The 57,671-nt window shown below is 37.1% G+C and carries 56 protein-coding genes and 1 pseudogene (1 of these 57 only partly in view); 44 read left to right on the forward strand and 13 right to left on the reverse strand.

Annotation, left to right across the window (positions count from 1 at the left end; translation table 11 throughout):
* Together JN080_RS09005 and JN080_RS09010 are read right to left on the reverse strand one after the other, a co-directional pair.
* On the reverse strand, positions 1-644 hold the 5' portion of the coding sequence (locus JN080_RS09005; RefSeq protein ID WP_256235625.1) for a response regulator. Its footprint begins 277 nt before the window's first position; the window shows 644 of its 921 coding nt (coding positions 1-644); it begins with the start codon at positions 642-644; its stop codon lies beyond the left edge, outside the window.
* A 3-nt stretch (positions 645-647) separates the two neighbouring features.
* Entirely contained in the window at positions 648-1,892 is a 1,245-nt protein-coding gene (locus JN080_RS09010; protein ID WP_256235626.1) for a sensor histidine kinase, read from the reverse strand.
* Positions 1,893-2,774: 882 nt separating this feature from the next.
* On the opposite strand from JN080_RS09010, the gene JN080_RS09015 reads away from it, so the two are divergent.
* The 11 genes from JN080_RS09015 to JN080_RS09065 all read left to right on the forward strand — a co-directional run bounded on the left by JN080_RS09015 (position 2,775) and on the right by JN080_RS09065 (position 14,820).
* On the forward strand, positions 2,775-4,025 hold the full coding sequence (locus tag JN080_RS09015) for a cation:dicarboxylate symporter family transporter (protein WP_256235627.1): 1,251 nt from the start codon (positions 2,775-2,777) through the stop codon (positions 4,023-4,025).
* Between the two features lie 182 nt (positions 4,026-4,207).
* Positions 4,208-5,434, forward strand: coding sequence for a Glu/Leu/Phe/Val family dehydrogenase (locus tag JN080_RS09020; protein ID WP_375141624.1), 1,227 nt, complete (start codon positions 4,208-4,210; stop codon positions 5,432-5,434).
* Between the two features lie 497 nt (positions 5,435-5,931).
* Complete coding sequence (locus JN080_RS09025) at positions 5,932-7,410, forward strand: sensor histidine kinase (protein ID WP_256235629.1); 1,479 nt, start codon at positions 5,932-5,934, stop codon at positions 7,408-7,410.
* Positions 7,388-8,074, forward strand: coding sequence for a response regulator transcription factor (locus JN080_RS09030; RefSeq protein WP_256235630.1), 687 nt, complete (start codon positions 7,388-7,390; stop codon positions 8,072-8,074). The genes JN080_RS09025 and JN080_RS09030 overlap by 23 nt, the downstream gene beginning before the upstream one ends.
* A 47-nt stretch (positions 8,075-8,121) precedes the next feature.
* Entirely contained in the window at positions 8,122-8,721 is a 600-nt protein-coding gene (gene uptA / locus JN080_RS09035) for an undecaprenyl phosphate transporter UptA (RefSeq protein WP_256235631.1), read from the forward strand.
* A gap of 28 nt (positions 8,722-8,749) precedes the next feature.
* Positions 8,750-9,349, forward strand: coding sequence for an undecaprenyl-diphosphatase (locus tag JN080_RS09040; protein WP_256235632.1), 600 nt, complete (start codon positions 8,750-8,752; stop codon positions 9,347-9,349).
* A 45-nt stretch (positions 9,350-9,394) separates the two neighbouring features.
* Positions 9,395-10,558, forward strand: a complete 1,164-nt coding sequence (locus JN080_RS09045) for an MGDG synthase family glycosyltransferase (RefSeq protein ID WP_256235633.1) — start codon at positions 9,395-9,397, stop codon at positions 10,556-10,558.
* Positions 10,559-10,612: 54 nt separating this feature from the next.
* A complete protein-coding gene (locus JN080_RS09050; protein WP_256235634.1) occupies positions 10,613-11,326 on the forward strand; it encodes a polysaccharide deacetylase family protein in 714 nt (237 codons plus the stop codon).
* Positions 11,323-13,005 (forward strand): DUF6044 family protein, encoded by a 1,683-nt coding sequence (locus JN080_RS09055; protein ID WP_256235635.1) that lies wholly within the window; start codon positions 11,323-11,325, stop codon positions 13,003-13,005. The genes JN080_RS09050 and JN080_RS09055 overlap by 4 nt, the downstream gene beginning before the upstream one ends.
* Before the next feature lie 23 nt (positions 13,006-13,028).
* Positions 13,029-14,021 (forward strand): glycosyltransferase family 2 protein, encoded by a 993-nt coding sequence (locus JN080_RS09060; RefSeq protein WP_256235636.1) that lies wholly within the window; start codon positions 13,029-13,031, stop codon positions 14,019-14,021.
* Positions 14,022-14,157: 136 nt separating this feature from the next.
* Positions 14,158-14,820 carry a phosphatase PAP2 family protein gene (locus JN080_RS09065; protein WP_256235637.1) on the forward strand — a complete coding sequence of 221 codons (663 nt, stop codon included), beginning with the start codon at positions 14,158-14,160 and terminating at the stop codon, positions 14,818-14,820.
* 279 nt (positions 14,821-15,099) lie between these two features.
* Here the strand turns inward: JN080_RS09065 and JN080_RS09070 are convergent, their stop codons facing one another.
* Complete coding sequence (locus JN080_RS09070; protein WP_256235638.1) at positions 15,100-15,393, reverse strand: hypothetical protein; 294 nt, start codon at positions 15,391-15,393, stop codon at positions 15,100-15,102.
* A gap of 507 nt (positions 15,394-15,900) precedes the next feature.
* Here JN080_RS09070 and JN080_RS09075 point away from each other — a divergent pair.
* The 7 genes from JN080_RS09075 (at position 15,901) to JN080_RS09105 (ending at position 22,268) form a co-directional block, all read left to right on the forward strand.
* A complete protein-coding gene (locus tag JN080_RS09075) occupies positions 15,901-16,290 on the forward strand; it encodes an iron chaperone (protein ID WP_256235639.1) in 390 nt (129 codons plus the stop codon).
* 66 nt (positions 16,291-16,356) lie between these two features.
* Positions 16,357-17,019, forward strand: coding sequence for a DUF429 domain-containing protein (locus JN080_RS09080; protein WP_256235640.1), 663 nt, complete (start codon positions 16,357-16,359; stop codon positions 17,017-17,019).
* Between the two features lie 184 nt (positions 17,020-17,203).
* Positions 17,204-18,754 carry a spore germination protein gene (locus tag JN080_RS09085; protein ID WP_256235641.1) on the forward strand — a complete coding sequence of 517 codons (1,551 nt, stop codon included), beginning with the start codon at positions 17,204-17,206 and terminating at the stop codon, positions 18,752-18,754.
* A gap of 7 nt (positions 18,755-18,761) precedes the next feature.
* The gene (locus tag JN080_RS09090; protein WP_256235642.1) at positions 18,762-19,871 is read left to right on the forward strand and encodes a GerAB/ArcD/ProY family transporter; all 1,110 of its coding nucleotides are present in this window, start codon (positions 18,762-18,764) and stop codon (positions 19,869-19,871) included.
* On the forward strand, positions 19,846-21,093 hold the full coding sequence (locus tag JN080_RS09095; RefSeq protein ID WP_256235643.1) for a Ger(x)C family spore germination protein: 1,248 nt from the start codon (positions 19,846-19,848) through the stop codon (positions 21,091-21,093). The genes JN080_RS09090 and JN080_RS09095 overlap by 26 nt, the downstream gene beginning before the upstream one ends.
* A 1-nt stretch (position 21,094) precedes the next feature.
* A complete protein-coding gene (locus JN080_RS09100) occupies positions 21,095-21,241 on the forward strand; it encodes a hypothetical protein (RefSeq protein ID WP_256235644.1) in 147 nt (48 codons plus the stop codon).
* Between the two features lie 25 nt (positions 21,242-21,266).
* The gene (locus tag JN080_RS09105; protein ID WP_256235645.1) at positions 21,267-22,268 is read left to right on the forward strand and encodes a DUF3231 family protein; all 1,002 of its coding nucleotides are present in this window, start codon (positions 21,267-21,269) and stop codon (positions 22,266-22,268) included.
* Between the two features lie 31 nt (positions 22,269-22,299).
* On the opposite strand, the gene JN080_RS09110 is transcribed toward JN080_RS09105, so the two are convergent.
* Positions 22,300-23,010, reverse strand: coding sequence for a GNAT family N-acetyltransferase (locus JN080_RS09110; protein WP_256235646.1), 711 nt, complete (start codon positions 23,008-23,010; stop codon positions 22,300-22,302).
* 360 nt (positions 23,011-23,370) lie between these two features.
* Here JN080_RS09110 and JN080_RS09115 point away from each other — a divergent pair, with 360 nt between their 5' ends.
* The 5 genes from JN080_RS09115 (at position 23,371) to cdaS (ending at position 28,977) form a co-directional block, all read left to right on the forward strand.
* The gene (locus tag JN080_RS09115) at positions 23,371-24,366 is read left to right on the forward strand and encodes a Gfo/Idh/MocA family protein (RefSeq protein WP_256235647.1); all 996 of its coding nucleotides are present in this window, start codon (positions 23,371-23,373) and stop codon (positions 24,364-24,366) included.
* A 73-nt stretch (positions 24,367-24,439) separates the two neighbouring features.
* A complete protein-coding gene (locus tag JN080_RS09120; RefSeq protein WP_256235648.1) occupies positions 24,440-25,558 on the forward strand; it encodes a Gfo/Idh/MocA family protein in 1,119 nt (372 codons plus the stop codon).
* Positions 25,559-26,026: 468 nt separating this feature from the next.
* Positions 26,027-26,116, forward strand: a complete 90-nt coding sequence (locus JN080_RS29825) for a hypothetical protein (protein WP_375141618.1) — start codon at positions 26,027-26,029, stop codon at positions 26,114-26,116.
* 198 nt (positions 26,117-26,314) lie between these two features.
* Entirely contained in the window at positions 26,315-27,937 is a 1,623-nt protein-coding gene (locus JN080_RS09130) for an FMN-binding glutamate synthase family protein (protein WP_256235745.1), read from the forward strand.
* Between the two features lie 413 nt (positions 27,938-28,350).
* Positions 28,351-28,977, forward strand: a complete 627-nt coding sequence (gene cdaS, locus JN080_RS09135; RefSeq protein WP_256235650.1) for a sporulation-specific diadenylate cyclase CdaS — start codon at positions 28,351-28,353, stop codon at positions 28,975-28,977.
* An 8-nt stretch (positions 28,978-28,985) separates the two neighbouring features.
* Here the strand turns inward: cdaS and JN080_RS09140 are convergent, their stop codons facing one another.
* The gene (locus JN080_RS09140) at positions 28,986-29,726 is read right to left on the reverse strand and encodes a protein-glutamine gamma-glutamyltransferase (RefSeq protein ID WP_256235651.1); all 741 of its coding nucleotides are present in this window, start codon (positions 29,724-29,726) and stop codon (positions 28,986-28,988) included.
* A gap of 499 nt (positions 29,727-30,225) precedes the next feature.
* On the opposite strand from JN080_RS09140, the gene JN080_RS09145 reads away from it, so the two are divergent.
* Positions 30,226-30,768, forward strand: coding sequence for a BA5345 family protein (locus tag JN080_RS09145; RefSeq protein ID WP_256235652.1), 543 nt, complete (start codon positions 30,226-30,228; stop codon positions 30,766-30,768).
* A gap of 67 nt (positions 30,769-30,835) precedes the next feature.
* On the opposite strand, the gene JN080_RS09150 is transcribed toward JN080_RS09145, so the two are convergent.
* Positions 30,836-31,135 carry a hypothetical protein gene (locus tag JN080_RS09150; protein ID WP_256235653.1) on the reverse strand — a complete coding sequence of 100 codons (300 nt, stop codon included), beginning with the start codon at positions 31,133-31,135 and terminating at the stop codon, positions 30,836-30,838.
* A 335-nt stretch (positions 31,136-31,470) separates the two neighbouring features.
* A complete protein-coding gene (locus tag JN080_RS09155) occupies positions 31,471-31,797 on the reverse strand; it encodes a DUF3889 domain-containing protein (RefSeq protein ID WP_256235654.1) in 327 nt (108 codons plus the stop codon).
* 86 nt (positions 31,798-31,883) lie between these two features.
* Between JN080_RS09155 and JN080_RS09160 the strand changes: the two are divergent.
* The 5 genes and pseudogenes from JN080_RS09160 to JN080_RS09180 form a co-directional block, all read left to right on the forward strand.
* Positions 31,884-32,045: pseudogene (locus JN080_RS09160) on the forward strand (glycoside hydrolase family 2 TIM barrel-domain containing protein); the annotation flags it as partial.
* A 571-nt stretch (positions 32,046-32,616) separates the two neighbouring features.
* Positions 32,617-34,152 (forward strand): NADH dehydrogenase subunit 5, encoded by a 1,536-nt coding sequence (locus JN080_RS09165; protein WP_256235655.1) that lies wholly within the window; start codon positions 32,617-32,619, stop codon positions 34,150-34,152.
* The gene (locus JN080_RS09170; RefSeq protein WP_256235656.1) at positions 34,149-36,770 is read left to right on the forward strand and encodes a DUF2309 domain-containing protein; all 2,622 of its coding nucleotides are present in this window, start codon (positions 34,149-34,151) and stop codon (positions 36,768-36,770) included. The genes JN080_RS09165 and JN080_RS09170 overlap by 4 nt, the downstream gene beginning before the upstream one ends.
* A 200-nt stretch (positions 36,771-36,970) precedes the next feature.
* Positions 36,971-37,336 carry a Na-translocating system protein MpsC family protein gene (locus tag JN080_RS09175; protein WP_256235657.1) on the forward strand — a complete coding sequence of 122 codons (366 nt, stop codon included), beginning with the start codon at positions 36,971-36,973 and terminating at the stop codon, positions 37,334-37,336.
* Positions 37,337-37,484: 148 nt separating this feature from the next.
* Positions 37,485-37,982, forward strand: a complete 498-nt coding sequence (locus JN080_RS09180; RefSeq protein WP_256235658.1) for a carbonic anhydrase — start codon at positions 37,485-37,487, stop codon at positions 37,980-37,982.
* Between the two features lie 48 nt (positions 37,983-38,030).
* Here JN080_RS09180 and JN080_RS09185 read toward each other — a convergent pair whose 3' ends face one another.
* Positions 38,031-38,504 (reverse strand): divergent PAP2 family protein, encoded by a 474-nt coding sequence (locus JN080_RS09185; protein ID WP_256235659.1) that lies wholly within the window; start codon positions 38,502-38,504, stop codon positions 38,031-38,033.
* Between the two features lie 185 nt (positions 38,505-38,689).
* Positions 38,690-38,899 (reverse strand): GntR family transcriptional regulator, encoded by a 210-nt coding sequence (locus tag JN080_RS09190; RefSeq protein WP_256235660.1) that lies wholly within the window; start codon positions 38,897-38,899, stop codon positions 38,690-38,692.
* Positions 38,900-39,290: 391 nt separating this feature from the next.
* Here JN080_RS09190 and ltaS point away from each other — a divergent pair, with 391 nt between their 5' ends.
* Complete coding sequence (gene ltaS / locus JN080_RS09195; protein WP_256235661.1) at positions 39,291-41,228, forward strand: lipoteichoic acid synthase; 1,938 nt, start codon at positions 39,291-39,293, stop codon at positions 41,226-41,228.
* Positions 41,229-41,386: 158 nt separating this feature from the next.
* Here the strand turns inward: ltaS and JN080_RS09200 are convergent, their stop codons facing one another.
* On the reverse strand, positions 41,387-42,085 hold the full coding sequence (locus JN080_RS09200) for a pirin family protein (protein WP_256235662.1): 699 nt from the start codon (positions 42,083-42,085) through the stop codon (positions 41,387-41,389).
* Positions 42,086-42,345: 260 nt separating this feature from the next.
* Between JN080_RS09200 and yyaC the strand changes: the two genes are divergently transcribed.
* The gene (gene yyaC / locus JN080_RS09205) at positions 42,346-42,939 is read left to right on the forward strand and encodes a spore protease YyaC (RefSeq protein WP_256235663.1); all 594 of its coding nucleotides are present in this window, start codon (positions 42,346-42,348) and stop codon (positions 42,937-42,939) included.
* 96 nt (positions 42,940-43,035) lie between these two features.
* The gene (locus tag JN080_RS09210; RefSeq protein ID WP_256235664.1) at positions 43,036-43,728 is read left to right on the forward strand and encodes a GntR family transcriptional regulator; all 693 of its coding nucleotides are present in this window, start codon (positions 43,036-43,038) and stop codon (positions 43,726-43,728) included.
* Between the two features lie 27 nt (positions 43,729-43,755).
* Here JN080_RS09210 and nadX read toward each other — a convergent pair whose 3' ends face one another.
* On the reverse strand, positions 43,756-44,553 hold the full coding sequence (gene nadX / locus JN080_RS09215) for an aspartate dehydrogenase (protein ID WP_256235666.1): 798 nt from the start codon (positions 44,551-44,553) through the stop codon (positions 43,756-43,758).
* A gap of 836 nt (positions 44,554-45,389) precedes the next feature.
* On the opposite strand from nadX, the gene JN080_RS09220 reads away from it, so the two are divergent.
* From JN080_RS09220 to JN080_RS09230, 3 genes are all read left to right on the forward strand, one after another.
* Positions 45,390-46,838: a hypothetical protein gene (locus tag JN080_RS09220; RefSeq protein ID WP_256235667.1), complete on the forward strand. Its 1,449-nt coding sequence runs from the start codon at positions 45,390-45,392 to the stop codon at positions 46,836-46,838.
* Between the two features lie 229 nt (positions 46,839-47,067).
* On the forward strand, positions 47,068-47,328 hold the full coding sequence (locus tag JN080_RS09225; RefSeq protein WP_256235668.1) for a hypothetical protein: 261 nt from the start codon (positions 47,068-47,070) through the stop codon (positions 47,326-47,328).
* Between the two features lie 185 nt (positions 47,329-47,513).
* Entirely contained in the window at positions 47,514-47,717 is a 204-nt protein-coding gene (locus JN080_RS09230; protein WP_256235669.1) for a hypothetical protein, read from the forward strand.
* Between the two features lie 121 nt (positions 47,718-47,838).
* On the opposite strand, the gene JN080_RS09235 is transcribed toward JN080_RS09230, so the two are convergent.
* Together JN080_RS09235 and JN080_RS09240 are read right to left on the reverse strand one after the other, a co-directional pair.
* Positions 47,839-49,221, reverse strand: a complete 1,383-nt coding sequence (locus tag JN080_RS09235) for a hypothetical protein (RefSeq protein WP_256235670.1) — start codon at positions 49,219-49,221, stop codon at positions 47,839-47,841.
* 437 nt (positions 49,222-49,658) lie between these two features.
* On the reverse strand, positions 49,659-49,991 hold the full coding sequence (locus JN080_RS09240) for a hypothetical protein (protein WP_256235671.1): 333 nt from the start codon (positions 49,989-49,991) through the stop codon (positions 49,659-49,661).
* Between the two features lie 390 nt (positions 49,992-50,381).
* Here JN080_RS09240 and JN080_RS09245 point away from each other — a divergent pair, with 390 nt between their 5' ends.
* From JN080_RS09245 to JN080_RS09285, 9 genes are all read left to right on the forward strand, one after another.
* Positions 50,382-50,714: a 2Fe-2S iron-sulfur cluster-binding protein gene (locus JN080_RS09245; protein WP_256235672.1), complete on the forward strand. Its 333-nt coding sequence runs from the start codon at positions 50,382-50,384 to the stop codon at positions 50,712-50,714.
* Between the two features lie 60 nt (positions 50,715-50,774).
* Entirely contained in the window at positions 50,775-51,545 is a 771-nt protein-coding gene (locus JN080_RS09250) for a creatininase family protein (RefSeq protein WP_256235673.1), read from the forward strand.
* A 212-nt stretch (positions 51,546-51,757) separates the two neighbouring features.
* Positions 51,758-52,480, forward strand: coding sequence for an iron-containing redox enzyme family protein (locus JN080_RS09255; RefSeq protein ID WP_256235674.1), 723 nt, complete (start codon positions 51,758-51,760; stop codon positions 52,478-52,480).
* Positions 52,481-52,658: 178 nt separating this feature from the next.
* Positions 52,659-54,140 (forward strand): aldehyde dehydrogenase family protein, encoded by a 1,482-nt coding sequence (locus JN080_RS09260; RefSeq protein ID WP_375141619.1) that lies wholly within the window; start codon positions 52,659-52,661, stop codon positions 54,138-54,140.
* Between the two features lie 145 nt (positions 54,141-54,285).
* Positions 54,286-54,765 carry a GlcG/HbpS family heme-binding protein gene (locus tag JN080_RS09265; protein WP_256235676.1) on the forward strand — a complete coding sequence of 160 codons (480 nt, stop codon included), beginning with the start codon at positions 54,286-54,288 and terminating at the stop codon, positions 54,763-54,765.
* 130 nt (positions 54,766-54,895) lie between these two features.
* The gene (locus tag JN080_RS09270; RefSeq protein ID WP_256235677.1) at positions 54,896-55,492 is read left to right on the forward strand and encodes a chromate transporter; all 597 of its coding nucleotides are present in this window, start codon (positions 54,896-54,898) and stop codon (positions 55,490-55,492) included.
* Positions 55,489-56,019, forward strand: coding sequence for a chromate transporter (locus JN080_RS09275; protein ID WP_256235678.1), 531 nt, complete (start codon positions 55,489-55,491; stop codon positions 56,017-56,019). The genes JN080_RS09270 and JN080_RS09275 overlap by 4 nt, the downstream gene beginning before the upstream one ends.
* 55 nt (positions 56,020-56,074) lie before the next feature.
* Positions 56,075-56,764 carry a GntR family transcriptional regulator gene (locus tag JN080_RS09280; RefSeq protein WP_256235679.1) on the forward strand — a complete coding sequence of 230 codons (690 nt, stop codon included), beginning with the start codon at positions 56,075-56,077 and terminating at the stop codon, positions 56,762-56,764.
* 200 nt (positions 56,765-56,964) lie between these two features.
* Positions 56,965-57,318, forward strand: a complete 354-nt coding sequence (locus JN080_RS09285; protein ID WP_256235680.1) for a 2Fe-2S iron-sulfur cluster-binding protein — start codon at positions 56,965-56,967, stop codon at positions 57,316-57,318.
* Positions 57,319-57,671: the final 353 nt, after the last annotated feature.

The following is a 57,671-nucleotide window of genomic DNA, read 5'->3' on the forward strand; positions in this document are numbered from 1 at the left end:
GAAGTGTCCAAGCCCAGCCGCTTTTTAACCGCCTGCTCATACAGCTCTTTTAACGGCGGGATTTCACGGATCTCTTCTTTTTCTAATTGGTTGACAACCGCGATAAGATCCAAGAGATCCTTTTCACCGCTTTTGCCAATAATACCGAGTTCCAGGAAGATATTTTTGGCAGACGAAAGGATCGGGTCCTGCTGGCTTCGCTGGACGTTTTTTGGCATCTGGTTTTGGGGATATAGATTGCTTAATGATTTTTGAATGTCATGAAGTGAATTTTCCATCAGCAGATAATCGCTTACTTTCTTCAATACGCTCACTACCTCAAGCCGGTTAATTGGTTTGGTGATATAATGTTCAACTCCGAGCGAATAGGCTTCACTAATCATATCCTTCGTTTCGACTTGTGAAATCATGATGATTTTCCCCTGAAAAAAAGGAGCGATTTCTCGGACGGTTTCAATTCCGTCGCGGATCGGCATGAGTAAATCAATGATCAGGATATCGACCTTCTGTGCAGCAAGGGCATGGGCATAAACCCCTGAGCCGTCCGCTGCCTCCCCGGCGACCGTCCCCAATCCTTCTTCTTCAATGATATTAGACAGCATTCCTCTAATGGTGGCAGTATCATCAACAATAAAAAAATTCACTTGTCATCCTCCCTTTTTAATTAAACTTGCGACCGGAAGCTGTATTTCAAAGGTGGTTCCGTCTGTTTTCGTTGAATCCAGCAGTTTCATTTCTCCACCGCTATTTTCGATGACATTTTTAATGTAGGAAAGACCGATTCCATTTGAGGCAATTCCAGTTTGATCAAATTTTGTTGTAAAGCCCGGTTCAAAAATATACTGTTTGTTCTTTGGAGAAATTCCGCTGCCGTTATCATTTACGCTTATTTTGACAATGTCAGCAACCCGTTCAACCGTTAACACAATCCTCCCTGTCTGATCGATGGCTTCCACTGCGTTGGCGACAAGATTATTAATCAGGGAAAAAAGGGTGAATGTGCGGTATTGTGGATGGTCCCCGAAAATTTTCACCTTGTAATCGATTGTTTTCCCGAGCATCTCGCCATAGTTGTTATTTGCACGAACAATAATGTCAATTATTTCCTTAATGCTCATAAAATCATTTATTTTTTCTTTCGCCATTAATTTTGACAGGCCGGCATAGATTCGTTGATTATCTTTTTTGATTTCGTGCACTTCACCGGCAATTTTTAGCATTGCCTGTGCCGGCTCGTGCTGCTTTAGCTGTTTTAATTGGCGGTAAAGCCTGTAGCTGGCACTCGTTAACTCCTCAGCATTCTTTGTTGACTTTTGCAATTGGACCATTTCTACATATAAGTTTGAGATTAATAGTAAAATCTGATCGTTCCGCATTCGCTGCTGCTCTTCCGCCACTCTTGCCTCTCTCAAGATCACGATATTGTAAAAACCAAGAACAAAGAAGCTGCGGATAATGGCGATCCCGGCAATAATCAAGAAATGGGCAACCGTAATTTGCATATTGGTTGTGAAATGGCGAATCAGCATTTCAGCTGAATTGGACATGAATTCGAGAACGATGCCAAACAAGCCAATTAGCAGTGGCTGTTCATTTAAATTTTTAACTTTGAAAAAATGAAAAAATGAAGCAAAGATCAGGTAATAAAAAAAGGCAGGAAAATGCGAACTAAAACTGTTATGGAACTGGAATGAACCGACTTGAAGCCGGTCCAGAGTCATCCGAAAGAAAACAACTGAAATCCCCGTTAAAAACCCGGAAAAGATGGGATGAATTTTACGTGACCATAACAAAAAAAAGAAAAAAACAGGCATTCCCATGTTAACCCTAAGATCCGCCCCGCTAAATGGATAAAACTTTAACTCCCCGGCAATCGGGACAGCGATGATCAAGAACAAACAGGCTAATAATTTATAGCGAATAGGATCACTTCCAAATCAGAGCTGATTTACTTTCACTCATGGTAATATTTTGTATTACATGAAAAATGAAAAATAAAAAATATATTAAAACTTTTTATATCAATTTGTTGTTTCTTGTAGTTTTTCGTAGTCTGTACGATATGATCTAAATGTCAAAGGAATTCACCAGTAAATTAGTCAACAGATTTGTAACCGTTTACAAGGCGGGTATCACGATAATTGCGAAAATCATATATATTATTCTATTTTACTATAATACTAAAAAAATCCATAGACCCGAAATTTTTTCATATCGTTTTCTAGGACGTTGGGGTTTACGCCATTGAGGGAGGTGATTTAGACAATCAATTGATTAGGTGGAACAGAGCATTATAGAAGGTAGTACAGTGGTTTCCCATGTACTTCAATTATCTGATCCTATTCAATCATTGAATCAACAGAAGTTTTGACTAAAAGTAAAATGACAAAGGGAACGAATAGGGGATGCAATTAGTAGCATGCAAGAGAAAAGAAGGTTTCAGGTTTATCTTAAGAATTATTCAGCAACAAAATGGAAGCACTTTTAGCTTTGATTTTCGAGTCTAACATGTGTAATGAAATCATTCATTTGGAATTGAATCACCTTTAGGACGCTGTGCAAGATTTCGCATGATATGCGTGAGTGTAAGAGGGGGATGCATTGAAATTGTTTTTATCTAAATTTTTTTCAGGTGAATAGACATGATATTATATTTTGATAGTTTTTGATTCTTGATTTTATTATATTAATTTACTTATAAGCAAAGGTTATCCCTCAACTAGAGCAGCATCTCATCATGGTTCCTTTACTGCTTATAGATGGGAGAGAAACGAGTGAAAAAAATTAGTTTAGCTTGGCAAATTTTTATTGGCTTACTACTTGGTATTATTGTAGGTGCGGTCTTTTATGGAAACCCGCATGTTGAGCAATTCCTGCAGCCGTTAGGAAATATATTTCTAAGATTAATTAAAATGATTGTCGTGCCGATTGTTATATCATGCTTAGTAGTTGGAGTAGCAGGGGCAGGAGATATGAAGTCTTTAGGGAAACTCGGCGGAAAAACACTTATTTATTTTGAGATTATTACAACGATCGCCATCGTTGTTGGACTTCTTACGGCGAATATTTTTCACCCAGGAACTGGCGTGGATCGTTCTCAACTAGTTAAATCTGATATTAGCTCATATATAACCACTGAAAAAACAACAGTAGCACATTCCAAGGTTGATACGTTTGTAAATATTGTACCTACCAACGTAGTTCAGGCCTTTGCAAATGGGGATATGCTGGCCATTATATTCTTCTCAGTTATGTTTGGACTTGGTGTTGCTGCGATTGGAGAAAAAGGCAAGCCGATCATCCAATTTTTCAGGGGAACAGCCGATGCAATGTTCTATGTAACAAATCAGATCATGAAGATTGCCCCGATAGGTGTCTTTGGGTTAATAGGTGTTACGGTTTCAAAATTTGGTTTAGCCTCTTTAATTCCGCTTGGAAAACTTGTAATTGTTGTATATGGTGCAATGATATTCTTTATTATAGTCGTTATGGGAATTGTTGCAAAAATTGCTGGATATAACATTTTTAAATTATTAGGTTACCTTAAAGATGAATTAATTTTAGGTTATTCAACAGCCAGTTCAGAAACAGTACTTCCAAGGATTATGGAGAAAATGGAAAGAATCGGCTGTCCAAAGGCGATTACCTCCTTTGTCATTCCGACTGGTTATTCCTTTAATCTTGATGGATCAACTCTTTATCAGGCGATTGCAGCCTTATTTATTGCTCAAATGTATGGCATTCATTTAAGTATAGGCCACCAAATTACATTGGTGCTTATCTTGATGATCACTTCCAAAGGTATTGCAGGAGTCCCTGGTGTTTCGATTGTCGTTCTTCTTTCCACATTAGGAAGTGTGGGTATTCCAGTTGAAGGTCTAGCATTTATTTTAGGTGTTGATCGTATTCTTGATATGGCACGTACATGTGTGAATGTTGTTGGAAACTCTTTAGCGGCCATTGTTATTTCAAAATGGGAAGGTCATAAGCTGAAGGAACATGCTGTAGAACAAGAAGTTGCTTAGTGATTATAGGTAGTGATTATGGGGACGGTTCTTTTGTCCTTATGAATACAATCAAAAGAACCGTCCCCGTGTTTACCTGTGTTTATAATAAACAAACTAGTAGGGGTGTCGAAAAAATGGCAGTAAATACTGTATTAAAAGAGATTACAAAACAGCAAAAAGAGGAGCAAGAAACATTAAGTATGCTTCATTCTACGCAAACGGTCATTCATGAAGCATTAAAAAAATTAGGCTATAGTGACGAAATGTTCGAATTGTTAAAGGAACCATTACGGTCATTAAAGGTCCGTTTTCCAGTAAGAATGGATGACGGTTCGGTTAAAGTGTTTACAGGCTATCGCTCACAGCATAATGATTCGGTTGGCCCGACAAAAGGCGGCGTTCGCTTTCATCCTGAAGTAGATCAAAATGAGGTAAACTCCTTGGCTATTTGGATGAGCTTAAAGTGCGGGATTACCAACCTTCCGTTTGGTGGCGGCAAAGGCGGTATTATTTGTGATCCACGCCAAATGTCATTAAGAGAACTAGAAAAATTAAGTAGGGGCTATGTACGGGCGATTAGTCAAATCGTTGGCCCAAATAAAGATATCCCGGCACCTGACGTCTATACGAACTCGCAAATTATGGCTTGGATGATGGATGAATACAGCCGTTTACGCGAATACGATTCACCAGGATTTATTACTGGTAAACCAATTGTTTTAGGCGGTTCTCAAGGCCGTGAAACTGCAACTGCCCGTGGTGTCGCAATCGTTATTGAGGAAGCAGCCAAGAAAAAAGGAATCGAATTGCAAGGGGCACGCGTGGTGATTCAAGGATTTGGAAATGCAGGCAGCTATCTGGCCAAATTCATGCATGATGCAGGGGCAAAGGTTGTCGGCGTTTCCGATGTTTATGGGGCGATTGCTGATCCAGACGGACTTGATATCGACTATTTACTCGACCGAAGAGACAGTTTTGGAACATTCTCTAAGCTATTTACAAATACGATTACGAACAAAGAACTATTCGAGCTTGACTGTGATATTCTTGTACCTGCTGCCATTTCTAGTCAAATTACAGCTGATAATGCAGCCGATATTAAGGCATCGATTGTGGTAGAAGCTGCAAATGGGCCAACAACTTTGGAAGCAACAAAGATATTAACTGATCGTGGAGTATTCCTTGTTCCAGACATACTGTCAAATGCAGGCGGCGTAACGGTTTCCTATTTTGAGTGGGTACAAAATAATCAGGGATACTATTGGACTGAAGAAGAAGTGGATCAAAAACTCAAAAAGATCATGGTCGATTCCTTTGAAAATGTAATTCGAGTAGCACAGACACATAAAGTGGATATGCGTTTAGCTGCATATATGGTTGGAATCAGAAAATTAGCAGAAGCTTCAAGCTTCAGAGGCTGGGTATAAATGAAATCTTTGCCCTTTTTGCTGATGTGAAAAATCAACTATCAATGATGATTGTATCATAGCAGAGGAATTTGATTGAGATAAAACGTTTAATCCAGTTTTTTTAAAAAAAGTACCCTTTCCGGTTCATCGGGAAGGGTACTTTTTTGGTTATGACCTGCCAGTATAATTCCAACCGAGATTAAGGCTACAACTACACCACGTATCAGGGATAATTCTTCTCAAAAAAAAATCGCCTATTACAACGTTTAATCAAACAAATTAATAAATATTTAAGAATTCATTAATAGTATTTTTAGTTTGTTTGTTTATGCTTATCAGATAAGACTGTTTTATATGAAGGACATATGGGTATAAACACACTGGATTAACAGCGGCTTTACTCCTGTCATCTTTGGCCGAATGGTCTATCTGTTATCCTTTTGTGCATTATTCTTTACACTGGGTTACTATAAGTTTTGTCTGAAAGAATTTTAATAAAGAAAGCAGTGGAGTAGATGTCAATACGTCTTAGACTGGTCATATCCTATCTTGCAATGGTGTTTATTCCTATTTTTTTCGTATGCATTTCAGTACTCTTAGTTGCATTGCTGTATAGAGGGGATATGAAAGCACTTAAAAACATCTATCTTCCGCCTGCACATCACCAGCATTTATCGGAAAAAGATCAGTTATATGTTGAACTGCATCAGCAAACACTGAAAAATTCCAATCTATTTTCCGATCCGTCTTATTTAAAAAAAATTGACCATCAATTAGAACATTCTGATACAACTAGGCTACTAGTTAGGAAAGGAAACGACATCACTTATCGCTCAAGCTCGTTACAGTGGGTGAGGGCAAAGGATCTTCCTTCGTTTGGATTATTAGATGAAGCCGATCCGTTAGTAGAGATAGATGAACAATTTGTATCCATTAAAAAGATTGATTTCTTGTTTCCAGATAATAAGGAAGGGACCCTGTTTTTTGTCACCGATACTAGCAGCCTCGCCAAATTTGTTCATTACTCCTTTCCTGTCTTGTTTGGGGGCTTGATTCTTATTTTGGTGGTTACGAATGGATTGTTAACTTATTTTGTATCAAAAAGCATCATTCGCCCAATTCGAAAATTACAATTAGCAGCCAAGCAAATTAAGGAAGGCAATCTCAATGTTCCGATTAAACCGATGTCAAAAGATGAACTCGGCCAGCTTGCCCAAGGGTTTGAAGAAATGCGATTTCGTTTAAAGGAATCGATTGAAATGCAGCAAGCATATGAAGAAAATCGCAAAGAGTTAATCGCCAATATCTCTCATGATTTAAAAACGCCGATCACCACCATTAAGGGTTATGTCGAAGGTATACAGGACGGGGTGGCGAATAGTCCTGAAAAGATGAACCGTTATATTGAGACCATTCATAAAAAGTCTATCGATTTAGATCATATGATTGATGAGCTTTTCCTTTATTCGAAACTTGATTTACAACGGCTGCCATTTCATTTTGAATCAATTTACTTTGACCATTACCTTCAGGATTTTGTGGAAGAGCTTCGATTTGATGTAGTTGGAAAGAATGTTGATGTCAGCTTGGAAATGGAGGAAGGCGGAGACTATTTGATTATCGGTGACCGTGAGCATCTAAAACGGGTGATTATCAATATAGTTGGAAATTCACTAAAGTATAACGATAAACCGAACAAAAAGCTTTCCTTTCATCTCGAATCTTTTACTACTCATATACTTTTTAAATTGGAAGACAATGGTCCAGGTATTGCAGCGGAAAGTCTTCCCTTTATCTTTGACCGCTTTTACCGTGCGGATTTAGCACGGGGGACTGAAAAAGGCGGGAGTGGGCTGGGATTGTCAATTGCGAAGAGAATCATTGAAGAGCATCATGGCGCCATTTGGGCTGAAAGCAAAAAAGGCCAAGGGACAACGATCTTGTTTTCCTTAAAGAAAGCTGGTGATAATAGTGAAAAAGATATTAATCATTGAGGATGATAAAAGCATTGCTGAACTGGAGCGAGATTATTTAGAAATAAACGGGTTTTCAGTTGAGATTGCATTGACAGGAGACATAGGTTTAAACAAAGCGTTAAAGGAAGAGGTTGATTTAGTGCTGCTCGACCTCATGCTTCCAGGTTTAGATGGCTTCCAAATTTGCAAGGCAATCCGAACCGAAAAAGTCATCCCGATCCTGATGATTTCTGCAAAAAAAGAAGATATTGATAAGATTCGAGGTTTAGGCTTAGGTGCAGATGATTACATTGTCAAGCCGTTCAGCCCGAGTGAACTCGTTGCTAGAGTAAAGGCGCACCTTGCAAGATATGACCGTTTAATTGGCAAGGAAGTACAAAACGATGGAATTATGATAAGAGGTTTACAGATTGATAAGGCATCGAGACGGGTATATGTTAACAACCATGAAGTCAGCTTAACAGCAAAGGAGTTTGATGTGTTGATGTTTTTAGCTCTTCACCCGAATCGTGTTTTTAGCAAAGAGGAATTGTTTGAACGGCTATGGGGGTTCGATTCATTGGGTGATATTTCGACGGTAACCGTCCACATCCGTAAAATTCGCGAAAAAATTGAAACGGATTCCTCAAACCCGCAATACATTGAAACGGTTTGGGGTGCAGGATACCGCTTTAAAGAGTAGGAACACAAACCATTTTCTACTAATAATTGTTTAAGGAAGGTTAACATATGTCACAGTTTATTCAGTCTATCTTTGAGATACTATCGAGCCTTGGCTATTTAGGAATCGCGCTTGGATTGATGGTGGAAATCATTCCTAGTGAAATTGTGTTAGCTTATGGGGGCTACTTAATTTCGCTGGGGAAGATTTCGTTTATCGGTGCCTTGGTGGCCGGTCTCATTGGCGGTCTTATTGCCCAATGGTTTTTATACTGGCTTGGAAGGTATGGGGGCAGACCAATATTAAATAAATACGGTAAATACATTTTTCTTCGCCCCTCTCACATTGATATTGCCCAACAATGGTTTAACAGATACGGAACTGGCGTTATCTTTACCGCAAGATTCATACCTGTTGTCAGACATGCCATTTCGATCCCAGCAGGAATTGCAAAGATGTCCTTTTCAAAATTTTCTCTTTATACGGGTCTAGCCATTATTCCGTGGTCTTGTTTATTTCTTTATCTTGGCATAAAGCTAGGGTCGAATTGGGAACAAATTAACCAAGCGGCTAAGCCGTTTGTTACGCCAGCTATTATTGTTGCCATCGTCGTGACTCTTGGGTACCTGCTTATTAAATGGAAAAAGAAAAAAAGTAAAGCAATCTAGAAGGAACAAAACATTTTGGAGGTTCATTATGTTATCACATTTTGATTATTTAGCGTTTCAAGGTATCAATCATCTCGCTATTACTGAAAAGTTTTTAAATCCATTGATGGTTTTAATGGCTGAGAAAGCAGAGTATGTATTTTTTATTGGGATTCTATTATACTGGTTTTTTCAAAAATCACAGAATCGGAGAATGGTGGTCGAAGCGTGTTTAGCAGCTTGCATTGCCTTAGCTATTAACGTTTTAATCGGGATGCTATTTTACCGGGATCGGCCGTTTGTGGTCCACCATGTCAATTGGTTGATTCCGCACGCCAAAAATGCATCGTTTCCTAGTGATCATGCAACTGCAGCCTTTGTGATTGCAACCGTGATTTGGATTTGGAGAAAACGCGACGGCTGGATTTGGCTAGTATTAGCTGGCATGATTTCCGTATCCCGCGTTTGGACTGGGGTTCACTATCCATCCGATGTAATTGCCGGAATGATTATTGGAGCAGGTACAGCATTTATAGTTCATACCTATTCGAAAAAACTAAAGGTATTGGATAGAGTTGTGTTCTGGATTATCAATTGCTATGAAAAAATTGAAAAAAGTCTAATTAAACGAAACAATGTCCAAAGGTAAAGATCAGTCTGAAGTTTACAAACTCATGGGAGGGGTGAATGCAGCATGTTTGAGAGTGATAAGGATAAAATTCTGATACTTTCAGCCACATTTGGAGATGGTCATAAGCAAGTAGCTAAAGCAATCAGCGAGGCAGTAGATTTTTGCACCCCGGATTTGGAACCTATTACTTTAGATGTTATGCAATGGCTGCATCCCTATTTATATCCAGTGAGCAATTATTTTTACAAGAAGGTTATTAAAAAATTTCCGCAGGTGTATGGCTATTTTTATCAAAAAACAAAAGAAAGAAGCTCCTTTTCAGATAAACTGGATACCCTATTTTCGTCCGGAATGGGTACAATGCTGGAGATTATCCAAATGTTAAATCCAAAAGTCGTGGTAAGCACCTACCCATTTGCTGCACGCATCATCTCCAAGTTAAAAGAACAGGGGTTAATTGATCTGCCGATTGTGACGATTATTACGGATTACACGAATCATTCCTATTGGCTCCATCCCTTTACGGATCTATATGTAGTCGGCTCAGAACAAGTAAAGAATAGATTGATAGCTTCAGGGGTAGAAAGTTATAAAATTAAATGTACAGGAATTCCTATTATGCAAAAATTTGTTCACACGCAGCCAAGAGAAATGCTTGCATTAAAATATGGTTTAAACCCTAACCAATTCACGATTCTCGTGATGGGCGGGGGAGATGGTTTTATTGGAAAAGGGATTTCTACCATTCTTGCTTTTGAAAAACTGCCTGTGCCGATTCAATTTATCATTATTTGTGGCCGAAATAAGAAATTGCAAAAACGATTAGCAGCTGAACTGCCAAGTTCTAAGCATAAAGTTCTGCTTATGGGCTACAGTGACAACGTAAATGAGTTAATGGCCCTATCGGACCTTTTGATTTCCAAACCGGGAGGGGTCACTATTTCCGAGGCAATGGCCATGGAACTGCCGTTGTTAATTTATAATCCGCTTCCTGGACAAGAGGAAGAAAATGCTGATTATCTGGTAAACTTAGGCCTTGGGATTCTGGCAGAAAATGAAAAGGATTTAATTGATAAAATTCATTCGATTATGAAGGATTCTTTCCGATTAGTTTCGATTAAGCAAAAGACCAAGCTGTTTCAAACAAAGACCTCTTCCATCGATGCACTTGATGTGATCATTCAAACTGCTTACCATGGAAGAGGGCAATATCAAGTCAATGGCTGATAAAAATCCCTGACACCCTTAATGATCCTGATTATGAAGGTAAGTGAATATGACGTGTTTGTAAAGATTTCATTAATTATTGCTATTTTACTTGTCATCTATCTTTTTCTTCCGTATCTTTTAACAGCGGGGCTAGGAATAGGGGTTTTAAAACGAAATGACCATTCCGAAAAAATCGCCTTTACCTTTGATGACGGACCCAATCCCATTTATACACCACAGCTGCTGGACTTATTAAAAAGTTATCATATAAAAGCTACTTTTTTTGTACTGGGCTCCAAAGCAGAAAAATATCCTGAGTTAATTGCTAGAATTCACGAAGAAGGGCATTTAATTGGGATGCATAATTATGTACACAGGTCCAATTGGGGGATGTCTCCTTGGGCCATTCGGTGTCAATTGAATAAAACTGCTGCTATAATTGAAGGCATTACAGGAATAAGACCTAATTATTATCGTCCTCCATGGGGATTACTAAATTTATTTGATTTATTGTTAATGAAAAAATATCGAATAGTTCACTGGTCGGTAATGGCAGAAGATTGGCGCAGTAGAGGCGGCAGTGAAAAGGTAAAAATGAGACTGCTAAAAAACATAAAAAAAGGTGATGTGATTCTGCTGCACGATTGTGGAGAAACATGGGGAGCAGATGAGGATGCACCGATAAATACGATCAATGCCTTAAAAATGGTGCTGAAAGAAGTAACGAACCGCGGGCTAACATGTGTTCGAATCGATGAAATCGAAACAGAGAGTGGAGACAAATGATTAGATTTTTTAAAAATTCAAGCCTTGAGCAAAAACATGTCTTCATCGCATTCTTTCTATTAATTCTTTATGTTTCGCCCCTTTTTATTTTAGGTGAGAATGCCCATATAAGAATTCACGATAACTTGGATTCAAACATTGCCTGGTATAAGGTTCTTAAAAATAGCGATCAATTATTTGGAGATATCAATGCTGTTATTCCCCAAATCATCAATGGCTTGCCACGAAATGCCTTTGGTACTGAATTCAGCGGCATCCAGTGGCTGTATCAGCTGTTTCCAACCATGACTGCCTATGCCCTTAGTCAAACGGTTACAAGAGTTTTTGCCTTTATTGGCATGTATCTATTAGTAAAAAAACACTTTGTCCGATCAGTCGATGCCTACCAAATCCGTGTCTGGGTGTCCCTAGCATTTGCCCTCACTCCTTTTTGGCCCTCAGGTATGCTCAGTACACTCGGGATGCCCCTTGCCTTATGGGCGTTTTTAAATATTAGAGAAGGAAAACATACCTGGAAGGAATGGGTCACTTTATTTTTGCTTCCTTTTTATTCAAGCTTTGTGCTAGGATTTTGCTTCTTTTTATTCTTTATGGGGCTACTGTGGCTTCGAGACTGGGTTGTAAAACGAAAAGTGAATGGGGTATTCTTTGGCAGTATTGCGTTTATGACCATCTTGTATATGGCCATTGAGTACCGGTTGGTCTTATCATTGGTCATTCCTAGTGCACCGACAAACCGAAATGAATTTGTGGAATCTGTCCTAAGTTTTTGGCCTACCATTAGTCTGGTGTTTAAAAACTATTTTTACGGTCATACCCATGTTCTGACACTACACACCCTGGTCATTGTTCCTTTTTCGTTTCTAGTTGTTTGGATGATTAGGAATAAAGAAAAAGATGCAATCGAAAAAAGATATCTTTATTTGTTCATACTTAATTTTGTTTTATCTGTCTGGTATGCTTTCTGGTTTTATAAAGGCTGGCAGCCATTAAAGGACCATGTATCTTTGCTTAAGACCTTTAATTTTTCCAGATTCCATTTCTTGAGGCCTTTAATTATTTATCTGATGTTTGCTGTCGGCGCAGCGATCCTCTGGAAAAAGAGCAGTGGATGGAAGAATTTCGTGAAATTGTGTTTACTTGTGCAACTAATCGTCGTATTTGCGGCAAATGATGAAATTGTTTATCATGGGAGACCAACCGTAAAGCAATTTTATGCAACAACACAATTTAACGAAATTACGAATTATATCGGGAAGCCAAAAAACAGTTATCGAGTAGCAAGCATTGGGATTCATCCTGCTATCGCCCAGTATAACGGTTTCTATACGCTGGATACGTATAATAATTTCTATCCTTTAAGCTATAAACATGAGTTTAGAAAGATTATTGGAAATGAGTTAGACAAAAGCCCTGCCTTGAAATCATATTTTGATCAATGGGGGGGAAGGTGCTATCTTTTTGTCGCTCAATTAGGAAAGCATTATGAGTTCAAAAAGAATTCAAAGGTAAAGATAAAGGACTTGCAGCTTAATACAAGAGTTTTCAAAAACATGGGGGGCCAATATATCCTTTCAGCAGTTCCAATTCTCAATGCTTCAGAAAATAGATTGGTATTTAAAAAAGCATTTAGCCAAAGCGATTCTGCTTGGAAAATATACCTTTACGAAGTAAACTAATATGGTTAAAGGAGTCTTTCCAAATGGATAAACCAATGTTAACGATCGTCGTTCCATGTTTTAATGAAGAAGAAGTGCTAAAAGATACTTTTTCCCAATTATCAGCGATGTTAGAGAATTTACTAGTCGAATTACTAATCTCTGAGAAAAGTAAACTATTGTTTGTAGATGATGGCAGTAAAGATTCGACATGGAAATTGATTGAGAATGAAAGTGAGAAAAACCACTTAGTTACGGGCGTCAAGCTTTCAAGAAATACAGGGCATCAAAATGCACTTCTTGCTGGGCTGGAAACAGCCACAACGCAATCCGACTGTGTTATTACTATAGATGCTGATTTACAGGATGATATCAATGCCATTCCGGCTTTTGTTGAAAAGTTCTTGGAAGGATATGATATTGTATATGGTGTTCGGGATAAACGGGAAACTGATACTTTTTTTAAGAGAAATTCTGCACTATTATTTTATCGTGTAATGGCCAAGCTGGGCATAAATTTGATCCCCAATCACGCGGATTTTCGCTTAATGAGCGGACGAGCAATTGAAGAGTTGTTAAAATTTAAAGAAACCAATTTATTTCTGCGCGGTCTTGTACCTTTAATTGGTTTTAATTCAACCAAAGTATACTATAACCGAAAAGACCGTATGGCTGGTGAATCAAAATATCCGCTTAAGAAAATGCTGGCTTTTGCTTTTGATGGAATTACATCCTTTAGTATAGCACCGGTTCGCTTTGTGACATTTCTTGGTTTTTTGGCGATGGGAATCAGCGCCATCGCAGGGGGATATGCCCTTATTCAAGATATATTGGGTCATACCGAATCAGGGTGGACTTCGTTAATCCTATCCATTTGGTTTGTTGGCGGGTTGCAATTGCTGGGGATTGGATTAATTGGAGAATATATCGGTAAAATTTATCATGAGGTTAAGAGAAGGCCTAGGTATGCCATCGAAAAAGACTTATTCACCTTTTCGGTGCGAGAGCAGGATCCTCAGGAAACCGTTTTGAAATAAGAGCCCAATATGAAACATTTATCCTATGATTTTTGGGAAAAATATCACAGTATGGGCGCTTAAGTCGAGTTTTTTATTATGAAAACCTTTATTGTATAAATTCAATTTAAATCCAAAAAAATGAGGTTGATGATTTATGAAATTAAACTCATATCTTGTCACTGCATTTGTCATTAGTGTTGTTTGTGTGATTGGTTTTAGCCTGATTTCCCTATTAGTCAGTGACAATAAAATCATCCACTTTGACAGCAGTGTCATTGCAGCCATTCAAGGGTTGGAGTCACCAAGCATAACTAGTGTAATGAAATTTTTTACTACTATTGGTTCTACGCCTGTGGTGATTGTACTTAGTCTTTTTTTATTAATTTTCCTTTACAAAGTCTTACACCATCGTATTGAACTCATTTTATTTTTAGCTGCGATTATTGGTTCAGTTATTCTAAATAGTCTGTTGAAGAATTTATTTCACAGGATGCGTCCCAATTTGCACCGCTTAATTGAAATAACGGGTTATAGTTTTCCGAGCGGTCACGCGATGACTGCCTTTACCATTTATGGAATTATAGCCTATTTGCTTTGGAGGCATATTTCAAGTAAGGGGGGAAGAAGTCTGCTTATCCTTTTTAGCGCTTTTATGATTCTGATGATCGGTATCAGCCGCATCTATTTGGGTGTCCATTATCCAAGTGATATTATTGGCGGTTATCTAGCAAGCGGCTTTTGGCTCTCCACTCTGATTTGGTTTTTCCAATTTTACCAAGACAAGCGTAATAAAATGAGATATAAGCTGGCAGAGTGACTGAGATAGATCTGCCTATATATAAATTCATTACCGACGTCATTCGCCATTGAAAAACTTTCCTGCAAGCCCCCTGCTGGGAAAACCCATGCACAAAACCCTTTCCCATGGGTTTTCCATGACAAATATAGTATTCTTTTTTTGCATACCCAATAAACGATCGAGAAATCATTTTTTTGGATACTATTTTCTTGTTTTGCTTTCTCTTATGTGCTAAGTTCCATCACCACCTTTTGTGGCAAATCACAAAAAGTGGTTTTTGTATAAAAAAAAGAAGCATTATAGCTTCCAAGTAGGAAAGTCAGTATCTTTTTGCTTCTCATAATTTTTCATTCTAGAGTATGAGTTAGCTAATTTAGACACTATGAACCCTTGTGGACTTGGGGATTCGAACTGGCCGTTTAATTCTTGAATTTTGATTTTTGCAAACATACTTGCAACCTGAGCTAAATTTTCAATTGTATCCATTAATTCAGGGTTATCATTGTAATGTCCTTTAGCTATGGAGTAAATGTAATCAAGTTTATTTCCAATTAATTTAAGTGTTTCAATATCGAACTGTTCATTTTGCATTAGTCTCCACTCCCCATTAATAAAGCATATGGAGTTAATGGTAATGAAGAACTAAATAGGTAAAATAAAAAACAAATGAACAGTACAAAGAAAATGCATAATTACTTGTTCAAATTAATGGAGAGAAAACAAAAAAGCATTGGCTCCACCTTCGCCAAATACCATGACAGCCACGCGTGCTGTCCCCACTTACTATAGATTAACGCTATAATATTAATAAATTGAGTCATAAATGTTATGGACATGTAAACTTTTAGTAAGGAATCAATTATATCAGCATTATTTTAAGTATGAAATGCTAGACAATTTTAGAGCGTAAAACCACTTTCTTCAAAGAACCTAAGTATGATCTTCGTGGTTGCGCACTAGAACATGAAAAGATGGGGAAATCGATCAAAGACATAATTCCTGATTTATTTATAAAATGAACTAATAGGGGATTTAGATAGTTATACACCTTAGCTAAGAACATACCACCACTAAAATAGCTTAAGAAAGGAGATATCCATGGAAGGAAACAAAATTACATATAAAACAATCGATGAATATATTTTACAATTTCCTCCTGAGGTTCAAAAAATACTTGAAAAGGTAAGAGAAACGATTAAAGAGTCTGCACCAGACGCAGAGGAAAAGATTAGTTATCAAATGCCTGCTTTTGCATTACACGGCAATCTGGTGTATTTTGCTGCTTTTAAAAAGCATATCGGATTTTACCCAACGTCTAGTGGTATTACTGCATTTAAGCACGAATTGTCGGAATATAAAGGTGGAAAAGGGACAATCCAATTTCCTTTAGGAAAACCGATTCCTTACGAATTAATAAGCAAGATCGTTAAATTTAGAGTTGCTGAAAATGTAAAAAAGGCAGAAGACCAATTGAAAAAGAGGAAATAAATCCATTAAAGCCGTGGTATTGAATAAATCTAATATTCTAGGTAACCAAAAAGGATGTATGGTGTTATGAAAGTTATCGGAATTGATCTATCTGGTCCTGCCAATCACAAGGATACGGCTATGAGTGTTTTTCAATTAAAGAATGATCACCTCGTCTTTGAAAACATAATTGTAGATGCAAGTGATGAAATGCTGATTTCGGCCATTACCTCAGCAGCTTCAAAGGAGGATGTAGTGATCGGAATTGATGCACCGTTGTCGTACCAAGATGGCGGAGGGGATAGACCTCAAGATAAAAGCATTCGTCAGTTTATTAAAGGTCATGGACTTTCAGGCAGTTCCATTATGCCACCAACATTAACAAAAATGGTTTATTTAACACTTCGTGGAATCGCATTAACACGGAGAATAATGAGCATGAATCTGTTGGGTAAAATACATCTTGTTGAAGTGCATCCAGGTGCTGCAATTGGTACTCGTATTGGAAACGAAGATGGATTATTTCATGCACTACATTACAAAAAAGAAGTAGAGTCAAGAAAAGAAATTTTTAAGTGGTTTCAAACAATTGGATTTTCAGGTCTTCCAGATGAGATTCTCCTTAGCTCTCATCAAATTGATGCATGTGCTGCAGCTTTGGCAGCATGGCATTGGGCAGATCCAACAAAACAACCACTATGGCATTGGAAAACAATCTCTCCTGAGCATCCTTTTGAATTTTGTTGTTAACACTTTTTTTAGGCAGTCATTTTACACTAAGTTCTTTCTTCATAGAAATTCTTACTGGAATTTAAGGGACGGTTCTTTTGCTTCTATTAATTGGAGAAGCGAAAGAACCGTCCCTTTGATTTTTTTCCATGCATACATAAAGACACCTAAATTTGGAAAACTATTGGAAAACTGGGGGTGGTTCATGATGAAAAAAACAAAGATCATAAAATCGCTGTCCAAGTTACTCAATTCGGAACCACAATTCAAAGAAAAGTCCAATGCACAGGTAGTGGACTTAAAAGAGCAAGATATTACCAGCAATTATGATCAAAATTTAGAGATCTTTAAGTCCATTTTTAGTATTCCTAAAAATATGGATGTCAAGGTACGTGAGTTTGCCATAGGTTCACGAAATTGTCGTGCATTTATGTTGTTCATAAGTACAATGGTAAACATACAGAATATTCAAGAAGGCATTATGGAAAAACTAGTTGGATATGAGCACTCTTTAGGAAAGATTCAAGATATTGTCTCATACCCAGTTGAAAAGACATCCACCAAAATTGGAGAGATTGTCCAGTACCTTACTTGTGGCATGACGGCACTTTTTGTAGAAGGTGATGCTCAATGCTATTTATTTGAAACGACTCAAGTTCGGGGTCGTTCGATTGAAAAATCAGATAATGAAGTGATTATTAAAGGAGCAAAAGAAGCTTTTAACGAAAAAGTGATTGATAATATAGCCTTGGTCCGTAAAAAGATTAAAAATGAAAATCTTATTGTTGAGTTCTTTGTTCTTACGAAACGATCTAGAAACGATGTTTTTCTTGTTTATGAAAAAGACCTGGTGAATGATGACTTGCTTCAAGCGATAAAAGATAGGTTGAAAGCTTCGTCTGAAACTGATAATATTCTCGATTTAAGTATGTTAGAGCAATATCTGGAGGAACGGCCCAGATCACTTTTTCCAACGCTCTTAAATACCGAACGTCCTGACCGGGCGGCCTCCTTCATTGAAGAAGGTCACGTTGTGTTATTAATGGAAAATTCACCCAGCTGCCTGATTATGCCTACGACCTTCTGGTCATTATTCCATTCTCCGGAAGACCATTACCTGCGTACGCCATATGGAAATTTCATTAGGATTTTGCGAATAATTTCTTTATTTATTGCCATGTTTGCATCCTGTTCATATATTGCGATTACAAATTATCATGTGGGGATGATTCCACCTGATTTGTTGATGGCGGTTGCGGGGACAAGGGAACGTGTCCCTTTTCCTTCCATCATTGAAATCTTAATGATGGAATTGGCTTTTGAACTTATTCGCGAAGCCGGATTACGTGTGCCATCCCCGATTGGCCCGACGATCGGGATTGTTGGGGCCTTAATTTTAGGTCAAGCTGCGGTTCAAGCCAATATTATTAGTCCGATTGTCATCATTGTTATCGCCTTAAGCGGATTGAGCTCATTTATTATCAGTGATGTCAGCATGAACTTTGCTATTCGGATGAGCCGCTTCTTGTTTGTTTTTGCGGCAGGCTTTATGGGTGTTTATGGGGTTACTGCATTATTTACTGTGTCCCTCTTTTATTTAGTCTCATTAAAATCATTTGGCACTCCTTATTTTGCACCTATGACACCGCATTTTTTTTCGTCAAAGGACTTACTTATCCGCCACGTTCCTGTAAAAGAAAGGTTTCGTCCAGGATATTTAAAACCAAAGGATATGGTCAAACAAAGAAAGGGATAAACATCATATGAAGCAGCAGCCTGGAAAACTTGGTATCCGTGAATATGTGTCCATCGCGATTTTAATGGTTGGTTCAAAAGGAACTGAAGATACACCAAACACTATATATAGTCAGGTACAAAATGCAGCATGGATGATCCCAATCGTATCTGCCGGTCTCGTTTTTATACCGCTCTTTTTATTATTAAAGACGATGTCGTTGTTTCAGGATAAAAGTGGGTTCTCTGTTATTCAAAATCTATTTGGAAAATACATCGGTTTTTTTGTTTGCCTGCTTTTGTTTGGCATTAATTCCTATGCCATTTCGTTCGATTCTAGAACATATACGAATATTATTAGGTCGCTTTATTTTACAACGACGCCTACTTTAGTCATCTATGCCATCTTAATGTCCGTTTGTGCATACGGTGCAAAAAAAGGAATTCAGCATGTCGGATCGGTTTCCTATCTTATTGTTTACTATGTTATCCTCTCCTTGATCATTGCGTTATTACTAGGTGCTCAAGATAGCACGCTTCAATCAATTTTTCCGATTTGGGGCCCTGGAAAATTTGAAATATTGAAGCAAAGTACAAAAAGCACAACGATTTTTGCTGATTTTTTTCTGTTCACCATGCTCATTCCCTACATCACATCAAACAAAGACTTTCGAAAAGGAACATGGATTGCTTTTGTTTCCGTAACCATCTCACTAAGTGCTTCTATGCTCCTTTACATCTCTATGTTTGACGTATCTTTAGAAACAATTGGATATCCATTTCACACAGTCATACGTTATATTTCACTCGGAAGTTATCTTCCAAATGTCGAGATTTTCTTTTTTGTTATCTGGATTATGGGGGCATTTATTCGTTTTTCAGCGTTTTTGTACATAAATGCGATGATGTTCGGTCATCTATTTAAAATTAAAGACTTTGAATACTTGATCCCATCACTGGCAGTGATTTATTTAATGATTGGAAGCATTCCGGAAACGCCACTTGAAGTTACTTTAGAATTTAAACGGTTTATGGGGAATATAGGAGGACTTACGTTTAGTGCCATTGCGATTATTCTATGGTTAACTGCACTGTTAAAAGGAGAATTTAAGCATGCAAAAAACAAAAACAGTATGTAAAATATTGGTGCTCCTCATCATGGCTTGCTTCTTATCAGGCTGTTGGGATCGTAAAGAACTTGAAGGGAATGCGTATGTCATCGGATTGGGCCTTGATCATTCCAAACAAAAAGGAAAAATCACAGTAACGATGCTAATTGCCAATCCCGAAGTTGGCAGTATGCAAGGCGGTGGCGGTTCAACAGAAAAGCCCAGGGAAATTATCTCGTTTGATGCAAATGATATCATTGCCGCTAAAGCCACGGCCAATGCGGTTATCTCCCGTGATATTAATTATGAATTATTAAAGATCATTGTTGTTTCTGAAGAATATGCAAAAAATCCCAATTTTACCAGATCCATTACCGATGTCTTAAAAGATAAAGAAATTCGCCTGAGTACTTTTTTAGCAGTATCCAAAGAAAACGCTAGCGAGTATTTTAAACAAAACCGTCCAAAAATGGAAACAAGGCCGCATAAATATTTCCAATATATGGTGGATCATGGAATTGAAAATGGGCTCATACCTGATTCTTCGCTCTTTCGTTATTTTAAAACGATGAATAGGGGGACAGACCTTTTTTTGGCGATGTATACAACAGCACAGCCGGTAAAAAAGCCTAAAATTAAAGGGGAAGATGAATATATGGCAGGTCAATTGGATGTAAAAGGCGAGCTTGATGATACACAATTTCTTGGCTCAGCAGTCTTTAAAAATGGCGTGATGATTGATATATTAAATGGTCAAGATACACGCACTGTCAATATTCTCGATGATACAACCGACATTAAAGATATTTTGATCGATATACCAAATCCTTTTCAGAAGAACCAGAAACAATATGCTGTCAGGGTCATGAAAACTGAAAATAATAAAGTGAAGATGAACTTAAAGGGTGCCAGACCAAAGATTTATATCACATTACCATTACAGTTTCAAATTATGTCAAACCCATCAATGGTCAACTTCGCAGATGATAAAAACAAACAACTGATAAAAAAACAAATAGCCAAACATATGAAAACAGTTAATTATGAACTATTTAAAAAAACACAATCTCAATTAAAAGGAGTACCATTTCCTTTATCCCTGTATGCCCGGAAATATTTTGGAACGATTCAAGAATATAAAAAGTTTAATTGGGGAAAATCGTATCTTAGAGCAGACATTATTGTAAAACCAGATATTAGCATAGTTGATTATGGTAAACAAACAAAAAAACCTGCAAAGGTGGGGAGTTAGGTTGAATAAATTTTTCTTCGTTGTATTGTTTATCATTATCGCATATACCTTTGGCTTCTCCGTTTCCTTATGGAAGAATAAACAAAAAATAGGTGCAGTGGCTGTTTTTATCCTTATCCTGACGATGATTGTACTTCCGTTTTTTTAATACTTATACATTGGAGGCAATAATTTTGAACACGAACAATGGCAGATTGACCTCAACAGAAATTACAAATTTACTGACACAATTCGAGCAGGAAACGATGTCCGTTTGTATTGGCAAATATGTATTAGCAACGGTAAAAGATCCTCAAATTCGTTCTGTCTTCCAATTTTCATTGGAAGTATCTGAAAAGCATTTGAAAAAAATGAAGGAATTTTTCAGTAAAGAAAATTTCCCTGTACCAAATGGTTTTACAGAAAAGGATGTAAACCTAGAGGCTCCTCCGTTATTTACAGATATCTTTTGGTTAGAATATCTACACACTTTACTCCATATTGGATTATCTGGATATAGCATTTCCCTTAGTGTCTCAGTACGTAGAGATATTCGAGATTATTATTATCAATGCAATATTGATGCGATGGAAATATACAACCAAACAATTGATCTTCTTTTAGCTAAAGGCCTTTATGATCCACCCCCTTATTTCTCTGTACCCAAAAAGTCGGAATACATAACAAGCTTAGGATATACGTTAGATGTGCTTGGCAAAAAAAGACCAATTAATTCAGCGGAAGCTGGACATATTTATATTAATTTAACAATGACCCGTTTAGCAAAGGGGATCTGTCTTGGATTTTATCAAGTAACAAAAAATAAAGAAGTTCGTCAATATTTGGAAAAGGTTTTACATACAATAAATAAAAATTTTGAAATTTTTTCTTCAATATTACATGAAGAAAATCTTCATGTTCCACCACTTTTGGATACAGAAGTTACAAATTCCACTGTCGCACCTTTCTCGGATAAACTGATAATGCTCAAAGTGGGATTTCTATTGGGTGCATCACTTTCATATTATGGTACTGCTTTGGTTGCAAGTTTGAGAGTTGACTTAATAGGGCATTGCGAGGCAGCCATTCTAAGAGGATTAAAACTTTTACCAAATTGGGGAACCATTATCATTAATAATGGATGGCTGGAAAAATTGCCAGATGCCGATGACCGTAAAAAACTACCAAATAATTGAGATCTTTTTCTATATCTAAAATAAAGTGGGACTAATTCATATCATCCAAAATGTGATCGCCTATAGATGTTACAGCTTTTATTAAGATGATCTCTCTATTTTTTACATCTGAATGGATATAGTTAAAAGTTGAGGAAATAGCTTCTGCAAGTTGGCTTTTTTTCAATAATTCACTATTTCGTGAAGGTTTATAATAAAGATACATCGGAAATCCGCCTTCGTTTGTAGGGAGTTCATACTGTATAGCTAACTTTTTCGCTCCCAGTCTTTCATAAAAGTTTATTCTTCTTTTTTGATTGTCAGGTTCTAGTCCTGCACGTTCTTCGGGAATTTCAACTTCGATAAAAATACCTGAAATGTCTCTCTGATAGGATTCGGCAATTTTAGTAAATAAAAGTGTCCCATACCCAGAATTTCGAAATCTTTTCACAATCGCTATATAATCAAGCCAGATTGCGTTTAGATGATCAATCTGATAAATAAATGCATATCCGATAATCCCATCAAATATCTGATGTTTTGCTAATAAAAGCTTGTAATTCTTTTTCATTATGAGCATTTCTAGTTGAGCATAATCTTTTAATTCACCGGCAGCAAAGTCCTCTTTAAGCATGGCATATACCTTGTTTAAATCCTTTAGGTTACCTTCGATAATTTCAATATCAATACCATTACCTTTATTTGTATCATTTTCTTGAAAAGAATCTTTATCAAATACTATAGCTCCTTCAACATTACGCAAAGTTCGTCCACCCTCATGTTGTATAAATTACTTGCTTTATTAATTTACTCTACTTTTATAATTTATTCTATTATAAAAATTGGATGAATACTGGGGGGAATTACATATTCTGATATTATCAAAAAAACGGTTGGAAAAGGAAGAGAACTCAAGATGTATACATTCAAAAAGCATCTCTCAATGAATAGCAGAAACCTATCAAAAAGGCAGGGGTAAGGACGTTTTAACGTTGTTTGACAAGTGTAAATTAAAACATTAAAATTACCTCGAATTAAATATATTATAATTTAAGAAGTTCTTCGAAAAGAAACGCTTCCATAAAAAAGCTTAATAATTGATTGTCACAAGGAGGTTAGTGCTATGAAATTTGAGAAAGTTCGTTGGGGCATTATTGGATGTGGTGATGTAACGGAAGTGAAAAGTGGGCCAGCCTTCCAAAAAATCGAAAACTCAGAGTTAGTTGCCGTTATGCGGAGAACTGGAGAACTTGCGAAAGACTATGCGGAACGGCACAATGTTTCAAAATGGTATGATGATGCCGCTGCGCTTATTAAAGACCCTAATATTGACGCCATTTATATTGCAACACCTCCAAGTTCACATAAAGAATATACAATCAAAGCGGCAAAGGCGGGAAAAATTGTTTATGTAGAAAAGCCAATGGCAAAGAATTTCACTGAATGCCAAGAAATGATCGCTGCTTGCAAGGAAGCTGGAGTTCCATTATATGTTGCTTACTACCGCAGGGCACTGCCACGATTTGTTAAAATAAAAGAGCTGTTGGAAAATAAAACGATTGGAGACATTCGATTCGTCTCAACAACACAGTATCAAAAAGCTTCGGAAGACGTGAAGGATTCTCGGAGTCTCCCGTGGCGAGTGCAACCCGAGTTAGCCGGGGGGGGGCTGTTTTTTGATTTAGCAAGCCATACGCTTGACCTGTTAGATTTTTTGCTTGGGCCCATTCAGGCTCTGCAAGGTTTTGCATCTAATCAAGCAGGCTATTATCGTGCGGAAGATATTGTTACAGGTACATATCTATTTCAATCTGGAATCCACGGTGTTGGTAATTGGTGTTTTTCTGCTTTTGAAAATATCGATGTAAATGAAATCGTTGGCAGCCTTGGGAAAATCACCTTTTCAACTTTTGGAAATGAGCCAATTGTTTTGATGACGGCTAACGGAACAGAGCAATGGAGTTTTGAGCCGCCACAGCACGTTCATCAACCCCTTGTGGAAACGATTGTGGCTGATTTAACGAGAGATAGCGGCCAGTGCCCGAGTACCGGAGAGACCGGTGCAAGAACGAACTGGGTCATGGGTGAGATGGTGAAGGATTATTATTTCACAGATTGATGATTTACTTAAAAGCCGGAGTGATATAAAGAAAACCACACGAAAAAAATATTAGATAATGAGGGACGTAAAGATGAATGTAATTAAAGTGGGTGTAATTGGGATAGGAAATATGGGTAAATCACATGCCCTTCAGATAGATAAGGGACTTATTGATGGAGCCGTGTTAACAGCAGTTTGTGGTCGGGAAGCTCAACTCGAATGGATGAAAAATCATATGACAGATAGAGTCCAGTGCTATGTGGATGAAGAAGCCTTCTTTAATGAATCGGGTATTGAAGCGGTCATTATTGCTACACCACATTACAGTCACCCGGAATTAGCAAAAAAAGCATTTGCAAAAGGAATGCACGTTCTTCTTGAAAAACCGGCTGGAGTGTATACGAAAGATGTAACAGAAATGAATAAGGCAGCTGCTTCGAGTGGGAAAATATTTGCCATGATGTTTAACCAACGTACAAACCCTTTATATCAAAAATTACGTCAACTCATTCAATCAGGTGAACTCGGTGAGATCAAACGGACAAATTGGATTGTTACAGATTGGTACCGTTCACAAAGTTATTATGATTCAAGTAAATGGCGAGCAACATGGAAAGGTGAAGGAGGCGGTGTATTATTAAACCAAGCCCCCCACCAATTAGACTTATGGCAATGGACGACTGGTTTAGTGCCAAAACGTGTCCATGCCTTCTGTCATTATGGTAAATATCACGATATAGAAGTCGAAGATGATGTCACTGCATATGTTGAATATGAGAATGGAGCGACAGGTGTGTTCATTACCTCAACGGGTGAGGCGCCTGGGACAAATCGTTTTGAAATCGCAGGGGATCGTGGGAAAATGGTGATTGAAAATAATACTCTTACCTTTTTCCGCTTAACACAACCCGAACGAGAATTTAATGAATCCTATACTGGTGGTTTTGGGGAGCCGGAATGCTGGAAAATAGATATTCCTGTGGATGGACAGAACCGGGGGCACTTAGGGATTATTCAAAATTGGATTGATACGATTTTGAAGGGTACTCCGTTGCTATCACCAGGTGAAGAAGGGGTACAAGGTGTACAATTAGCTAATGCTATTTACTTATCTTCTTGGTTAAATCAAACCATTGAATTGCCAATTAATGCTGATCTTTACTTAGAAAAATTACAAGAAAAAATCAATCAATCAACATTTCAAAACTAAGGTATCCTTGAATAAGAAAGCACTTTTTCTGAATTGTATATAGACATACGAAAGTGACACTAATGGAATACGAGCCTGTCGACCATTTACACAATAAAAAATATAATGATTTAAATATGTACAAATGAATAAAACCACCAGCTTAAATTTAAAGATTGGTGGTTTTGTGATTTTTCATGCCGTGTGCATAATCAAAGCCTGTTTGTGGTTCAACTAAATCATCATTGATCACTCATAAAACCCCAAAGTGGATATTTTAGGATTATAATATTCAGCAAATGGAAAATGAAATTTACTTCTTAACCATCCAAGGTTACTAGCACCCATGTTACTCTTTTCGAACTTTTTTAACATACTTTTTTCTCCCATCTACTTTAATATATTTAATTAATTTATTTTTAATTTTGATGGGTTTGTTTAAAGCAACAGACAGAAACAGTAAGAGAAAAAGCTGTAAATGGTCTTGGTATGCTGCTGTGTCAGACAACCAGTACATTTGAATTATGGACAGGTCAAAAAATGCAAGTGGAAAACAATAAAAGGCAATTGTTCGAGTAAAATATTGTACTAATAATCTCTAATTTGAGATAATACAATCTGAGATAAAATATAAATAACATAAAGGAGAGTTTTTAAAAATGAACTTATTAGTAGTTAAAGTTAAGAAAAGATTCGTCGATACCTTTTGGAACATTTAAATATAGTAATAATAGATTAATAGTATTTTGTATGTATAAAAAGGGGGGAATGTTTTTGATGTTATGGACTATTTTAATCTTTCTATTGATTGTGTTTATTGTAGGACCGGTTTGCTTGCTTTTGTGGTTAAATAATTTAGCAAAGAAACCACAGCATTCGATTATCAGGGCACATCCTTATTTGGGATGGATGCGGTACTTATTAGAAAAGCTTGGACCAGAATTCAGGCAATATTGGTTTGACGATGATAACAGTGGTAAACCATTTTCACGATCAGACTTTTTAGGGGTTATTTTTTCTGCTAAATATCGAAGTGATCTATTAAGCTTTGGTTCCAAACGTGACTTTGAAAAACCTGGTTACTATATCGCAAATGGTTTGTTTCCACTATTGAACGAAGAATTAAGGGTAGACAACCAAGAAAAAGTCCATGCAATGAAATATAGGATTGACCATGAGGGATTGTTTACTCGTCATGAACAGCTTGAAAAGGATCAAACAACGCGTTGGCTTTACCATGAGGATGATGCCATTATCGTTGGCGGTGACCGAGAATTCCCATGGAGACTTAGTGGTCCATTTGGTGCATCTGCCACTTCTTACGGAGCAGTAGGTGAAAACTATATTCTTTCAACCGGTCATGGCAGCAATATGGCAGGCGGTTCATGGATTAATACTGGAGAAGGCGGAGTTGCACCAGAGCATTTAGAAAGCGGGGCAGATGTAGTTGCCCAAATTGGCCCTGGTTTATTCGGTTTTCGGGATAATGAGGGGGATTTTTCGATTGCTGAATTTAAGTTAAAAGCACAGGAACCGAATATAAAAGCATTTGAGCTTAAATTCGGTCAAGGCGCAAAAATTCGCGGCGGACATCTAGAGGGATCGAAGGTCACACCTAAGGTGGCTAATATTCGTAAGGTTCCAGTGGGGAAAACCATCAATTCACCTAATCGCTTTCCATTTTTGCATAATGCGATTGAAACGTTGCAGTTTATCAAAATGTTGCAAGATGAAGGTGGAAAACCTGTCGGAATCAAAATTGTCGTCGGATACCATTCAAACTTGGATGAATTTTTCGAGGCCATGAATAATCTTAGAATTTATCCAGACTTTATTACGGTTGATGGCGGAGAAGGTGGAACAGGCGCCACTTACAAATCAATGGCAGATTCAATGGGGCTTCCTTTATACCCTGCTTTAATTGCAGTTGTAGATAAGGCCCACCAGTTTGGGTTACGAAATAAGCTGAAAATTTTCGCGTCAGGAAAATTGATTGCGGCGGATAAAATCGCGATTGCCCTGGCGATCGGTGCAGATGCTGTGAATTCTGCGCGAGGATTTATGATGGCAAACGGCTGTGTAATGGCTTTGCAATGCCATACCGGTAAATGCCCTTCAGGCGTAACGACCACCGATCCAAAATATCAAGAAGCACTTGTGCCAGAGGAAAAGAAATGGCGTGTCATGAACTATATTATTAATGTTCGTCAAGGTTTGTTTGCCTTAGCTGCGGCTTGCGGCATCGATACCCCCCGTAAATTCACTCGTGAACACATTGTATTTAAAGATGCGGATGGAAGGGTAAAAAGGTTGTCAGAACTGTTTCCAATTCCTAATTCTTCGTATGAATTACCGAAAAGAACTCTATTAAATGAGGATGACGCTGCACAGGTTAGTTGAGTGTAAGTATCACCAGCATCCATCCAAAATGTTCAACCCTCGAGAAAAGAGCCCATATAGTTGGGCTCTTTTCTTTAATCTTCTAGGTCCAGCGCCAAGCGACTAGTGTACTTGCCACTTCCCTACGATAATTTAACATCGAATCGACTAATAGCTCCGTGTTTCCGTTATCTCAGTCAGTGTGCTACAGTCCATACGTCGCTAAACGGGCGCTTGCGCTTTTGTTCTTAAGAGGAATTCAAGAAACAATATGGTATAACTTACCTTTTTATATTTATCCTATAACTACCTAATACTATTTATAGCAAATATAAAAGGGTAATACTCATTTTCAAAACAATCCATTGATTATAAAAAGGGAATTTACTATTCAATAGGTCGTGCACAAATAAATGAAGTTGGAGGGATCATTCATGGACAGTAATAATTGCGATTTTTCACCAATGAAACAGCATATAGAAGACGGTATTCAACATCTGATTCATCGACTCCAATCTAATTTAAATGTGCTTGGAAATGAAAACTATTGTTTATTGGGAAGTCTTGAAGATGCTAAAGAACAGCTTATTGCAATTGAATCAATGGCTGCCTCCTTTTATTTAAATTGTTATTTATCATCTTTTACTGACACCTATAAAGATATAACTACTACTGTTCAACATTTATCGGAACGTAAACATGGTGGTTTGATTGTAGTTGAACGTGTTGATTCTCTTGACACGATAATTCAAAAAGGAACACCTATAGGAGCAATGGTATCACCTAAGTTGTTGGAATCAATCTTTTATCCGGGGAATCCGCTGCATGATGGTGCCGTTTTAATCCGCGGAAACATTGTGGACTCGGCGGCAAATGTTCTTCCATTAACAACACAGGTAATAACAGAAAAAAAGGTTGGAACACGTCACCGGGCAGCTCTTGGAGTTTCGGAACAAAGTGATGCTCTTGCACTGGTGGTTTCCGAAGAAACGGGGAAAATTTCATTTGCCTTAAACGGAAAACTATACCCCATTAATACTGCACAGCCTATTATTTTATAAATGTTGACTCAATGCGTTAATTTAAATAATGAATGATAATGAGGTCTAGTTAGTAATCTCATAAGAAAAGCTGATTCTTTAGAATCCTTTTTCCGCTTTGAATTTAGAAATTTAATAATGGTGCCAGCATTTCTGATTCCTACTCCATGCCCGTAAAACTTGTCGTCTCCGAAATAGATGACATTTTCTGCTTGCCAATGTGGCTGTTTTGGGTCAAAATCAGGGTTCTTGAAATGTAAAACATCTCCTGGTAAATAATCATGTCCTTCTTTAGAAATTACCAGAAGGTCTTCATCAAATTGCCAATCCATTAAATAAAGTCCCTGGAAGAGAGTGTTAAAGACGTTTGTTCCAATCGAGTAGCAGGCAGCTATATATAAAACAATTGCAATCGCGGTAGAGCATTCAAATGCATAAAGCGGACCATTTCGAATGATGTCTAAAATAGCGTTGGCAGGAGTTACATTACTTTTAAGAAGAAACCCTCCATTAGATAAGCGAGCCCAAAATTTCGGATTGCATTTTGAATAGAAATATGTTGTAAACTTAGCACCACTTTTATTTAATTCTCTAGCAGCTTTTAGGGTATTAATTCTAAATAAAAGTTCAAATTTTAGTTGATTTACAGATTCATATTCATAAACAATAGTGTAAAGGCTCATTTGTTCAAGGATCATTTTCTGTTCTTTATCTGATAGTATAGGAGTGAGTTCCTCCAGCTTTACTAATCGCTTGTTTATAATAATCATTATTTCCTCCTGGAAAAATGAACTCATTAAAATTCAAAAATTAACGTGCGGCAGGCAAGAATAATCACCAATAAAGCATAAACTATGACCGTCTGGATGAAAAAGGGGATGTTTCGCAGTACGGACATGCAAATAAGGTTTAAGACCAATAACTTCTAAAGGTAAACACCTCCATTTATTGAAATAATCAAAAAAATCCTGGGCAAAAAAATTGTATTAGAGCCAAAACTGATTTGAGTATTTAAAAGTAAATAAGACCTACTCAATTTCCTCCTAATCACCATTATATTTAGTGGAGCCTAAGGCCATTCACAAATAATAAATTTAAGGTAATTGAAATGCGATAAGCCCTTTTCCTATTCAGATTGTGATATGACGGAATGGAAGATTTATGGTAAGGGTCAGGAGTGCAAAGAAATATGGATTTTTCATTATAAAGTAAGAAGGATTATAAAATCTTTTGCCGAAAAAATAAATAGATGAAAGGATTTGATTTACTATGAACTTTGAACCAAAGTATTTAATAAGATGGGGAATTCTAGGATGGACTTACTTAGCCATAATCATGGCTTATTTTATTTTAAGGGATTATGAGGCTGTAAAATCGTATTTTTTCAGTAATGACGCTTCAATTATGGTCTTGTCCATTTCACTTTTTATTGGGGTTGGAATTATTATAGGTAATTTATTACATCAATTCAGTCTTAGTTTTGGTTACATTATTTGGATAAACAAGAAAAAATCCTTTAAAAAGGATTATGAGATGGACCTGAGAGTTATTGAGAGTCAATATGGAAAAGAGATACAAAGTATCTATAGTAACAGACTTGGGAATGTTGATGCTTTAAGAGCTCTTTGTTTAAGTATATTTCTCTCTTTGATCACACTCGCTATCCTTTCACTAACAATTACCTTCTCCATAAAAATCGGCATTTTAATTCTAATCGTACTTTTTCTTAATTGGATTGTGTTAAATAACTGGGTTTATTTTCAGAATAACTTGGATTATTTTATAAAAAGTATAAAATCTGAATTTGAATAAGAAAAGCGACTAACCCCGTTTAATGTTTAGGAGGGGTTAGCCGCTTTTTCTTTTTGTAGCAGTATCATTATTTAGTAATGCTTAAGTAGGCTATGCCTGTATCAGTAATATATGTGTGATCGTGAATTAGCACCATATATTCAGCAGGTGTATTGGCATGTACTTCTTGCATTTTTTCCAATGTAACCGATGCTAATGCTTTGATTAAATCCAATTCAGTGAATGGACGCTTTGGATTATCTTCTGAAAGATAGATCCAATTAAAAGCTTCATCTAATGTGCTAAAGTACGTTGCCGCATCTAAAACATAATCAAATTCTAAACCTACCATTTCTGCAACTTTTTGCATTGTTTCTACTTTACTCATTGTAAATACCTCCAAAATTTTCACAGAATTCATTATTTGATCCTCAATTATATGAGAATTTGATAGTATACGTAATGCGCTTACAACTTGGTTGTATTGATTATAATTTTTATAATATAATAAATATTATATTTTTTATTTTTACTAAATACCAATAAAATAAGTCTTCTTTTTACCTCATTAATTCAAAATAATATTTATAATATAGGCTAAGTAAGCAATCCTTCATGATAAAAAAGCCGCCTTGTCAATTTAAGTCGTCTTTATTGATTCAGTTATCTGGATGAAGTTGAGGGCACGAAATTTTTCAGCGAATTCCTGTAGCATAGGAAGTATTAGGGTACTATTTTTGTTTGAATGCTTATTAATTGATTGGTTTGCGGGTTAAAGAAAACTTCTGCCCTGACTACTTTTTTTTCTGTATTCTTTTGGATCATAAAGTCAAATGTATCTTTGGATTGCGTGTTTGAGATATTACTTCTTCCTAAATACTTAAAATCGGTAACTGAGCTATTCGGGTATTTTTTCATTATTTCACTCAAGGCAGCCCGACTCCATTTTGCATAGTCTGGTGGTTCTGCTTTAACATCTTGGAAGTGGACTGTCATCAACATAAGGCATAAAAGAAAAGAAAGTGAGGAAATCTTTGATATTTTATTCACGTTAACCTCCCGAAAAACTGTTTTTTTTTTACTATCTTTTCCAATAAAATTGCAACTATTCCTCTAGAAGTCATTTACATTAAGCTGAGCAGCTATGGAACTTTGCCGATTTCCAAACCGAATTTGGGACCAAGAGGGTTCAAGGGAATAAGAAAGGAATCTTTACCCGAGAAAGAGAGCCTAAAATGGTAGTACGTTATTTAAGCAATTGTTGGAACAACATTCCGAACTTTGGGCATAAAAAATAAATCAACTCCACAACAAAAGATGACGATGTGTGCACGTCATCTTTTTTACATTTTTGGTCCGGAATGTTTGTCTTAAAACTATGTTTTCGTTGTGCACCAGAAATATTATTATTATGTTTATGCAGCTTGTTGCTTGGTCTAAATCCATGCGATTATGTAAGTATAGGAAATTTGAACTTGACAGAATGTTAGATAATTAGTAATATTACTATCATAAATAAGTATTTAATAGATTTCTATAAATATATAGATGACTTTAGCATAGGGTTAATACTCTTCTATTGACCAAATGAAAAAGTTTCTATAAAAATAGAATGCCAGATCAATGGTAAATAAAAAGGTAGACTATTTAAAAACCCGAATTGGGGTAGTTAAAAGTAAGCCGACAATTTTCAAAGTTTAATGGTTTTATAATGACCATTAAACTGAAAAATTGTCGGCTTTTTTATTTTTAAAAAATAAAAGTGTTTTTCGGTAGAAAGGAAAGTTAGATAATGAAGCAAATTGTTAAGAGTCATATTTTGGTAACTTTAGTTGCTTCCATTTATCCATTTCAAAGGGGGGGAGCTGGATGTTAAATTCAATGGATTTTGTTTCACTCCCAGCAACGTTTTTTCTATTGCTTGTAGTTTCGGTGCTTAGCGCATTACTTTTGTTATATCCGAGGGTTCCCTTGAATTTTGTTCGTATTCACGTTGGCATTATATCGTTACCCCCGTTAGTCGCCCTGTTGGCCCTTGTTACAAACAATGGGAGTGTGATTATTGGCCCTTGGCGTCTTGATCCGTTATCATGGCTTCTGGCATTGTTTGTTCTTACAATCGGTCTCATTGTGCAGCGCTACTCTATTCGTTATTTACTCGGTGATCGTTCTTACCGAAAATATTTTGCACTACTGACACTTACAACAACTGCTGATTCAGCTGTCTGGCTATGTAATGATCTTCGCTTACTATTGGTTTGCTGGGGGACTACACTCTTGGGACTGACACTTCTCATAAGATTAAATAAGGAATGGAGAGTGGCTAGAAACGCTGCTGTGTTTTCTGGTCGTCTGTTTGCAATTAGTTGGCTAATCTTGGTGCTTGCGGTTATGTGGGTAGCGCAAACCACTGGACACTGGCAATTGTCGCTCGTCCTGACCCAAAATAGTCTTTCACAACTTAGTTCATGGGAGAAGACCTGTATAAATCTATTACTGGTAGTGGCTGTGGTGATTCCATCGGCACAATGGCCTTTCCAACGCTGGTTGTTAGACTCGGTAGTGGCTCCAACGCCTGTTTCTGCGGTGATGCACGCAGGATTAGTGAATGCCGGAGGAATTATATTGACTCGTTTTGCACCGCTTTTTAGCGGGGATGCAGCACAAATTGTTTTGCTTATATTGTCTAGTATTTCAGTTTTGATAGGTACAGGAATTATGCTGGTCCACGTTGACTATAAACGGCAGTTGGTAGGATCTACAATTGCCCAGATGGGTTTTATGCTGATCCAGTGTGCATTAGGTGCGTATTTAGCAGCCATTATTCACGCGGTGTTACATGGATTATTCAAATCCACACTGTTCTTACAGGCTGGCTCTGCAATTCATCATAGCGAGACAATCTCTCGGTCGACTCGACCATTGTCATTTTTATGGACAATCACTGGGGGCGTTTTAGGTCTGTTAGTGGGGATTGGTTATTGGCTAACTTCTCCTCAAGAGGCCTATCAATTGATAAGTGCTTTAACCTTGGGGTGGTCTTTGTCATTAGCTTGGACACAACTTGTGGCTTTTGGGTACGGCCGTATCGGGCGCATTGCAGGGTTTTCGCTGTTAGCAGGAGCGGCAATTATGTACACCCTGATTCACAATGCCTTTTATAGTTTGTTAGAATCGACAGTCCAGAAAGGATTACAACCGCCTGGTCTGGTGGGAATATTGTTCCTGTGTATCTTATTGGCTGGCAGTGCTGCAGGTGGATGGTTGGCTCGTAATCGTTCGTCAACTATATCTGCTGTCATTTATCTTTGGCTCGTACGATTGGGTGAGCCTCATGATAATTTGGTCGAAAGCCATCCGGAATATCTGTCACAATCCCTATCTCAAGGAGGTAATTTACGATGAATACAACATTATCATTACCCGAAATAGTAAATTGGGAAACGGAACCTGATTACCTTGATCTTAACGATTTAGTTAAATCAGCAAGCAAAGTCATAGCACCGCTTGGGCCTATTAACACGTTTGCTGCACGTAACCCCTGGGTGGGCTTGGAGGGACAACCGTTTGAACAAGTGGCACGCAGGATCAAAGCTACTTGTGATGTAGAAATCTATCCTAATGATTCCATCTTTCTGTCTGCATGGAAACGCGGGGAGATTAATCAGGATTTTTTAGAAAAGGAACTTCAAAAGTGGCTTGATTCACAATATCTAGACCTGCCTCGTGAGGTTGCAGAGCGGTTCTGCAGGGCTGCTCTTATGCTAAATAAGCCAACTTCCAAGCAGCAATTAACTATACCTGGGTTAAAGAGCTTGGCAAAGAAACTAAGTCGTTTTAATTCCCAGATTATCGAAAAACATTCTGTACAAACATATAGTCAGCGATTAGAACAGCTGGGGGGTGGGATGATGGCTCACGATCTCAATCGTCATGTAATCAAGTGGTGTAAATTGTTCTTGGATGAGTCCCAGGCTGTCTGGTCCATGCCTAATCGCGAAGAAGGTTTCTATCACACATGGCGGGGACTTGTTCAGCATGACCCGGCACTTAGTCATACGATACGTAAACAACTAAATGATTTGCCAAAAGAGTCTGACGAAGCTTTATTGGAAGCTTTATTGGCACTTGAAATCCCTTATTCAGAGATACAGGACTATCTAAAAGCTCATTTACTTGCCTTACCAGGCTGGGCAGGAATGATGCTTTGGCGCTCGCATCAATCAACCCAAGAAAATTCACTGCTAACAGACTATTTGGCTGTCCGAATTTACATGGAATGGGCCTTGATCAAACCACATCTTCCCTTAACAGAACAAAGAACGGAGGATAAAGGACTTCTAGAATCATTGATTGTAGCCTGGGTCCAGTGGGGTAATTTGCCAATCAACGCATGGTCAAAGTTATCCTCTGCAGAACGAAAAGCTCGTTTGACTCTTGCTTATCGATTTGATAAGATTCTTCGCAATCAGCTTTGGCTTGAAGCATGGGAAAAAACATACGAAGATCAATTAATGAAAATGATTACACTGAAACAGCATACAACAGCAGAAATCGAAAGGCCTGCATTGGCACAATTGGTATTTTGTATTGATGTACGTTCAGAGCCTTTTCGCCGCAAACTTGAAAAAGAAGGCCCGTTTGAGACCTTTGGAACAGCCGGTTTTTTCGGATTGCCAATTGAAACCAACGAGCTTGGAAGTAAGCACAGCCATAATTCTTTACCGGTTATGTTCAATCCGCAATTCAAAGTAAAAGAAACTTTACCTGAGTTTGAACTAAATCAATATCAACAGCGGCAACAAGCGGCAAATTCACTGAGCTGCACATTTAAAACGATGAAACATAACATGCTTTCCAGCATGGTGCTGCCAGAGATAAGTGGCCCCTGGCTTAGCATGCAAACGCTGGCTCGCAGCTTTGTTCCACGAAGAGCAGGTCTTGTCTTCCGCAAACTTCGCGAAACATGGCTGCATAAACCTTCCACGGAACTGTCACTCGATCATGTGCTCACTTCAGAAATGGAACTGCCGCTTGGGTTTTCGGAGGATGAAAAAGTTCACTATGTACGACAAGCTTTAAAAATGATGGGGCTTACAGATCATTTCGCGCCTTTAGTGGTTATTTGCGGACATGGGAGCCACAGCACCAACAATCCATATGCGTCAGCATTAGACTGTGGGGCATGCGGAGGAGCATCTAGCGGCTTTAATGCACGGATACTGGCAGCATTGTGTAACCTTCCAATGGTAAGGCAGACCCTCGCATCAGAGGGGATTTCGATTCCGAAAGAAACAGTTTTCGCGGCAGCTGAGCATATCACGACACTTGATGAATTGCATTGGCTTTATGTTCCTGAACTTTCAGATGCTGCTCAAGAATCATTTAATCGGGTCCAAGCCGCGTTGCCAAAAGTTAGTGAGGAAGCAAATGCCGAGCGAATAGTGCAATTACCAAACCTTGGATCCCATCACAAGAATCCAAAAGCTGAAGCCCAACGTATTGCAGAAGATTGGAGTGAGGTACGCCCGGAATGGGGATTGGCGCGTAACGCCGCGTTTATCATTGGGGAACGCACGCTTACCCAAGAGTGCAATTTGGGTGGACGAGTTTTTCTCAATAACTATAATTGGAAGAAGGATAAAAATGGTGCTCTGCTTGCCAACATTATCTCTGGACCGGCAACTGTTGCCCAATGGATTAACCTGCAATATTATGCGTCTACAGTTGCCCCTCATTATTATGGCAGCGGTAATAAAACCACTCAGACAGTAACAGCTGGTCTTGGAGTCATGCAGGGAAACGCAAGTGACTTATTATCCGGACTTCCTTGGCAGTCCGTGATGCAATCGGATCAAGAGGCTTATCACGATCCACTGCGTTTATTGGTGGTGATCCAAGCACCAAGGGAGTATGTGAAACGTTTGCTGGATAATGATCATGCGTTTCTCCAAAAAGTCCAAAACGGTTGGATCCGGCTTGCATCCATCGATCCAGAAGGAAACTGGGAGAGTTGGTCTTAACTACTTTCCCAGTTTACTGATAAGGATCTAACATGTGTCTTGTGAGAAGGTTTCTTTGCTTTCTCGTGGTTTAAAATGAAACAATACAATTCTAAATACAGTTCTGGTAGAAAATATTATTTTCAATAATAATATGGTATAACCAAGGTATTCTTAGATCTATTTAACTTTTTATAAAGGGAGAAGGAAAAGAACGCACTATGGATAAATCAAAAGGATCTCTTGAAGCAGAAATAAGTAAAGCTTTAACTCATTGGGAGAAAAATTACCTTGGACGTGGATCAGTTTCTGTTAAAACAGATATCTTGCGAGATATGATAATTGTTGTATTAAAAGGTATATTAACTCCTGCTGAATATACAGTATGTCAAGATAAAGAAGGCTTGTTATCAGTAAAAGAACATCGTAATAGTTTGGTGGAATCAGGTTTAGAAGACTTAAAGAATATTATCGTAGCGATAACTGATCACGAGGTAGTAAGTTTTCACACTGATATAAGTACATCCACTGGAGAACGAGTTATGATATTTAAACTTTCAAGTGATTTGCAAAGTAGATTATCATAAAAACAATTGGATCTCTTCTAAACATTATTATTTCACTTTACAAATAAAATTTTGCTGTGCAATTCACGTTACGAATAGTTTTTTGGGAAAAGGTGTCAAAGTAAATTGTATTAGGAGCAAAATTCAAATCATTAATGGGGTGAATGTAATGGATTTAGATGAAAAGAAAAAAGTGCTATTTGTGGTTGGAATGGAGCACAAAATGGAAAATTTAATTAAACAGAAGACCAATATCAAGCCGGAAAGTATCTTAATCTTGCAAAGCTATGAACCAGTAATTTCACCTTTTGGAGATTTAATGAGGGACATAATCTATGTAGTTTTTGAAGAAAAAGTTGAGGAAATAATTGTGGTCGCCACTAAATATGAGCAAAAGTATCCATTAAATATACTTAACAAGATATGTGAAAATAAAGAATTACAGGAGAAAGTACAAACATTAGACTATCTTTTTAAACATAGCATGCCAGAATTTCCTAAAGGCAATATAAGTGTATGGTTAGAGAGCAATAAAACCTGGTCTGATCATGTACAGAATAACGTGAACGTCATTCGCAATCATCCGTTGATGCCGTCTGATGTAAAGGTCATGGAATTATTTATCGAGATAGAGAACGAAAAACGATCAGAAATTGGGACTTGCTGAGAAACAATTTTGGGCGAACAGTGATTATCACTGTTCGCTATGCAATGATTAATTGAATGGATAAAAATAATAGGTTAAAACCCCAACGATGATGCCGGTTATCACTCCAAATAACACCTCAGCCGGCTGATGTCCCAATAATTCTTTTAATTTCTCTCTGGACTCCGTTTTCTTCAAATTGGGGTCCTTTAAGGTTTCAATAAGACTGTTGAAATCAGCTAATAATTTATTTAAAACTTCCGCATGGTATCCAGCATGTCGTCGAACGCCCGTAGCATCATGCATAACAATAGCTGATACGACAACGCAAATGGCAAACTCATTTGAATAAAATCCTGAGGTGATCCCGATTGCTGTTGTTAAGGAAATTATTGCAGCAGTATGAGAACTGGGCATTCCACCAGTGCTAAACATGAGGTTCCATTTTAATTCTCCTGACGTTAAAAAGTGAATAGGAATTTTTGCGAATTGGGCAATCAACATTCCTAATAGAGCAGCTAAAATTGGATAGGATAATATCATTTTGTCCTGCTTACTATAATCTATATTAAACTATCGGATTTGCACCGGAAACAGGTGAGGTTGCTGCCGCAAATAGATTTAGTAAGCCAGGGTTCACACTCCTTTAAATTGGATTTGGAATGATTCATCCCACAAAATTTATGGAAAAGATTTCACAACTCCATGGATGTTCCCGTTTAAATAGGTTATTCTTTGTAGCTTCTTTTAGAAAGGCAATGGCAACTTAACAAATTTGGCATTCCACCCGCTAGTGTATGATCAGACGCAAGTGACTGTACCGAGGGCAGTGCGTCATCACCTGGACTAAATTCTTGTTCCGCAATGCAAGCAATAATTTGGTGCTTTAGCTGCGTATAAAACGGTTCTGCTGATTTCAGATCAAGCGTAATATACACAATTTCCAACTCCTTTCATTATTACTTATATATATATTGTAGAACAGTTATAACAAAAATTCGATGGTTTTGCTGAGACGACTGTTCCTGCATTAGCAAAGTCAAGAATCCTTGGGCACGATATGAAGTTGGTAAAAAAAATGATTGATTCGTAGTCTGGTTCAATGGCAAGCGGTTCCGATTCCCACGGATTAATGTTAAAATGAAACTAAAATGTAAGCCGTTCAGTGAACTCTCACTAGGACGGTTTTTTTCTTTTTCTATGTTTGTTCATTGAATGTTCATCGTTAATTGGTAAAATAGATATTGGTTTTTATGTTCACTATTACTATATAATTAAACCAAAATGAAACTATATATTAAGATTTATGCTAGAAAGCAGGTACAAAACATGCACAATTTGGTTCAAAAAAATCAAATTATCTTCAATCTTGGCTTTTTCTTTTTGGTTGTATTCTTCCTTTGGATGAAAACATATATTGCTCAATTAACACAATTTGACCTAGGTGTAGGAAACAATTTACAAAAATTTCTATTATTTTTAAATCCACTAGGGTCTTCACTATTCTTTTTAGGGTTTTCTTTTTTCTTTAAGGGAAGGAAAAAGTATATCACGATTATCGTTTTTGACTTTCTATTATCTTTTCTTTTATATGCAAATATTTTATTTTACCGATTCTTTAATGATTTTATTACACTACCCACTTTAACCCAAACGCAAAATTTTGGTGATGTAAGTGGGAGTGTTGGTTCCCTTTTAAAACCTTATGATTTTTTATTCTTCGTTGATATTATCATTTTGATCGGATTACTTGCTTTTCGTTTTGTGAAAATTGAAGTGAAAGACATGAAATGGAATAAGGTATCAGCTTTATTTCTAATGTCACTGGCTATCTCTTTGGTTAATCTCGGATTAGCAGAAACAGACCGTCCAGAATTATTAACCAGAGGATTTGACAGAAATTATATTGTAAAATATCTAGGAATGTACAATTACACCATTTATGATGCGGTTAATAGTACGAAAGCATCCGCACAAAAGGTTATGGCAAGCAGCGACGATATGACGGAAATTATCAATTATGCAAAATCAAAATATGCTGAGCCCAATCCGGTTTACTATGGTGCCGGAAGAGGAATGAATGTCATTTACTTGCATCTTGAATCTACACAAAACTTCCTCATTAATTACAGATTAAGTGGAGAAGAAGTAACCCCATTTTTAAATTCTTTGACTAAAGATGCTAACACCCTTTATTTTGATAATTTCTTCCATCAAACTGGCCAAGGTAAAACATCTGATGCTGAATTTATGCTCGAAAATTCATTGTACGGGTTACCTCAAGGTTCAGCTTTTACAACAAAGGGCTTGAATACATTTGATGCAGCTCCAGCTATTTTGGGTCAGCAGGGATATACATCTGCGGTGTTCCATGGAAATTCAGGAAGTTTCTGGAATCGTAATGAGATTTATAAATCGTTTGGTTATAATAAGTTTTTTGATGAAAACTATTATGCTATGAACCCAGAAAATCTTGTTGAATATGGGCTAATGGATAAGCCTTTTTACGAACAGTCCATTCCACTCTTAGAAACATTGCCGCAGCCATTTTATACAAAATTTATAACGGTATCGAATCATTACCCTTACCCAATTCGTGATGCAGATGCTACGATTGCACCGGCTACAACAGGTGATAAATCTGTGGATACGTACTTCCAGACAGCTCGTTATGCAGACGAAGCGGTGCAGCAATTTTTTGCTTATTTACAGCAATCTGGATTCCTTGACCGTTCGATTATTGTTATGTACGGTGACCATTATGGAATTTCAGAAAATCACAATAAAGCAATGGAAAAAGTTCTTGGAAAAGAAGTAACACCTTTTGAAAGTACCGGTCTACAAAGGGTGCCATTATTCATTCGTGTCCCAGGTATCCAAGGTGGAGTGAACCACGAATACGGTGGACAAATTGACATTCTTCCAACCCTTCTTCACCTGCTGGGGATTGATACAAAAAATTACATTCAATTCGGAACAGACCTATTATCCGAACAGCATGATGACCTTGTTCCGTTCCGAAATGGTGACTTTGTAAGTCCGATTATCACGTCTATTGATGGCAAATTCTATGATTCAACAACAGGAATGAAAGTACAAAATGTTCACCTGGAAGAATCTAAGCAATACCAGAAAACGGTAGAACAAAAATTATCTCTTTCAGATCGGGTAGTTAATGGTGATTTATTACGGTTCTATACTCCTGAAGGCTTTATTCCAGTAGATCGTTCAGAATACAAATATAATGAAGCGAAGAATAAGAAATAAAAAAAGGCTGCCTGAAATGATATCTTTGGCAGCCTTTTTGGTCGTTTAAAAATAGGAAACTGTTGTTCTCAGTCGGTGGGCTTCAGTCCATACGGACTTGTACAGGATGTGCTGACATCGACGTTCTTTAAGTCGGGCGCTTGCCCTTTTTTTAAAAATTATTGTTTTAGCATTTCTACAACTAAGAAATGAGATGTTTCGTTGGCTTTGATTTGGATATCTTCTTCGACAATTTCCATTCCATCTCTCATATCAAGAGTAATATCATTAATGGTTGATTTTCCTTCGATTTGCACTAAATAAGCTTGTCTTCCTTCTTTTACAGGGAAGCTAATTTCTTTGTCTTTATCTAGTTCTAACGAGTAGATATTAGCATCCTGATTGATTTTGATTGGTGCATTACCTTCGTTACTTGAGACCATATAAAGCCATTGATTATGGCGATCTTCGTAATTAAATTGATGATCACCATAATTTGGAGTATATCCTGCCTGATCAGGAAGAATCCATATCTGCAATAATCTTAACGTTTCATCGCCATGATTCATCTCACTGTGATAAACACCAGTTCCTGCACTCATATATTGAACATGTCCACGGGTAATCGTGTTTCCATTTCCCATACTATCCTTATGGGTAAGATTTCCTTCCACTGAATATGAAACAATTTCCATATTCTGATGTGGGTGCATTGGGAATCCAGTATGGGGGTCAATTAAATCATCGTTAATGACCCGTAAAACTCCGAAATTGATATTTTTTGGATTATAGTACTCTGCAAATGAGAAATGAAATACACTTCTAAGCCAACCAAGATTACTTTTCCCCATATTGTTATGATCAAGTTTTCTTAACATCTAAAATCTCCCCTTTTGCCCTTATGGATTTTGTGTAGTGTGAATAATTTAACCTTTTTTACTTTTAGGTAAGGTATTTTTAATATATTTATCTTTAATTCGAGATAATTATATAACCAATTCGATTGGATTGTCAACAAAACGTATATCATCAATTCACTTATAACTTCTTTTCAAACAAAGGTAACATAATATAAAGTGTTTATGTTATCCTCTACTTAACTGAAGTGAAAAGGGAAATAGAGAGGAGTTAGCTCAATATGTGGCCTTTTGAAAACAAAAAAAAGGATAAAGACAAAGTCGAAGGGTCAAATTATCTATCCGCACAAAAGCCAACTGAAGTAATTGAAATTGAAAAAATGGCAAATAAACTTATTGATATACTGCATCATACCTCGAAGGAAATCATCTTTTTATGTGTTGGGTCTGATCGTTCTACAGGAGATTCACTTGGCCCAATAGTTGGTACGCTGTTAAAGGAAAAAAATATTCCCTTTCCTATTTACGGAACTTTGCAAGCGCCTGTCCATGCGCTAAATATAAAGAATGTTATCGAGGATATTCATAATACGTTTGAAGACCCGTTTATTATTGGGATCGATGCCTGCCTGGGGGATGAAAGAAAAATTGGCACCATCTTTATAAGAGAAGGATCGTTTTTTCCAGGTAAAGCACTAAATAAAGAATTACCTAGTGTGGGTGATTGTCATATAACTGCAAATGTAAATTACCTTGATCCATTTTATCCAATGCAGTCTTTAAGTAGTACGCGATTATATACTGTCCTGAAAATTGCAGATATAATGACAAAGATTATTATTAGGAGTGTTTTTTTAATAAGGAATAGTCAATGAATTTGTTGTGGGTAGATATTTTCAAAAATTTGATGATATCAAAGCCATTCAGTTATAATTAGTGTAATGTATACCAAATAGGAAGAGGCGGATAACATGGGGAATAATTGGGCGGAGGAAAATCTAATCTCGATCAGAGAAAGGGTTTATCTTTTTATTAAAGATCTAATTCTAGATGGTGAATTTAAAGCAGGAGATCGTCTAGTGGAGCGAGAGTTAGCAGAAAGATTAAATATAAGTAGAACGCCTATTCGAGAAGCTTTATTTAGATTAGAATCACAAGGATTCGTAAAAACCGTGCCAAGAAAAGGTGTTATTGTAGCTGATATTTCTGAGAAAGAAATTATCGAAGTGTTTACAATTCTTTCATCTCTTGAAGTCTTGGCAGCAAAATTAGCTGTGCAAAAATTAGATAATGATACAAAAAGCAAATTCACTACCTATATTAAAAAGGTGGAAGACTGCTTGAATGATAAAGATGGAACTGATTACTCTGAGTTACATTCAGAATTAAATTTTCTTTTGTACAGTTCAGCAAAAAATAGTAAACTGTATGAAATCTTGAGTGGGTTATCCGATTATATACGTGCATTTGCAAAAACCGGATATAAAAAACCGGGGAGAGCCGAACAGTCAATGGAAGAGCACTTAAAAATAATGGAGGCTATTCTTAATCAAGAAATAGAAATGGCGGAATATTTGACTAAGATTCATATTGAGAATTCGAAAAAGGCTTATGTTGAAGGGATTAAGAAAGTCGAAGAAAAGAAAAGTAGGGGAAAGAACTAGGCTTAGCCCTTTCTCCTACTTTTTATGTTATATCCCAACAACCACGGATGTGGTTAAGTTTTTTAATACTTTTGCGACACTCATGGCTGTGATCGGACTCGATTTAGGATTCTGTTTAAATGGTACATTTTGGACGGATATTTCGACTTGACCAAAAAATCCCTTTGCTTTAATGGTATGTATATTAGACTGAATTGAGGGATCCACATAAACTTGAACTTTTGTTTTTTCGAATCCTATTCCAGCGATACTTAGTGTAGCAGCCACATTCACATTTTCAGGAAATAATCTCGCAGCCTCAACTGCCACGCCATCGAAGATGCAACAAGGCTCGACGATTGTTTCTAAATCAACCTTTTCCTCTGCAAAAGTCCCATACCAACTTTTTGTAGGCTTTCTAGTAATAAGAGTAATTTCTTCAATTTCTCCTAATACCCCGGCAGCGATTCGATCTAAACCTGCAATTGCAGCAGAAGGAATAAAAATTTGCTTATTACTTTCTTTTGCTGCTATTTGTAATTTCTCATAAAAGTCGATATCTGCTAAAGCACCTGACGAAAGGATCATCAGGCTGCTTCCGCTTGATAGTGCTTTTTCACCGTAAAGCTTTAAAGCCTTATGACCGGCAGCTTCTATAATAATATCTAAATTTTGATTAAAAAAAACATTTTCATCAGTAGTAATGGTAAAAGGATAGGAAGATGACTCTATAGCACTTCTAATAAGGACAGTTTTTACATCTACATTGCCCGCTTGCTGTGTTTGTATTAATTCAATAATACTCTTACCCAATGTTCCATAACCAATGATACCAACCTTTAACATTATTTATTCACCTCATAATAGTTTAATAGAAATTTTCTGGACTTCCCATATTAAAAAAAGTAGCATTCCACAAAGGATCCTATTTTTGTTCATCATTTCATATCCTCAATGAAGATAACTTTTTTCTTACGTAATTCCTATGTGAGAATATCTGACAACTTTCTAGAATGTCGTATTTTCATATGCTATTCTAGATTTAATAACATCATGCTATGTTATCAATAGGGAAGTTGAAAAAGAAAATAGATTAAAAAATCGTTCGTTTGGTATACTTTATACCTTTTGTTCCCTTCATTTTATCGAATCATGTAGTTAATATCAAGTTGAATAATTTAAATATACAAAAATATCAAAAAATTTAAAATTATTTGCAAATTATCTACTTTTATTATATTATATTTTATAAGTTGCTAATAGTACTAAAGGGAGGTGCTAAGATTCTAAGAATTATACAATTGATTCTTGAGTTAATTTTAGCTTATTGAGTATTCAGGATAGATGGAATACTTAGGAGAAGATCATGTAATTTGGAGTTGGTTTTGAAAGACGGAAGAAAAGAGTTTAATTCAGCAGAGAAAAATGATTGTTTTTTTATTTTTTGGTATACAATCCACAATATACAAATTTGCAACTACTAAATGCTTCATTCTATTGTTAAAGCGATATACATTTATTTTTCTATTAAATGAACGATTGATAGTGAATGGGAAAACATTGTCCTCTAAGAATGCGCATACATATAAACCCTCAACCTATTAATTTAATTCAAACTAATCAAAATGCAGTTGGCTAAATGAAAAGGGCTTTAGATCTTATACACTATTAGGAGGAAATATATGGAATTAACAGTAGCTCATTGGATGTATCTATTTGTCACTGTAGCTGTCATTGTTATCATGCTTTTTAGAAAAGGTATCGTTTTACCTCTTATCATTGGAACCTTTTTGGTAGCTGCAGTTTATAAAGGGAGTCTTATTTCAGGGTTTCAAGCAGTTTTTAACGCAAACCTTGTTGCCGCTAAGGAGCTATTCAGTATTTTCCTAATTATTTCAATCATGATTGGTTTACTTAATTCATTAAAAGATTTGGGAGCGGATAAAAGGATGGTCGTTCCTATCCAAAAAATAATGGTAAACGGTCATATCTCTTTTCTAGTTTTAATGGTCACAACATATGTAATTTCACTCTTTTTCTGGCCAACACCCGCTGTTCCACTAATTTGTGCTTTGTTAGTTCCTGCTGCAGTACGTGCAGGATTGCCTGTCATGACATCAGCAATGGTAATTTGCATTGCTGGTCAAGGGATGGCACTTTCATCAGATTATATAATGCAAGTAGCCCCAATGCTTAGTGCCAAAGCAGCAGGCATTGATAAATCCTTAGTTTCAGACAAGACGTTCATTTTGTCTCTTATAACTGGGATCAGTTCCCTAGTGATTGTCTATGTGACGCACCGAAAAGCAATAACAAAAAAATCCGGATCCTTAAGTAACATGAATAATGAGGAGAAAGCATTCTTTGATGTGGCTGATGAACTGGCCGCTACGGCAGAAGTGAGTGTTGATCTAGTTAAAAGGAAAGAATTCTGGGGAAAAGTATTTGCTATCATTGTTCCTTTATCAATGTTGGGTGTCATGATCTTCATGTTCCAAACCAAACTGGGTGGCGGAACTGGATTTGAGGGAGGGGATGGCGCAGCCTTTATCGGTGGAGTGGCAACGATTCTATTAATTTTGGCAACGATTGCCTTTAATAAAATTCATGCCCTTGATAAAATAAGTGAACATATTACAGAAGGTTTTGTATTTGCATTTCGAGCAATGGCTCCCGTGATTCCAATTGCAGGTTTCTTCTTTATGGGAAGTGGAGACTTTTCAGGTTCAATCCTTTCGTTAGGTGACAAAGTAGACAAGCCAGCCTTTCTTTTTGATATCATCCAAGCAGGACAAAATTATATACCGCATAACCCAATTTTTTCAGCGGTTGGTATATTGATCGTTGGAATAATAACTGGGTTAGATGGTTCCGGGTTTGCGGGTCTTCCTTTAACGGGCGCTTTGTCTGGGGCGTTAGCGCCTGGTAGTCATCTTGATCCATCCGTTATGGCAGCGATTGGGCAAATGGGTGCGGTTTGGAGCGGAGGAGGCACTTTAATTGCATGGTCTTCTCTTGTAGCAGTCGCAGGCTTCCTCCAAGTTTCTCCTATAGAGTTGGCCAGAAAAAACTTTCTGCCAGTCATTACAGGACTTTTGATAGCAACTATTTTAGCAGTATTCATATGGTAGATAGTAAACAGTTATAGTCCTGATCTATTTCCATGTAGGTGATTAAACGCTTAGTGAAAGAAGGGGGTCCCTTAAGTTAGCTAGTACCTAACTTAAGGGATCCCCCTTTTTTATAGAAGTTATTATTTAACTAGAGCAATATGGCTTGGTTGCACATTCAAAACAAGGAGAGTAAAAATGAAAAAATATAAAGTTGGTTTAGTCGGTATTGGGAAATTAGACCGCGTTAATGACTTATGGGAATAAAAACAAGATAAAAATAGGGGCTTTCCACCCTGAAAAAACAAAAGCAGAAAAGTTTGTTCAACAATTTCAAAATGGTTATTTATTAGCCGAAGATGAATTAATAGAATTAGATGTCTTACTTCTAGCACTACCTGCAATGGAGGTTATTCCATTTATCACAAGTTTAAAGATCCAAAGTACTTTTCATCATCCCTCCTTATTTAATCAATATGGCAACAGACCTTCATACAAACGAAATCACTAACAATCCTTAAATGTTCTTGGTGTGAAGTATATGGGCCATTGGAAAGACTTATTGGAACATGGAAATGGCCTTTTCATCACAGAAACCTCACTACCTAAGCAAATAGAGGAACTCTTTTTGCTTCTTGGAAAGGTAAAAATAGACAGTGAAGATTGTTTAACGCAAGTGAATAAGTAGCAACTAACTTGGCTGCCATAATAGCCATTGAGATCGAGACTGAGTTTGCTAAAAGAGGGTTTTCTGCTGAATATGTAAAAAGAGCTTTAACATCGATTGCCCCTGAAGTGATCCGTTCATATAATGAAGGAAGTCTTGGCAACTTTGCAAAGGAAATCGTTAAAGAAATTCAAGATGAGCAGAAGTTGAAGGTGATTAGCTTTCTACAATAAGAAAGTATAAACCTATCATGTAATCAACGAAGCGTAACAGAGAATTTCAAAAAAACAGAGGAGGCAGTCAATCAACTAGATTGACTGCCTCCTCTGTTTTTTAACTTTGGAAATGGTTACTTTAAGAAACAATCCATTGTAATACAATTAAATACACCATGACACAGCCGATATAAAGCCCTGCAAATGATAGATTCCAATTAGACACTTTATACGAACTTTCCTTCACCAGGTTTGACATAAGTCCTAATGTAGCATTATAAGGGCCAACTAGAAATGCAGATACAGCTCCGGCTAACATAGCTACTGTCAAGATATGTGGGGAAATACCAATCACTTGTGGATTTAATCCCTCAGTCATTAAGGCAAGTGAAACGGCTGGATGAAGACCTAGAAAAGCAAACGCTAACGGGATTAAGGGCAACAAGATCAGGAAGACTTCTACACCTGCCACATGAATAAACTTTGCAATCCAGCCATCCAGCCATACATTAGCATGGGAGACGTTGATGGTTGAGATAAAAAATCCTGCCGACAAATAAATGAAGAATTGATCCTTCATACTAAATGAGAAGTCCTGAAAATGTTTGAATAACTGAGCAGCAAACTTTTTCCCCTTTTTTAAGAAGATCGACCATGTAAAAGCAAATGGGATGACCAGTAAGGATACAAGAAATAAGAAGGGGTAAGGAAAACTTTTCTCTACCAATGAAATAACAACATTGAAAATAATGATAGCCAGAAGAATTTGAAAGACTCTGCCAGAGCGGCTGATTTGACTAGGTTCAATTGTTGCAGCCATTTCTTGGGCGGATATGCTCTTTTGGTTTTTGATCATTATTTTTGATTGACGTGATCCTATGAACCAATCCAATCCCATTCCGACTATGCTTAATGGGACAACAAATGGAAGGATAGAAACCCAGCTCACACCAGTCATCGTAATAACAATCCCAACAATCGGGGTAACAGGTGCCCATAGTAAAGGCATCGCAAAACCTCTAGTAATGGCTCTGCTCATGAATCGTTCTTTATTCTGTACAGGAATTACATTTAATGAAGGCCTTATAGAGTAGTAGGTCATTGGCAATGTTGCCAGATTCATGAAAATACTGAAAAAATAGGAAAAGCCAGAAGTTATTATATAAAGCTGTCCAGAGGTCCTCACTTTATTTTGGATGATTGTTTGAATTCCACCACTGTATCCACCTATCTTAATGGGGATTCCTAAAATAGGGACTAACGTAAACATGGTGAGCAAGTCAAGCATTGGGCCAAAGGAAAGAATGTATTGATGCCAAGGAGCTCCGCTTGTCCAAAGTAATAGCAAACCAAGCATCAAAAAGCTGCTTCCCAATATTCGAACAAATCGTTTTGCATTGAACAATGTACATAGTACAATAGTAAGACTTAAAATGGATAAAATAACCCCAATATTTAGTTGAGGGAAAAGCACCGATAGTACATACAATAAAATCACTAAAAAAAGCATAACTCTCAGCATATCAACACCTGCCTTTATCTAATATGGTATACCAAACATGCTGATATCTAGTAAAACTTTCATAATTTAGCCACATTTTCTCTGTAATTTTGGTATTTGGTATACAATGTGCTTGTAATTTTATTAATCTCATCATACAATGAAAGTAAGAAATAACTTAGTATACGGGAGGAATTTATATGTTAAACTTTTTATTTGGCTCCGATAAAGCAGCTAAAAAAGCTGAAAAGAAATTAGCTACCCTAAGAAAAATACTCAAATTTTAATTTTCAATGCTTGTCAATCTAACATGTTTATCATACAAAAACCGGAGAGATCATGCTTCCTCTCCGGCCTTTTTTATTAAAAGAACCCCAATTGATAGCTTTGAAGGAAGGTAATCAATGTCTAACTTCTCTACCCAGTTAAAGTGAACTTACTAAAAGTGTGCTTTTCTTTTAAACAGGAAGTTCGGACTTTACGAGTTTAGAATTGATCGAATCTTCACTATTACCTGACGCTCTTACGATTTCATGTAACTCCTCACGTGCTTCTTCAATAGTTTCAAACTTTTCAAAAAATTTAACTCCAATATTGTTAATATATTCTTTTCCTTCAAATTCTTCAATCAATTGAATTTTACTATTCTCATCTAGTACTTTTGCAATCGTGTAGGAAGCCTTTAAATTTTCAAAAAAATAAAAATCGTAGGTTTCAACAGGTCCAAACCCATCATTCTGAAGAATTGTCTTGAAAGTATCTTTATTCGTTAACACAATATATTTTTCCAAACTGCTTCCTCCTTAAATTTGGCTGTTTTTCTTTTTTCTTGACCCTAAACAAATAGAATTAATAAAGAACTGAAAGCAAAAATTGGTGATGGGAAGTGTGCTTCTTTATTAATGATTTTCTCTATCCTCCTTTAGGAACATTGTATACCAAACTATTGATTAGTATTTTATATTAAATTAAGTAAATATTCAATATATTATTCGGAATATTCTAATAGTTATGCGAATAACAATCATTTAAGTAGAAACTTAAAGGGCTGGTCAAGAAGAATTAGTCAATTTAAAATAAAATTTTCCCACAAAATAAAATATCTCGATTGCTTCTTAACAGAAAAGATTGTATAATCAGTAAAAATATCAAAATTTTCTGAATAATGGAAGGGGAATTTTATGCCAAAGGTTATTCTTCATATTGATGGATCTATAGTTGAACAAGAAGTTAAAGAAAATGCCAACTTAGTCGTACTGGCTGGTATTCGTCAATTTCCAAAGCTTAAGTATGGATGCGGAATGGGGCGGTGTACAAAATGCACCTGTCAAGTGGTAAACGGTGCAGAAGCATTAGCAGCCCCGAATTGGAAGGAAGTAAAAATGCTGGGTGAGAAGGTAAATGATGGTTATCGTTTGACCTGTCAATTAACGATTCAGCAAGATATTGAAATTTCACAAGAAAATATTGCAATCCTAGCTCCTAAAAAGAAATCAGCTATTCAAACATTGTAGCTATTTATTTTTAAACTTTATTGGTATACAAAGTACAATCAAATAAAGAGGTGAGTTTTATTGAATTGTTATGATTTAACAAGTATGACATGGAAAGAAGTTAAAGATTCGTTATCTACAGTTCAGCTTGCAATCATCCCAATTGGAGCCCATGAACAACATGGTCCACATATGGTAGAAAGCTGTGATGCTGTTCTTGCGGAAAGAATGGCCAAAAAACTAGGGCAAAGAATGTTTCCATTTGTATGGGTTACACCAACTATTAATATGGGGATTTCTCCGCACCATTTGAATTTTCCAGGGACGATTTCACTACAGCCTACGACGCTTATTGCGATTCTAAAAGATGTGATTTCATCTTTAAAACATCATGGTATTCATAAGTTTTTATTACTTAATTCACACGGGGGGAATCAATCTACTTTAAATGTTGCATCAGCGATGTTAACACAAGAATTGGAGGTAGATATTTACTACGCGAAAACCACAGCATCTGCAAAAAAATCATTCGAGAACCTTATCAAGTCGCCATTATTTGGCCACAGCTGCGAACGGGAAGTTTCCGAAGCACTGTATTTAGCACCGGAAATTGTCCGGGTTGATGAACTTGAAAAAGGTGATATTCAGGAAGAGGGAAGGTGGAAGCAGCTTAGGCCGGGAAAAGCCATCCAGGGGTTTTATTACTATGAAGAAATGACTCAAAACGGGTGTATTGGGGACGCCACAAAGGCCAGCAGAGATATTGGCCGTGAAATTGTTGATGAAGCTTTGGAGAACCTTACTGAAGAACTTAGTAAACTCTTAAACTTAAAAGTAGATGTTTCTTATTAAATTAAAAATATTTAAAAAATTCAAAAAACACCATTTACAAAGTGGAAAAGTTAAGATAATATATCAATAACGGTATACCAAATACATAATATCTTAGAAAAAAAGGCTGTTGAAGACAAAACAATCTTTTATTTTTAAGTTAGTATGGTATACAAAATATCAAATGCCAGATGCGACGAAAAATCAATTAAAGACATAGGAGGAGATTTAGAATGGTAGAATTATTATCAAAGGATGAATTTCGTAAACAGTTAGAGGAAGCAATTAAAGGAAACCATAGTCAAAAGGCTCCATTTACATTAGCTTGGGCTGAAGGAAAACTTGAAAGAGAACACTTCGCAAGATGGGCTGAGAACCATTACCACTATGTAGGACCTTTCGCTGACTACTTAGCGTATATTTACCACAACACTCCAAATCAACAAAAATATGAAGCTGCTAAAGACTTTATCCTATCAAATATGTATGAAGAAGAAATTGCCGCAGATCGGCATACTGATTTACTAATTCGTTTTGCGGAAGCATGTGGGACCACTCGTGAACGAGTAACGAATCCAGATAATATGGCTACAACTACTTTAGGTCTTCAAAGCTGGTGTTATGCTGTTGCTGCTCGTGAACATTTCGTTGTTGCCACAGCTGCACTTGTTGTTGGGCTAGAATCTCAAGTACCTGATATTTACCGGAAGCAGACTCCCGCTTTAAGAGCACAATATGGATTTACAGATGAAGAAATTGAGTTCTTCGATTTACACATCGTTTCAGATGAAATTCATGGTGAACGCGGTTACAAAATTGTTCTTGACCACGCTGATACTCCTGAATTACAGCAACGCTGTTTGGAAATTGTCCGTGTAGGTGCGAAAATGCGCCGGATGTACATGGATGGACTTTGGAGAGAATATCTTGAGCAGGATCTTGGAACTTTAGTTTAATAATCTCAATAAAGAACTAAAGTGACGAAATCATCTTACTGATTCAGATATATAACTTCCTAATGAACCATCTCCTTATCAGGCCGTCAAATAAATCTTGTAGGATCGAGGTTGAAAGTGACGGCCCGTTTTTACTTAAATAGGATAGTAGTAGATTCAGTATTAAAAAAAAGAAATAATGGAAAAAGGTGATTGGTTGTTAACTACAGAACTTGTGACGTTCAAAAACTTTATTGATGGTGAATGGCAGGAATCGGCAAGTAATAAACTGATGTATAGTGTTAACCCTGCAAATACAGATGACATTGTCGGGGTATTTCAAGCTTCGAATGAACAGGATGTAAAATTAGCAATTAACGCAGCGAATAACGCTTTTCCAAACTGGGCGAAAACAGCCCCATCTAAACGGGCTTCCATCCTAAATAAAGCGGCCGATATTTTGGAACAAAATGCTGGTCAATACGCGGAAGAATTAACAAGGGAAGAAGGAAAGCACATCAATGATGCTAGGAATGAAGTGATTCGCTCGGCACAAACGCTTCGATTTTATGCAGTGGAAGGACAAACTCTTACAGGGGAAACCTTTCCAAATGATGATCCAAACATGAAAGTCGTAACGGAAAGAGAACCAATTGGAGTTGTAAGTGTGATTACTCCATGGAACTTTCCACTTTCTATTCCTGCCAGAAAAATTGCACCAGCTTTAATTACGGGAAACACGGTTGTTTTTAAACCTTCATCGGATACTCCGCTAATCGCTTTACGTCTAGTTGAGGCATTGCATCAGGCTGGTATTCCTAAAGGCGTCATAAATTTTGTAACGGGAAAAGCTTCTGAAGTAGGAGATCTTTTGGTATCCCATCCTGCTGTTAGGGCGATTACTTTTACTGGATCGACGGCAGCAGGTGAAGATATCCACAAAAAGTCTTCTTTTACCACACGGACGCAGATGGAGCTGGGAGGAAAAAATCCGATAATTGTCATGGATGATGGGGATATCGACTTAGCTGCTGACTTAACAGTAAACGGTGGATTTTCCTTATCAGGGCAAGCCTGTACCGGCACAAGCAGGGTAATTGTCATGAAAAATGTGAAGGAACAGTTTATTGAAAAACTAATTGAAAAAACAAGCTCCCTTAAAATCGGAAATGGCTTTGAAGAGGGAGTAAAGATCGGTCCACTAGCGAATGAAAAACAACTGAAAAATGTCTTAAAGTATATTGAATTCGGCAAAGAAGATGGAGCCACTTTAACTTATGGCGGTGAGCGGCTGACAGCTGGGGAATTCCATCATGGCTTTTACATACAGCCAGCAATCTTTACCAATGTTAAACCTGATCATCGTATTGCTAAGGAAGAGATTTTTGGTCCAGTTGTGGCTGTATTAGAAGTAGATTCATATGAAGAAGCGATCAAGGTTGCAAACGAGGTGGAATATGGATTGTCGGCTTCGATTGTTACAAATAATCTGAAAATTGCAAATCGATTTACGAAAGACATCCAAGCCGGGACTGTGAAGGTAAATCGCACAACGACTGGGAACTTAATTAATGCTCCTTTTGGCGGCTTGAAAAAATCAAGTACATCCACATTCCGCGAATCAGGAAGAGTCGGCTTGGAATTTTTTACACAACTAAAAACAGTCTACATTGGCTATTAAATGACAAAAGCGGAAGTGCCTGTTTAGTACAATGATCTCTGGGCGCTGGCCGGCTCAATGTGCCGCCGTCCTGGCGGCAACGTCGGCACTAGCACTTCCTATGCGGCGTAGCTAGACGAAATAAGAAATCATCGAGGAGAATAATATGAAATCAATCTTAAAATTAGAATTAGCAGAAGCAAAATTAATGATTGAAGCAGCTAAGAAAAAATCAGAGGAAATCAATGTGCTTGAAACAATTGCTGTTGTGGATGAGGGGGGAAACCTTCTTGCACTTGAAAGAATGAATGGGGCACGCATTACCGGACCGGAAATTTCCATTGCAAAAGCGTACACAGCTGCAGGTCATAAACGGTCTACCCATTTATTTAATAAGGAGCCGAACGGTCCGGCGCTTCCTGGAAATGAAGCATTTGGAATCCAACAGATGCTTCCAGGGAAATTCGCTATTTTTGTTGGTGGTTTCCCAATTGTTGTAAATAGTGAGGTGGTTGGTGGAATTGGTGTAAGCGGCGGAAATGGTGAGCAGGATACCGCAATAGGAACAGCGGCGTTGAAGGCGTTACAAAAGCATTTAGAAGGAAAAGGACTGGAAGTAATCACAGAAGCAGATATAAAAAAATAGGCATATTTTAGAATGATCTAGGACCTCATTTGTTCTAAATGAGGTCTCGATGAAAATAAATTTACGTAAGTTCATATTGTATCAAATTAGAGTGAGTAAATGGTTGTTTTTTTAGAAAGGGGAGAATCGATTGAAACCCTATGTTGAATTAGCAGTTGGATTTGCCCGAACGGGTGTTACAGGCTATGGGGGAGGACCTTCGACGATACCGTTGATTGAATTTGAGGCTGTTCAAAAATATAAGTGGGTAACAGAGGAAGAGTTTGGAGAAATTTTAGCTCTGGCAAATACATTACCTGGACCGATTGCAACAAAAATGGCAGCTTATGTTGGTTACAAAGTAAAAGGGGGCCTAGGTGCAGCGGTAGCAATATTGGCCCACGTTCTTCCGTCTATTATTGCGATGCTTGCATTGTTAGGGGTGCTGTATAGGTTCCGGAACTCTCCAATTGTGAGTGGGATGGTTCAGGGTGTTACTCCAGTGGTGGGATATATGCTTGCAGAAATGGCCTATCGTTTCTACCAAAAAGGCCACAAGGGGTTAGGTTTATCGAAAATGCTCTTATTATCCGTTGTTTCTTTAATTGTTGTTCAATTTATTGGATTGCATCCAGGCATAGTAATTGCTGCATTTCTCGTTTCTGCATTTTTCATTGCGGCTCGTAAAGAAAAGTTTTCCAAAGGTTCGCCTGGAAAGGTGATTCAAATGAAGGAGAAAAGCTCATGATCTATTGGAATCTATTTTTATCGTTTTTAATTTCGAATTTACTGGGGTATGGAGGCGGTCCTGCCATCATTCCTTTAATTCAAAATGATGTTGTCAATCATTATCATTGGATGAGTTTATCTGAATTTAGTAACGTATTAGCGATTGCGAACGCTTTACCGGGACCGATTGCAACAAAAATGGGCGGTTTTATAGGTTATCAGCTGGGCGGAATTCCCGGAGCAATCGTAGCATTAGCTGCAACCATTCTTCCTTCCGCTTTGGCAGTTATCATATTGCTTAAATTTGTAAATTTATTTAAAGATTCACCCCGAGTTAAACTAATGACAAAATCAGTACAGCCGATCATTTTTGTATTGCTTGCCGTAATGGCCTACCAGTTCTTTTTCTCAGCCTTTGAAAAAAGTGGTGCAATTCACCTTGTCCTGCTGGCTTTTCTCAGCTATTTGACTTTAAGTAAGTTTAAAGTTCATCCTTCTTTTGTAATTATTGGTGCGTTATTTTATGGTGGACTCTTTTTATCCTAAGCTCAAAAAGATTTATAGCATTCAAAAAAACATTTTATAAATAGTAGGTGTAGTGATGGAAATAACTTGGGAGGAAAAAAATCTATTATCAATTAGAGAACATGCATACCTATATTTAAAGAAAAATATCCTTGAGGGTGAGTTTCAAGCTGGAGACAGACTCATTGAAAGAGAGCTTGCAACAAAATTGAAAATTAGTCGTACGCCTATTCGGGAAGCGTTGTTTCGGTTGGAAACTCAAGGGTTTGTAAAAACGGTGCCTAGAAAAGGTGTCGTTGTATCTAATATTTCTGAAAATGAAGTAATTGAGGTATTTACGATTTTGTCTTCCTTGGAGGTGCTTGCGGTAAAATTAGCAGCTCAAAAAATGGATCACGAAACCCAACAAATATTGGACCAAAAAATTAAAGAATTAAGGGCATTGGAAGAACAAGCCGAAGAAAGCTTTAATATTGAGCACATTCAAATGAATCACTTGATTTATGAAGCGTCGAAAAGTCCTAAATTATATGAAATTCTTTCCGGTCTAAACGACTATATTCATATGGCAGCAAATATGGGTTATGAGACACCAGGCAGAAGGAAAGAATCATTAAAGGAACATATAGAAATTATGAAGGCACTTCGTGATAAGGACGTAGAAATTGCTGAGTATTTAATGAGAATTCATATAGAAAACTCTAAAAAGGCATATTTCACCTATATCGAGAGTTTAAAAATGGTGAAAAATAAAAGAAAAAATTAAAGCAGGCCGCTATAGTATAGGTAGCCTGTTTTATTTATATCAATCTCTGTCTAGATACATCAGTGTTGGTTTAAAACTTAATACTTTCTCAAGCTTCCAATAGAGAGCAAATAAGAATAATTTGAATACTTTCTATTGTCGTAATATTCAAATTATTATATATTGTATACCAAGAAGATGATTTTAAGGGGGAATTCTTTATGCCAAATATTCGTTTTATAAATAGCAATAAACAGTTCGAGGTCCCTACTGATTCAAATGTTTTAAGAATGTCACTTCGCTATGATGGTGAGCTTCCGAACCGTTGTGGAGGAGGTATTTGCGGTTCATGTGTCTTTAAGACCGAAGAGGGTGCGGAGTATTTAGATAAAGTTAAAATACAAGAGAGAAGAAAGTTAGGTGAGGAATGGTTGGAAAAAGGGTATCGTCTTGGATGCCAGACATTTGTGACAACTGGGGATGTTACCATCGCTTGGGACGAGGAAGTTACAGAACAAGTAAAAAAAAGAAAGCCGGATCGGCTTCAGAAGGAAGAAGTAAGTTCCAATAGGTAGAGATTCCTTTACTTTATACACGAGAGTAAGAGTTAAAATTCATATTGGGATAAAAGCCTTTAATAAAAGCACCTCATTCTTGGAGTTCTTCAAGTTGAGGTGTTTTTGTGTTAAGGGCTATTTTGTTTGCCGATAATTTCCTCATGAATTTGAATCAGAAAGGGGTCTAAACCTTTCCATATAATAAAACTCAAATCCGGGTAACGTATACTCCATTTGCAGAGGTAACTTGTTCCTTCTATTCAAGCTTATTCGGTAACGTAGACGCTCTCTAGGTTCCCCTGTTCCTTCTATTCAAGTATGTTCGGTCACGTAGACGCTCTCTAGGTTCCCCTGTTCCTTCTTTTCAAGTT

Source organism: Bacillus sp. EB600, assembly GCF_024494385.1.
GTDB lineage: Bacteria > Bacillota > Bacilli > Bacillales > Cytobacillaceae > JAEVLT01.

Excerpts from the sequence above, each read along its gene's own strand:
- JN080_RS09265 (WP_256235676.1), top strand. The coding sequence starts at position 54,286 with ATGAAATCAATCTTAAAATTAGAATTAGCAGAAGCAAAATTAATGATT.
- JN080_RS09025 (WP_256235629.1), top strand. The coding sequence starts at position 5,932 with ATGTCAATACGTCTTAGACTGGTCATATCCTATCTTGCAATGGTGTTT.
- nadX (WP_256235666.1), bottom strand. The coding sequence starts at position 44,553 with ATGTTAAAGGTTGGTATCATTGGTTATGGAACATTGGGTAAGAGTATT.
- JN080_RS09170 (WP_256235656.1), top strand. The coding sequence starts at position 34,149 with ATGAATACAACATTATCATTACCCGAAATAGTAAATTGGGAAACGGAA.
- JN080_RS09260 (WP_375141619.1), top strand. The coding sequence starts at position 52,659 with ATGGAAAAAGGTGATTGGTTGTTAACTACAGAACTTGTGACGTTCAAA.
- JN080_RS09185 (WP_256235659.1), bottom strand. The coding sequence starts at position 38,504 with ATGATATTATCCTATCCAATTTTAGCTGCTCTATTAGGAATGTTGATT.
- JN080_RS09285 (WP_256235680.1), top strand. The coding sequence starts at position 56,965 with ATGCCAAATATTCGTTTTATAAATAGCAATAAACAGTTCGAGGTCCCT.
- JN080_RS09080 (WP_256235640.1), top strand. The coding sequence starts at position 16,357 with ATGAAAGTTATCGGAATTGATCTATCTGGTCCTGCCAATCACAAGGAT.
- JN080_RS09020 (WP_375141624.1), top strand. The coding sequence starts at position 4,208 with ATGCTTCATTCTACGCAAACGGTCATTCATGAAGCATTAAAAAAATTA.
- JN080_RS09220 (WP_256235667.1), top strand. The coding sequence starts at position 45,390 with ATGGAATTAACAGTAGCTCATTGGATGTATCTATTTGTCACTGTAGCT.
- JN080_RS09065 (WP_256235637.1), top strand. The coding sequence starts at position 14,158 with ATGAAATTAAACTCATATCTTGTCACTGCATTTGTCATTAGTGTTGTT.
- JN080_RS09245 (WP_256235672.1), top strand. The coding sequence starts at position 50,382 with ATGCCAAAGGTTATTCTTCATATTGATGGATCTATAGTTGAACAAGAA.
- uptA (WP_256235631.1), top strand. The coding sequence starts at position 8,122 with ATGTCACAGTTTATTCAGTCTATCTTTGAGATACTATCGAGCCTTGGC.
- yyaC (WP_256235663.1), top strand. The coding sequence starts at position 42,346 with ATGTGGCCTTTTGAAAACAAAAAAAAGGATAAAGACAAAGTCGAAGGG.
- JN080_RS09085 (WP_256235641.1), top strand. The coding sequence starts at position 17,204 with ATGATGAAAAAAACAAAGATCATAAAATCGCTGTCCAAGTTACTCAAT.
- JN080_RS09235 (WP_256235670.1), bottom strand. The coding sequence starts at position 49,221 with ATGCTGAGAGTTATGCTTTTTTTAGTGATTTTATTGTATGTACTATCG.
- ltaS (WP_256235661.1), top strand. The coding sequence starts at position 39,291 with ATGCACAATTTGGTTCAAAAAAATCAAATTATCTTCAATCTTGGCTTT.
- JN080_RS09075 (WP_256235639.1), top strand. The coding sequence starts at position 15,901 with ATGGAAGGAAACAAAATTACATATAAAACAATCGATGAATATATTTTA.
- JN080_RS09210 (WP_256235664.1), top strand. The coding sequence starts at position 43,036 with ATGGGGAATAATTGGGCGGAGGAAAATCTAATCTCGATCAGAGAAAGG.
- JN080_RS09045 (WP_256235633.1), top strand. The coding sequence starts at position 9,395 with ATGTTTGAGAGTGATAAGGATAAAATTCTGATACTTTCAGCCACATTT.
- JN080_RS09120 (WP_256235648.1), top strand. The coding sequence starts at position 24,440 with ATGAATGTAATTAAAGTGGGTGTAATTGGGATAGGAAATATGGGTAAA.
- JN080_RS09150 (WP_256235653.1), bottom strand. The coding sequence starts at position 31,135 with ATGAGTAAAGTAGAAACAATGCAAAAAGTTGCAGAAATGGTAGGTTTA.
- JN080_RS09140 (WP_256235651.1), bottom strand. The coding sequence starts at position 29,726 with ATGATTATTATAAACAAGCGATTAGTAAAGCTGGAGGAACTCACTCCT.
- JN080_RS09070 (WP_256235638.1), bottom strand. The coding sequence starts at position 15,393 with ATGCAAAATGAACAGTTCGATATTGAAACACTTAAATTAATTGGAAAT.
- JN080_RS09090 (WP_256235642.1), top strand. The coding sequence starts at position 18,762 with ATGAAGCAGCAGCCTGGAAAACTTGGTATCCGTGAATATGTGTCCATC.
- cdaS (WP_256235650.1), top strand. The coding sequence starts at position 28,351 with ATGGACAGTAATAATTGCGATTTTTCACCAATGAAACAGCATATAGAA.
- JN080_RS09095 (WP_256235643.1), top strand. The coding sequence starts at position 19,846 with ATGCAAAAAACAAAAACAGTATGTAAAATATTGGTGCTCCTCATCATG.
- JN080_RS09130 (WP_256235745.1), top strand. The coding sequence starts at position 26,315 with ATGTTATGGACTATTTTAATCTTTCTATTGATTGTGTTTATTGTAGGA.
- JN080_RS09280 (WP_256235679.1), top strand. The coding sequence starts at position 56,075 with ATGGAAATAACTTGGGAGGAAAAAAATCTATTATCAATTAGAGAACAT.
- JN080_RS09060 (WP_256235636.1), top strand. The coding sequence starts at position 13,029 with ATGGATAAACCAATGTTAACGATCGTCGTTCCATGTTTTAATGAAGAA.
- JN080_RS29825 (WP_375141618.1), top strand. The coding sequence starts at position 26,027 with ATGCTGCTGTGTCAGACAACCAGTACATTTGAATTATGGACAGGTCAA.
- JN080_RS09055 (WP_256235635.1), top strand. The coding sequence starts at position 11,323 with ATGATTAGATTTTTTAAAAATTCAAGCCTTGAGCAAAAACATGTCTTC.
- JN080_RS09225 (WP_256235668.1), top strand. The coding sequence starts at position 47,068 with ATGACTTATGGGAATAAAAACAAGATAAAAATAGGGGCTTTCCACCCT.
- JN080_RS09175 (WP_256235657.1), top strand. The coding sequence starts at position 36,971 with ATGGATAAATCAAAAGGATCTCTTGAAGCAGAAATAAGTAAAGCTTTA.
- JN080_RS09115 (WP_256235647.1), top strand. The coding sequence starts at position 23,371 with ATGAAATTTGAGAAAGTTCGTTGGGGCATTATTGGATGTGGTGATGTA.
- JN080_RS09165 (WP_256235655.1), top strand. The coding sequence starts at position 32,617 with ATGTTAAATTCAATGGATTTTGTTTCACTCCCAGCAACGTTTTTTCTA.
- JN080_RS09275 (WP_256235678.1), top strand. The coding sequence starts at position 55,489 with ATGATCTATTGGAATCTATTTTTATCGTTTTTAATTTCGAATTTACTG.
- JN080_RS09180 (WP_256235658.1), top strand. The coding sequence starts at position 37,485 with ATGGATTTAGATGAAAAGAAAAAAGTGCTATTTGTGGTTGGAATGGAG.
- JN080_RS09255 (WP_256235674.1), top strand. The coding sequence starts at position 51,758 with ATGGTAGAATTATTATCAAAGGATGAATTTCGTAAACAGTTAGAGGAA.
- JN080_RS09145 (WP_256235652.1), top strand. The coding sequence starts at position 30,226 with ATGAACTTTGAACCAAAGTATTTAATAAGATGGGGAATTCTAGGATGG.
- JN080_RS09200 (WP_256235662.1), bottom strand. The coding sequence starts at position 42,085 with ATGTTAAGAAAACTTGATCATAACAATATGGGGAAAAGTAATCTTGGT.
- JN080_RS09040 (WP_256235632.1), top strand. The coding sequence starts at position 8,750 with ATGTTATCACATTTTGATTATTTAGCGTTTCAAGGTATCAATCATCTC.